Source organism: Pseudomonas urmiensis, from assembly GCF_014268815.2.
GTDB classification, from domain to species: domain Bacteria; phylum Pseudomonadota; class Gammaproteobacteria; order Pseudomonadales; family Pseudomonadaceae; genus Aquipseudomonas; species Aquipseudomonas urmiensis.
In genome coordinates this window covers 1091113-1147460 of record NZ_JABWRE020000001.1, presented here as the reverse complement: position 1 = coordinate 1147460, position 56348 = coordinate 1091113, and the positions used below count along the sequence as shown (strand labels likewise).

53 protein-coding genes (2 of these 53 only partly in view) are annotated in these 56348 nt (G+C 62.7%); 21 read left to right on the top strand and 32 right to left on the bottom strand.

From position 1 onward, the window contains the following. Together HU737_RS05090 and HU737_RS05085 are read right to left on the bottom strand one after the other, a co-directional pair. Window positions 1–930: the 5' portion of an AraC family transcriptional regulator gene (locus HU737_RS05090; protein WP_186555792.1), read on the bottom strand. The gene continues 96 nt to the left of window position 1, outside the view; 930 of the gene's 1026 nt are visible here — the first part of the coding sequence; it begins with the start codon at window positions 928–930; its stop codon lies beyond the left edge, outside the window. Window positions 931–999: 69 nt separating this feature from the next. Then, complete coding sequence (locus HU737_RS05085) at window positions 1000–1863, bottom strand: LysR substrate-binding domain-containing protein (protein WP_186555753.1); 864 nt, start codon at window positions 1861–1863, stop codon at window positions 1000–1002. 132 nt (window positions 1864–1995) lie between these two features. On the opposite strand from HU737_RS05085, the gene HU737_RS05080 reads away from it, so the two are divergent. Continuing rightward, window positions 1996–3102 carry a 2-aminoethylphosphonate--pyruvate transaminase gene (locus HU737_RS05080; RefSeq protein ID WP_186555752.1) on the top strand — a complete coding sequence of 369 codons (1107 nt, stop codon included), beginning with the start codon at window positions 1996–1998 and terminating at the stop codon, window positions 3100–3102. Window positions 3103–3133: 31 nt separating this feature from the next. Next, window positions 3134–3961, top strand: coding sequence for a phosphonoacetaldehyde hydrolase (phnX, locus tag HU737_RS05075; protein ID WP_186555751.1), 828 nt, complete (start codon window positions 3134–3136; stop codon window positions 3959–3961). 107 nt (window positions 3962–4068) lie between these two features. Here the strand turns inward: phnX and HU737_RS05070 are convergent, their stop codons facing one another. Then, complete coding sequence (locus HU737_RS05070; RefSeq protein ID WP_186555750.1) at window positions 4069–4629, bottom strand: NADPH-dependent FMN reductase; 561 nt, start codon at window positions 4627–4629, stop codon at window positions 4069–4071. A gap of 157 nt (window positions 4630–4786) precedes the next feature. Between HU737_RS05070 and HU737_RS05065 the strand changes: the two genes are divergently transcribed. Continuing rightward, the gene (locus HU737_RS05065; protein WP_186555749.1) at window positions 4787–5005 is read left to right on the top strand and encodes a hypothetical protein; all 219 of its coding nucleotides are present in this window, start codon (window positions 4787–4789) and stop codon (window positions 5003–5005) included. Here the strand turns inward: HU737_RS05065 and HU737_RS05060 are convergent. From HU737_RS05060 to HU737_RS05045, 4 genes are all read right to left on the bottom strand, one after another. Then, window positions 4989–7250 carry an Orn/Lys/Arg family decarboxylase gene (locus HU737_RS05060; protein ID WP_186555748.1) on the bottom strand — a complete coding sequence of 754 codons (2262 nt, stop codon included), beginning with the start codon at window positions 7248–7250 and terminating at the stop codon, window positions 4989–4991. The genes HU737_RS05065 and HU737_RS05060 overlap by 17 nt on opposite strands. A 311-nt stretch (window positions 7251–7561) precedes the next feature. Then, window positions 7562–8305, bottom strand: coding sequence for a DNA polymerase III subunit epsilon (gene dnaQ, locus HU737_RS05055; protein ID WP_312155127.1), 744 nt, complete (start codon window positions 8303–8305; stop codon window positions 7562–7564). 52 nt (window positions 8306–8357) lie between these two features. Further along, window positions 8358–8804 (bottom strand): ribonuclease HI, encoded by a 447-nt coding sequence (gene rnhA, locus HU737_RS05050; RefSeq protein WP_186555747.1) that lies wholly within the window; start codon window positions 8802–8804, stop codon window positions 8358–8360. A gap of 23 nt (window positions 8805–8827) precedes the next feature. Further along, a complete protein-coding gene (locus HU737_RS05045) occupies window positions 8828–9607 on the bottom strand; it encodes a class I SAM-dependent methyltransferase (RefSeq protein WP_186555746.1) in 780 nt (259 codons plus the stop codon). An 85-nt stretch (window positions 9608–9692) separates the two neighbouring features. Here HU737_RS05045 and gloB point away from each other — a divergent pair, with 85 nt between their 5' ends. From gloB to HU737_RS05010, 7 genes are all read left to right on the top strand, one after another. After that, window positions 9693–10472: a hydroxyacylglutathione hydrolase gene (gene gloB, locus HU737_RS05040; protein WP_186555745.1), complete on the top strand. Its 780-nt coding sequence runs from the start codon at window positions 9693–9695 to the stop codon at window positions 10470–10472. A gap of 100 nt (window positions 10473–10572) precedes the next feature. Further along, on the top strand, window positions 10573–12000 hold the full coding sequence (locus HU737_RS05035; RefSeq protein WP_186555744.1) for a lytic transglycosylase domain-containing protein: 1428 nt from the start codon (window positions 10573–10575) through the stop codon (window positions 11998–12000). Window positions 12001–12147: 147 nt separating this feature from the next. Continuing rightward, window positions 12148–13977, top strand: coding sequence for an extracellular solute-binding protein (locus tag HU737_RS05030; RefSeq protein WP_202885259.1), 1830 nt, complete (start codon window positions 12148–12150; stop codon window positions 13975–13977). Continuing rightward, a complete protein-coding gene (locus HU737_RS05025) occupies window positions 13974–15833 on the top strand; it encodes an extracellular solute-binding protein (protein ID WP_186555743.1) in 1860 nt (619 codons plus the stop codon). Before HU737_RS05030 ends, HU737_RS05025 begins: the two co-directional genes overlap by 4 nt. A 1-nt stretch (window position 15834) precedes the next feature. Then, window positions 15835–16908, top strand: a complete 1074-nt coding sequence (locus tag HU737_RS05020) for a microcin C ABC transporter permease YejB (RefSeq protein WP_186555742.1) — start codon at window positions 15835–15837, stop codon at window positions 16906–16908. A 1-nt stretch (window position 16909) separates the two neighbouring features. Continuing rightward, window positions 16910–17929: an ABC transporter permease gene (locus HU737_RS05015; RefSeq protein ID WP_186555741.1), complete on the top strand. Its 1020-nt coding sequence runs from the start codon at window positions 16910–16912 to the stop codon at window positions 17927–17929. 1 nt (window position 17930) lies between these two features. Next, window positions 17931–19541, top strand: coding sequence for an ABC transporter ATP-binding protein (locus HU737_RS05010; protein WP_186555740.1), 1611 nt, complete (start codon window positions 17931–17933; stop codon window positions 19539–19541). Window positions 19542–19764: 223 nt separating this feature from the next. Here HU737_RS05010 and HU737_RS05005 read toward each other — a convergent pair whose 3' ends face one another. After that, the gene (locus HU737_RS05005) at window positions 19765–20316 is read right to left on the bottom strand and encodes a hypothetical protein (RefSeq protein WP_186555739.1); all 552 of its coding nucleotides are present in this window, start codon (window positions 20314–20316) and stop codon (window positions 19765–19767) included. A gap of 355 nt (window positions 20317–20671) precedes the next feature. Here HU737_RS05005 and HU737_RS05000 point away from each other — a divergent pair, with 355 nt between their 5' ends. From HU737_RS05000 to HU737_RS04985, 4 genes are all read left to right on the top strand, one after another. After that, the gene (locus HU737_RS05000) at window positions 20672–20914 is read left to right on the top strand and encodes a hypothetical protein (RefSeq protein ID WP_186555738.1); all 243 of its coding nucleotides are present in this window, start codon (window positions 20672–20674) and stop codon (window positions 20912–20914) included. Window positions 20915–21057: 143 nt separating this feature from the next. Continuing rightward, entirely contained in the window at window positions 21058–21330 is a 273-nt protein-coding gene (locus HU737_RS04995) for a DUF3077 domain-containing protein (protein WP_186555737.1), read from the top strand. A 180-nt stretch (window positions 21331–21510) separates the two neighbouring features. Next, window positions 21511–22011 (top strand): hypothetical protein, encoded by a 501-nt coding sequence (locus HU737_RS04990; RefSeq protein ID WP_186555736.1) that lies wholly within the window; start codon window positions 21511–21513, stop codon window positions 22009–22011. Window positions 22012–22023: 12 nt separating this feature from the next. Beyond that, window positions 22024–22266: a hypothetical protein gene (locus HU737_RS04985; RefSeq protein ID WP_186555735.1), complete on the top strand. Its 243-nt coding sequence runs from the start codon at window positions 22024–22026 to the stop codon at window positions 22264–22266. A gap of 161 nt (window positions 22267–22427) precedes the next feature. Here the strand turns inward: HU737_RS04985 and HU737_RS04980 are convergent, their stop codons facing one another. The 14 genes from HU737_RS04980 to HU737_RS04915 all read right to left on the bottom strand — a co-directional run bounded on the left by HU737_RS04980 (window position 22428) and on the right by HU737_RS04915 (window position 36620). Further along, window positions 22428–23117, bottom strand: a complete 690-nt coding sequence (locus HU737_RS04980) for a response regulator (RefSeq protein WP_186555734.1) — start codon at window positions 23115–23117, stop codon at window positions 22428–22430. Next, window positions 23114–25768, bottom strand: a complete 2655-nt coding sequence (locus HU737_RS04975) for a DUF4118 domain-containing protein (RefSeq protein WP_186555733.1) — start codon at window positions 25766–25768, stop codon at window positions 23114–23116. The genes HU737_RS04980 and HU737_RS04975 overlap by 4 nt, the downstream gene beginning before the upstream one ends. Before the next feature lie 60 nt (window positions 25769–25828). After that, window positions 25829–26380, bottom strand: a complete 552-nt coding sequence (gene kdpC, locus HU737_RS04970) for a potassium-transporting ATPase subunit KdpC (RefSeq protein WP_186555732.1) — start codon at window positions 26378–26380, stop codon at window positions 25829–25831. Window positions 26381–26391: 11 nt separating this feature from the next. Then, a complete protein-coding gene (gene kdpB / locus HU737_RS04965; RefSeq protein WP_186555731.1) occupies window positions 26392–28446 on the bottom strand; it encodes a potassium-transporting ATPase subunit KdpB in 2055 nt (684 codons plus the stop codon). Between the two features lie 10 nt (window positions 28447–28456). After that, on the bottom strand, window positions 28457–30151 hold the full coding sequence (gene kdpA, locus HU737_RS04960) for a potassium-transporting ATPase subunit KdpA (RefSeq protein ID WP_186555730.1): 1695 nt from the start codon (window positions 30149–30151) through the stop codon (window positions 28457–28459). Between the two features lie 9 nt (window positions 30152–30160). Further along, a complete protein-coding gene (kdpF, locus tag HU737_RS04955; protein ID WP_186555729.1) occupies window positions 30161–30250 on the bottom strand; it encodes a K(+)-transporting ATPase subunit F in 90 nt (29 codons plus the stop codon). 367 nt (window positions 30251–30617) lie between these two features. Then, window positions 30618–31670: an AI-2E family transporter gene (locus HU737_RS04950; protein WP_186555728.1), complete on the bottom strand. Its 1053-nt coding sequence runs from the start codon at window positions 31668–31670 to the stop codon at window positions 30618–30620. A 12-nt stretch (window positions 31671–31682) separates the two neighbouring features. Continuing rightward, window positions 31683–32465 (bottom strand): DUF4892 domain-containing protein, encoded by a 783-nt coding sequence (locus HU737_RS04945; RefSeq protein WP_186555727.1) that lies wholly within the window; start codon window positions 32463–32465, stop codon window positions 31683–31685. Window positions 32466–32574: 109 nt separating this feature from the next. Next, the gene (locus tag HU737_RS04940; RefSeq protein WP_186555726.1) at window positions 32575–33429 is read right to left on the bottom strand and encodes an alpha/beta fold hydrolase; all 855 of its coding nucleotides are present in this window, start codon (window positions 33427–33429) and stop codon (window positions 32575–32577) included. Continuing rightward, complete coding sequence (locus tag HU737_RS04935; protein ID WP_186555725.1) at window positions 33426–34214, bottom strand: alpha/beta fold hydrolase; 789 nt, start codon at window positions 34212–34214, stop codon at window positions 33426–33428. Before HU737_RS04935 ends, HU737_RS04940 begins: the two co-directional genes overlap by 4 nt. 103 nt (window positions 34215–34317) lie before the next feature. Continuing rightward, complete coding sequence (locus HU737_RS04930; protein WP_186555724.1) at window positions 34318–34659, bottom strand: hypothetical protein; 342 nt, start codon at window positions 34657–34659, stop codon at window positions 34318–34320. A 96-nt stretch (window positions 34660–34755) separates the two neighbouring features. Beyond that, the gene (gene sixA / locus HU737_RS04925; RefSeq protein WP_186555723.1) at window positions 34756–35214 is read right to left on the bottom strand and encodes a phosphohistidine phosphatase SixA; all 459 of its coding nucleotides are present in this window, start codon (window positions 35212–35214) and stop codon (window positions 34756–34758) included. Beyond that, the gene (locus HU737_RS04920; RefSeq protein ID WP_186555722.1) at window positions 35211–35558 is read right to left on the bottom strand and encodes a DUF4389 domain-containing protein; all 348 of its coding nucleotides are present in this window, start codon (window positions 35556–35558) and stop codon (window positions 35211–35213) included. Before HU737_RS04920 ends, sixA begins: the two co-directional genes overlap by 4 nt. Before the next feature lie 36 nt (window positions 35559–35594). Continuing rightward, complete coding sequence (locus HU737_RS04915) at window positions 35595–36620, bottom strand: NAD(P)H-dependent glycerol-3-phosphate dehydrogenase (protein ID WP_186555721.1); 1026 nt, start codon at window positions 36618–36620, stop codon at window positions 35595–35597. 181 nt (window positions 36621–36801) lie between these two features. Between HU737_RS04915 and HU737_RS04910 the strand changes: the two genes are divergently transcribed. From HU737_RS04910 to fabB, 5 genes are all read left to right on the top strand, one after another. After that, the gene (locus HU737_RS04910) at window positions 36802–38949 is read left to right on the top strand and encodes a TonB-dependent receptor plug domain-containing protein (protein WP_186555720.1); all 2148 of its coding nucleotides are present in this window, start codon (window positions 36802–36804) and stop codon (window positions 38947–38949) included. After that, window positions 38949–39839, top strand: a complete 891-nt coding sequence (locus HU737_RS04905) for an ABC transporter substrate-binding protein (protein WP_186555719.1) — start codon at window positions 38949–38951, stop codon at window positions 39837–39839. The genes HU737_RS04910 and HU737_RS04905 overlap by 1 nt, the downstream gene beginning before the upstream one ends. Next, the gene (locus HU737_RS04900; RefSeq protein ID WP_186555718.1) at window positions 39836–41767 is read left to right on the top strand and encodes a response regulator; all 1932 of its coding nucleotides are present in this window, start codon (window positions 39836–39838) and stop codon (window positions 41765–41767) included. Before HU737_RS04905 ends, HU737_RS04900 begins: the two co-directional genes overlap by 4 nt. Before the next feature lie 206 nt (window positions 41768–41973). Continuing rightward, a complete protein-coding gene (gene fabA / locus HU737_RS04895; protein WP_101318173.1) occupies window positions 41974–42489 on the top strand; it encodes a 3-hydroxyacyl-[acyl-carrier-protein] dehydratase FabA in 516 nt (171 codons plus the stop codon). An 11-nt stretch (window positions 42490–42500) separates the two neighbouring features. Beyond that, a complete protein-coding gene (gene fabB, locus HU737_RS04890) occupies window positions 42501–43721 on the top strand; it encodes a beta-ketoacyl-ACP synthase I (RefSeq protein ID WP_186555717.1) in 1221 nt (406 codons plus the stop codon). A 185-nt stretch (window positions 43722–43906) separates the two neighbouring features. Here the strand turns inward: fabB and HU737_RS04885 are convergent, their stop codons facing one another. Beyond that, window positions 43907–44911, bottom strand: coding sequence for an amidohydrolase family protein (locus HU737_RS04885; protein WP_186555716.1), 1005 nt, complete (start codon window positions 44909–44911; stop codon window positions 43907–43909). Between the two features lie 116 nt (window positions 44912–45027). On the opposite strand from HU737_RS04885, the gene HU737_RS04880 reads away from it, so the two are divergent. Beyond that, window positions 45028–45891 carry a pirin family protein gene (locus HU737_RS04880; protein WP_186555715.1) on the top strand — a complete coding sequence of 288 codons (864 nt, stop codon included), beginning with the start codon at window positions 45028–45030 and terminating at the stop codon, window positions 45889–45891. Window positions 45892–46153: 262 nt separating this feature from the next. Here HU737_RS04880 and HU737_RS04875 read toward each other — a convergent pair whose 3' ends face one another. The 4 genes from HU737_RS04875 to HU737_RS04860 form a co-directional block, all read right to left on the bottom strand. Beyond that, window positions 46154–46879: a dienelactone hydrolase family protein gene (locus HU737_RS04875; protein WP_186555714.1), complete on the bottom strand. Its 726-nt coding sequence runs from the start codon at window positions 46877–46879 to the stop codon at window positions 46154–46156. A gap of 59 nt (window positions 46880–46938) precedes the next feature. Continuing rightward, complete coding sequence (htpG, locus tag HU737_RS04870; RefSeq protein WP_186555713.1) at window positions 46939–48846, bottom strand: molecular chaperone HtpG; 1908 nt, start codon at window positions 48844–48846, stop codon at window positions 46939–46941. A 95-nt stretch (window positions 48847–48941) separates the two neighbouring features. Continuing rightward, entirely contained in the window at window positions 48942–49400 is a 459-nt protein-coding gene (locus tag HU737_RS04865) for a PaaI family thioesterase (protein WP_186555712.1), read from the bottom strand. Continuing rightward, on the bottom strand, window positions 49397–49876 hold the full coding sequence (locus HU737_RS04860) for a PaaI family thioesterase (RefSeq protein WP_186555711.1): 480 nt from the start codon (window positions 49874–49876) through the stop codon (window positions 49397–49399). Before HU737_RS04860 ends, HU737_RS04865 begins: the two co-directional genes overlap by 4 nt. 156 nt (window positions 49877–50032) lie before the next feature. Between HU737_RS04860 and HU737_RS04855 the strand changes: the two genes are divergently transcribed. Continuing rightward, complete coding sequence (locus HU737_RS04855) at window positions 50033–50308, top strand: hypothetical protein (RefSeq protein WP_186555710.1); 276 nt, start codon at window positions 50033–50035, stop codon at window positions 50306–50308. Between the two features lie 51 nt (window positions 50309–50359). Here HU737_RS04855 and HU737_RS04850 read toward each other — a convergent pair whose 3' ends face one another. The 5 genes from HU737_RS04850 to lpdA all read right to left on the bottom strand — a co-directional run. After that, window positions 50360–51124 carry a DUF599 domain-containing protein gene (locus HU737_RS04850; protein ID WP_186555709.1) on the bottom strand — a complete coding sequence of 255 codons (765 nt, stop codon included), beginning with the start codon at window positions 51122–51124 and terminating at the stop codon, window positions 50360–50362. A 277-nt stretch (window positions 51125–51401) separates the two neighbouring features. Beyond that, window positions 51402–52715, bottom strand: coding sequence for a branched-chain amino acid transport system II carrier protein (brnQ, locus tag HU737_RS04845; RefSeq protein WP_186555708.1), 1314 nt, complete (start codon window positions 52713–52715; stop codon window positions 51402–51404). Window positions 52716–53186: 471 nt separating this feature from the next. Beyond that, a complete protein-coding gene (gene sucD / locus HU737_RS04840; RefSeq protein ID WP_016393102.1) occupies window positions 53187–54071 on the bottom strand; it encodes a succinate--CoA ligase subunit alpha in 885 nt (294 codons plus the stop codon). Further along, window positions 54071–55237 carry an ADP-forming succinate--CoA ligase subunit beta gene (gene sucC / locus HU737_RS04835; protein ID WP_186555707.1) on the bottom strand — a complete coding sequence of 389 codons (1167 nt, stop codon included), beginning with the start codon at window positions 55235–55237 and terminating at the stop codon, window positions 54071–54073. Before sucC ends, sucD begins: the two co-directional genes overlap by 1 nt. A gap of 172 nt (window positions 55238–55409) precedes the next feature. Beyond that, window positions 55410–56348, bottom strand: partial view of a dihydrolipoyl dehydrogenase gene (lpdA, locus tag HU737_RS04830; protein ID WP_186555706.1) — the 3' portion only. 498 nt of this gene lie beyond the right edge of the window; the window shows 939 of its 1437 coding nt (coding positions 499–1437); its start codon lies beyond the right edge, outside the window; its stop codon occupies window positions 55410–55412.

Genomic DNA, 56348 nt, shown 5'->3' with positions numbered 1-56348 from the left:
ATCAGCGAAGCCAAGACGCTCGGCAATGTCCCCCAGGCTCGGCTCGGCCTGTGCTAGCCAAGCTATCGCCAGCTCTCGACGCACGCTGTCTTTGAGGCCCTGATAAGTCTGCCCCTCTTCGGCCAATCGCCGGCGCAAAGTGGCGCTGGACAGACACAAGTGCCGGGCCAAGCTGCCGGCGTCTGGCCATTGCGTCGGATCCAGGCCTAGCAGGTCAGCGCGGATACGCCTGGCCAGGCTGGCCGGATCGCGATATTTGACCAGGATATTGCCCGGTGCCTCGGCCAGGAAACGCTGTAGTTCCTGCGCCGAGCGCTTGATGGGCAGGTCCAGGCAATCGCCGGTAATGATCATGCGCGTGCGCGGCCGGCCAAATTGCAGGTTTTCCGAGAACATCACCCGGTAATCGTCGCAAAACGGCGGCTCAGCGCAGCGCAGGTCGATCGCCAAAATCGCAATGCGTCGCCCGGCCAGCCAGCAGGCCACGCCGTGCACGATCATCCAGAAGGTGAAATAGGTAAATGCCCGGCGCGGCTGCTCGCACGGTTCATTAACCACGATCTCGGCCAGGCTCTGCTGACGCACCAGGCTCGGTTGCAGGTCGTCGAGCATCAACGAAAGAAAGCCCAAGGCAATCTCCAGTCCCGCCCCCAGGCTCGGCTGGGCCATCGCCGCGCGGGTCATGAAGGCCAGGCTGCCATTGGGCAAGCCGCGCCGGTCCATGGCGAAGAACTCATCGTTGCAGCGCCGCGCCAATAGACGCCAGAGCCTTGCATAAGCTTGCGCAGAAACCCGCGCCTCAGGCAGTTCCAGTTGCGCTGGGTCGATGCCGGCGCGCAGCAACACGCCGGTGTCGGGCTGGCCCGCCGGGCAGGTCTGCAACAGCGCTTCGCGCACCAGTTGCATGGAGATCGTGTCTTTCTCGCTCATCGGCCGTCCAGCGCCAGGTTGCTCGGAGACGGCCATCTTAGGCCGCTGCGCGGTATTCGTCAGCATGGCTCAAAGATCCGTGGCCAGCCCCAGAAAAGCCTGGATCAAACGCAGCTCGCGGCGTCGTTCCAGGCAACCGATCATATGCCGGTTGACCAGCCCTGCCCCGCTGATCGGCCGCGCCACTACCCGTGGGTCGTGGGCCACTTCAACCGACGAGACGATGCCAATGCCAAGCTCGGCGGCGACCGCCTCGGTGACCGCCTCGCGGCTGTCCAGTTCGAGCAGCACCCGCGGGCTGACCTTGGCCTCGCCACAGGCCTGATCGAAGGTGCGCCGAGTGATCGAGCTGGGTTCGCGCAGGACCATGATCTGCCGATCGAGATCGGCCAAGGGCAGCTCACCCTGATCGTCGGCCCACGGGTGGCCGACCGGCAACAGCGCGCACAGGCGTGAGTCGCCCAGGCTTTGCAGGTACAAGCCCTTGCGCGGCTCGACCTCGGTCAGCACCGCCACGTCGGCATGCTCCGAAAGCAGCGCCGCCAAGGTTTCCTGGGCATTGGCCAAGCGCAGGTTGACGGTGATACCAGGGTAGCGGGCACGCAGCTGGGCGAGCATCGGCATCACCCGGTGCGGACCATCGGCGGCAACCTCCAACCGTCCGGTCAGCAACTGGCGATTGGCTTCGAGCATCGCCTGCGCCTCTTCCGCCAGGCCGAACATGGCCCGCGTGATGGCAGCCAGGCGCGTGCCCTCTTCGGTCAGCTCGACCCGGCGCGCGGTCCGTCGCAGCAAGGTGATCTGGTAGTGCTCTTCCAAGGCTTTGACGTGTCCGGTCACTGCCGGCTGGCTGATGAACAAGCGGGCGGCGGCGCGGGTGAAGCTGCCTTCGCGGGCGACAGCATCGAATGCACGGAGCTGGAACAGGTTCATATTTATCGGCCTGACTTATGGCTGGCATAACGACAAACAATTTGATTGATGGCAAGGCCAATTGCAACCTAGCACCCGTAGTTTCAGCACCACTTTTCGGCTGACCACCTGCTGCTTGCGAGGAACTCCGGTATGAGCAACGCCCCCATCCTGCTGACCCCCGGCCCACTGACCACCTCCGCCCGTACCCGCCAAGCCATGCTGGTGGACTGGGGCTCGTGGGATCGCGACTTCAATCAACTGACTGCCAGTGTCTGCGAGCAGCTCCTGGCAATCCTTGACGCCAGCGCCAGCCACCACTGCGTGCCGCTGCAAGGCAGCGGCACCTTCGCCGTGGAAGCCGCCATCGGCACCCTGGTGCCGCGTGACGGCAAGGTCCTGGTGCTGATCAATGGCGCCTATGGCCAGCGCCTGGCCAAGATCTGCAAAGTGCTGGGGCGCAACTTCAGCACCTTCGAGACCGCCGAAGACCAACCGACCACCGCCGAAGACGTCGAGCGCCTGCTGGCAGCCGATACGGCCGTGACCCATGTGGCACTGATCCACTGCGAGACCAGCACCGGCATCCTCAACCCGCTGCCCGAGATCGCACAAGTCGTGAAACGCCACGGCAAGCGCTTGATCATCGACGCCATGAGTTCCTTCGGCGCGCTGCCGATCGATGCGCGTCAGGTGCCGTTCGAAGCGCTGATCGCCGCCTCCGGCAAGTGCCTGGAAGGCGTACCGGGGATGGGCTTCGTGTTCGCCGAGAAGAGTGCCCTGGCTGACGCCGAAGGCAACGCCCATTCGCTGGCCATGGACCTCTACGACCAGCACAGCTACATGGCCAAGACTGGCCAATGGCGCTTCACCCCACCGACTCACGTGGTCGCCGCCCTGCACGAAGCCTTGCAGCAATACAACGAAGAAGGTGGCCTGCCGGCGCGTCATCAGCGCTACTCGGACAACTGCCAGACCCTGCTCAAGGGCATGGCGGCGATCGGCCTGAAAAGCTTCCTGCCGGCTGAAATCCAGGCGCCGATCATCGTCACCTTCCACGCCCCCAACGACCCGCGCTACCAGTTCAAGGACTTCTATGAGCGGGTCAAGGCCAAGGGTTTCATCCTCTACCCGGGCAAGCTGACCCAGGTCGAAACCTTCCGCGTCGGTTGCATCGGCGTGGTTGGCGCAGACGGCATGCAGGCCGCCGTCGATGCCGTGGCCCAAGTGCTACGGGAAATGGAAGTGCTGGACATCTGACTTCGCCCCTACCTTTGAAGGATTACAGGACATGAACTACAGCAACCCTACCCGCCTGCAAGCCGCCATCCTTGACTGGGCTGGCACCGTGGTCGACTTCGGCTCCTTCGCGCCAACCCAGATCTTTGTCGAGGCCTTTGCCGAGTTCGATGTCGAGGTGTCCATCGATGAGGCCCGTGGCCCGATGGGCATGGGCAAGTGGGACCACATTCGCACCCTGTGCGACCAGCCGGCGATTGCCGAGCGCTATCGCAAAGTGTTTGGCCGCACCCCGACAGATGATGATGTCACAGCTATCTACAACCGCTTCATGCCGCTGCAGATCGAGAAGATCGCCGTGCACTCGGCGCTGATCCCAGGGGCGCTAGAGACCCTGACCGGGCTGCGCCAGGATGGCCTGAAGATCGGCTCGTGCTCGGGTTATCCGAAAGTGGTGATGGACAAGGTCGTGGAGCTGGCCAAGCAAAACGGCTATGTCGCCGACCACGTGGTGGCCACCGATGAGACCCCCAACGGCCGCCCCTGGCCGGCCCAGGCCCTGGCCAACGTGATCGCCCTGGGCATCGATGATGTGGCGGCGTGCGTCAAGGTCGACGACACCGTGCCGGGGATTCTCGAAGGTCGCCGCGCCGGCATGTGGACCGTGGCGCTGGTGTGCTCGGGCAATGCCCTGGGGCTGACCTGGGAAGGCTATCAGGCGCTTAGTGCCGAGAAGCTCGAAAGTGAGCGCAAGCGCATTCATGCGCTGTTCGAAAGCTCGCGCCCGCACTACCTGATCGACACGATCAATGACTTGCCAGAGGTGATTGCCGACATCAACCGGCGCTTGGCCAAGGGTGAGATGCCGCAGGCATTTTGATTATGTGCCGTCAGATCTGACGCTATCGCGGGGCAAGCCCGCTCCCACGCCAATCACCTCATGCCTGAGGCATGGCGTGGGAGCGGGCTTGCCCCGCGATCAACGACTCACACGGCCCGATTGAGCTTCACCCAGGCAGCAAACTTATCGATAAACGCCTGCAAGAATGGCCGAGTCTTGTCATTGAGCTTGCCAGACTCTTCGAACAAGCTCGCCGCCCCACCGATATACGCCTCGGGCATCTGCATGCACGGCATATCGAGAAACACCAGCGACTGGCGCACTGCATGGTTGGCGCCAAACCCGCCAATCGCTCCCGGCGAGACGCTCACCACCGCCGTTGGCTTACCCCCCCAGGCGCTCTGGCCATACGGCCGCGAGCCCACGTCAATCGCATTTTTCAGGCAACCCGGCACCGAGCGGTTGTACTCCGGGGTGACGAACAGCACCGCATCGCTACGGCGGATCTCGTCGCGAAAGCGCTTCCACGCATCCGGCGCGCCGCTGGCCTCGACATCCTCGTTGTACAGGGGCAGGTCGCCGATCTCGACGATCTTCAGGGCAAGGCTGGAGGACGCCAGCTCACTCAAGGCCCGGGCCACCTTGCGGTTGTAGGATTCCTTGCGCAAGCTGCCGACCACGACTGCTACCGAAAACACCTGGCTCATGGCGATTTACACCCTCTGCTGGCTGATGGACCTAGTAGTTATAGATGACCGTTCCTCGGCGCCGAGGTTTTTTTCCCCTTGATAGAAAACTTCCCAAGGGTTTCACTGGTCTACGTCTGCAGACATTTCCTACATTTTTCAGAGGTTTCCCCCCAAAATGGCAGCAGTACTGGTCGGCCAATTCCACGCCCGTGACGCCGAAGGCCGTATCTACCCCGTCCATGAGTTCCAGGAGTCGACCCTCCAGGCCGATGGCAGCGTGCTTGGCGCGCCGATCAGCAGCTATCGCCTGGCCATCGGTGACCGGGTCAACCATCTGGGTGAGGACCGTTTCGAACTGGCGCAAAGCGGCGTGGAAATCATCCGCATTCCTTGACGCAGTCGACCGTGTAGATGCGCCCTTGGCCACAGTCTTCGCTTTGCAGACCGTGCACATCGGCGACAAAACCGGGGAAGCCCTGGTCGAACGCGCGGGCGAAGGCCAGGTAATCGAGGATCGAGCGCGTCGCTTCGGTGAAGCGTTCGCCTGGCATGATCAACGGGATACCAGGCGGATAGGGCACCAGCATCACCGCCGAGATCCGCCCTAGCAACGCTTCGACCGGCACTGCCTCGACCGCCCCGCGCACCAGATGGTCATAGGCCAGCGCCGGGCTGATGGCCACGTCCGGCAAACGGGTAAACAGGCGCTTGAGCTGCTTGGCCGTGGCATTGCTGCGATAACACTCATGCAACTGGCCGCACAGATCACGTAGGCCCAATCCCTGATAACGTCCCGGCGCCTGGGCCACCACGCTCGGCAGGCTGACGCTCAAGGGGCTGTTCGTGTCATAGTGGCGCTTGAACTCCAGCAACTCGGTTAGCAAAGTGCTCCATTTGCCCTTGGTGATGCCCATCGAGAACAGCACCAGAAAGCTGTACAGTCCGGTCTTTTCCACCACCAGCCCACGCTCCCAGAGAAACTTGCTCACCACCGCCGCCGGAATGCCGTGCGCACCCAGCGCGCCACCAGCCGTCAGCCCAGGCATGACCAGGGTGACCTTGAGCGGATCGAGCAACACGTAGTCCTGCTCGACCTCGCCAAAGCCATGCCAGGGCGCACCGGGCTGCAACAGCCAATCCTGGGCGGTAATGTGCTGGATGCCCTCGGCACGCTCCGGCTGCCAGATGCTGAACCACCAGTCATCGGCAGCGATATGCTCGCGCAGGTTGGCCAGGGCGCGGCGAAAGCTCAGCGCCTCGTCGAACATCTCCTGCAGCAGCGAGCGTCCGGCGGGGCCTTCCATCATCGCCGAGGCGACGTCCAGCGAGGCCAGGATGCTGTACTGCGGCGAGGTAGAGATGTGCATCATGAACGCTTCATTGAAGCGGTCGCGGTCGAGCTGGCGCGTGGCGCCGTCCTGCACATGAATCATTGACGCCTGGCTGAAGGCGGCCAACAACTTGTGGGTCGAATGGGTGCTGAACAGCAGCGGGCTGTCGGCGCTGCGCGGCGTACCCATGGCATAACGGCCGGCAAAAAACTCATGAAAGGCAGCATAGGCGAACCAGGCTTCGTCAAAATGCAGCACTTCGACGCTATTACCCAAAGCCTGCTTGATCATCCCGGCGTGATAGCACAGCCCGTCGTAGGTCGAGTTGGTCACCACTGCCAGCTTGATCCGCGCCGGTCGGCCTGTGGCCAGCGGGTTGGCGGCGATCTTGGCCTGGATCGACCCAGCGCTGAACTCACTCAACGGAATCGGCCCGATGATGCCCAGTTCGTTGCGCTCGGGGCACAGGTAAATGGGAATGGCGCCGGTCATGATGATCGCGTGCACCACTGACTTGTGACAGTTGCGGTCGACCAGCACCAGGTCGTCACGGCCGACCATCGAATGCCAGACGATCTTGTTGGCCGTCGAGGTGCCGTTGATCACGAAGAAGGTGTGATCGGCGCCGAAATTGCGCGCAGCGCGTGCTTCAGCCTCGGCCAACGGGCCGGTGTGATCGAGCAAGGATCCCAACTCGGGCACCGATACCGACAGGTCGGAGCGTAGCGTGTTTTCGCCGAAGAACTGGTGGAATGCCTGCCCCACCGGGCTCTTGCGATACGCCACACCGCCGCCGTGGCCGGGGGTATGCCAGGAATAGTTCGATTGCGCAGTGTGCTGCACCAATGCCTTGAAAAACGGCGGCAACAGGCCATCGAGGTAGTTGTGGGCAGCCCGCGCGACCTGGCGGGCGAGAAACGGCACGGTGTCTTCGAACAGGTAAAGAATGCCGCGCAGCTGGTTGAGCTCGCTCATCGCCTCGGCGGGGGCGTTCTCCAGGGTGACCTGCTCGCCGAGGGCGAAGATCGGCAGGTTTGGCGCCCGCAGACGCGCCAGGCTGATCAGCTCGGCCATGTTCTGCAACAGATGAGTGTTGTCGCCGACCCCTTCAGCGGCGATCAGCATGCAGGCCAAGCCATGATGGGTAGCGGCGACCAGGCGCGCTTCGGCGTGGTCGGCGGCGGCCAGGATGGTGAAGCCGTCCTGGGCCAATTCAGCGGCGATGGCACGCACACGCTCGCCGGCGACGCTGTCGGCCTTGATCGCCCGGTGAACGATCAGGATCGGGAACTGCAGGTCCTTGTACATGGGCAACCACCACCTGGGCAGAACTGCTGGGTTCTTTCAGGGTAGAAGCTGGTTGCTCAGGCTGCGACGTTTAGTATTTGTGCTGTCAGCCCCGGCCTCTTCGCGGGCAAGCCCGCTCCAGGCAGTCGGCTTAAGAACGCTACGATCCCTGTGGGAGCGGGCTTGCCCGCGAAGAGGCCGGGGCTGACACCCACAAAGCCAGACCTGCACCTAGTATTCCCCAGACAGGCCCCACATCTACAGGACAACACAAAACCCTGTGGGAGCGGGCTTGCCCGCGAAGAGGCCAGCCCTGCCCCCGCAGGGCTCGATCAACCTTCGGTCAGGCTCTGCCACAACGCCGGCCCACCCGCCGACTTGGCCACTGCTGCCAGACGCTCGGCATGCGCTTCCAACTCTTCAGCCGAGGCCATGATGATCCGCCCAGGCTGGCGTCCGACGATACGGCGAATCTCACTGCCAGTGCTGTTGCCACCCTCTTCACCGTCAGCGCCATGCCCAGCCAGCGACAGGCTGGTCTGCCCGCCGGTCATCGCCAGGTAAACGTCCGCCAACAACTCGGAGTCGAGCAAGGCGCCGTGCAGTTCACGGCCGGAGTTGTCGATGCCGTAGCGTTTGCACAAGGCATCGAGGCTGTTGCGCTGGCCCGGATGGCGCGCACGCGCCAGCATCAGGGTGTCGAGAATGCCGCAGTGCTTGGAGATGTCTGCGCGGTCGTGCTGACCGAGCATGGCGAACTCGTTGTTGATGAAGCCAACGTCGAACGCTGCGTTATGGATGACCAGCTGGGCACCCTGGATGAACTCGAAGAACTCCTCGGCCACCTCGGCAAAACGTGGTTTGCCAACCAAGAATGCATCGGTGATGCCGTGCACGCCAATCGCGCCTTCGTCACTCTCGCGGTCGGGCTGCAGATAGACGTGGAAGTGCCGCCCGGTCAGGCGCCGGCCCATGACTTCGACACAACCGATCTCGATGATCCGATGCCCCTCACTGACCGGCATGCCGGTCGTTTCGGTATCGAGGACGACGAATCTGCTGTTCTGCTGCTCCACGCGGGTGGCTCCAACTGGTACTTCAACGGAAAGCCGGCGATTGTACCCCAGCTCAGCGCTTGGCGCGTACCTCGTCGACGCCGCGGTTGGCCAACTGGTCGGCGCGTTCGTTGCCAGGGTGGCCGATATGCCCGCGCACCCATTTCCAGGTGACCTTGTGTCGGTTGACCTGCTCGTCGAGCTCGCGCCACAAGTCAGCGTTTTTCACCGGCTCCTTGGCCGCGGTCTTCCAACCGCGCTTCTTCCAATTGGCCATCCACTCGTTGATGCCCTTCATCACGTACTGCGAGTCGGTGGTCAGCACCACCTCGCATTCACGCTTGAGCGCCCGCAGGCCTTCGATCGCCGCCATTAGTTCCATGCGATTGTTGGTGGTCTCGAGCTCACCGCCCCACAATTCCTTCTCAACGCCCTTGTAGACCATCAGCACCCCCCAGCCACCCGGGCCAGGGTTGCCCTTGCAGGCGCCATCGGTGTAGATCTCGATGCTATCGCTCATGTACTGCCTTAACTCGCTGTGGATTATCGACCGGGATGGCGCTCACGCTGGCTAGTTGCCTCGCGGTTGACCTTGGCCAGCGGTAACGGCAGCAACTTACCCATTGGCTCGCGCCGCTCCAGACGCAGCGGCCGCAGGCCGACCACCATCTTGCGCGCCACCAGCAGGTAGACCCCGCCGCCAGAGGTTTGCCAACCACCGGCCATCCGCTCCCAACCGGCCAGGCGTTGTTGCCAGGCCGGCGAGGCCAGCGGCGGACGATAGCAGCCGAAGCGGCGTTTCTCCAGCGCAAAGCCGAGCAGGTTGAGCCAGTCGCCGACCCGCGACGGCGAGATGCAGCGCGCCTTGCGCAGCGCCCCATGGCTGAAGAAATGGCGCATGCCCCAGCTGCTCCACGGGTTGATGCCCACGATCAGCAAATGGCCACCCGGGCGCACAGCGCTGGCCGCCTCACGCAGCAGGCCATGCGGCGACAGGCTGAAGTCCAGGCCATGCTGCAGCACCACCACATCGGCTGCGTGCTCGGAGAGCGGCCAGGCCTGTTCTTCGCAGACGATCTCGACCCCTGGCAGCGGCGCGCCCAGGCGCACGTTGCGATGCACCTGCGGAGCACTGGGCGGGGGTTCGGCGCAGGGGCCGTAATGCACCAGGTAGCCGCCGAAGAAGCGCGCCAGCTCGTCTTCGAGCAGCTTTTCTTCCTCGCGCAGCATCAATTGCCCCAGGGGGCCCTGGAACCAGTCGCGGGCCAGGCTGATCAGTTCGATCCAGTCAGGATCGGCCTGGGCAAAGGCTTGGTCGGTCATTGCGTTTTCCCTCCAAGGTTCTCCCGCCGCGCCATCGCGGCTAAGATGCCCTCATGTCCCACGCCAGATGATTCGGATCCGCACCATGATACAGATCGATGCCCTACCCGCTTTCTCCGACAACTACATCTGGTTGTTACAGGATACTGCCAAACGCCAGTGCGCGGTGGTCGATCCCGGTGACGCCGCGCCGGTGCTGGCCTGGCTCAAGGCCAACCCCACCTGGGCGCTGACCGACATCCTGGTCACCCATCACCATCACGATCACGTCGGCGGTGTCGAACAACTCAAGCAGATGACGGGCGCGCGCGTTTGCGGCCCGGCTGCCGAAACCATCCCCGGCCGCGACCTGGCCCTGCAGGACAATGCCCAGGTTACCGCGCTGGGCCTGAGTTTCCAGGTCATGGCGATGCCCGGCCATACCCTGGGACACATTGCCTATTTCACCACGCAGACGCCCACCCCCCTGTTGTTTAGTGGCGACACCCTGTTCGCGGCCGGTTGTGGCCGCTTGTTCGAGGGCACCCCAGAGCAAATGCACAACTCCCTTGAGCGGCTGGCCGCCTTGCCCGCCGCAACCCAAGTGTACTGCGCCCACGAATACACCTTGAGCAACCTGCGCTTTGCCAAGGCTGTAGAACCAGAAAACCCGCACGTTGTCGCACGCTTTGCCGAGGTTAGCCGCCTGCGTGAGCAAGATCGCATCACATTGCCATCAACGATCGGCTTGGAACGCTTGACCAACCCCTTCCTGCGTACCGCTGAAACATCCGTTAAACAAAAAGCAGACGAATGGAAGGGTCTTTCAAACGTAGGCCAAGCCGCTGTTTTTGCTGCCTTGAGGTCTTGGAAAGACGGCTTTTGATAACCTCAAGATATATCGCAATTGGTCCTCAAAGGTTGACCGGGCGGAAAGCGGTTCCTAGAATCGCCGAAATTTTTTGCCCGGATACCCGTCCCAGCCGATGTCTTCCCGTAGCCGCAGAACCTCGCAATCCGTCGCTTTGACGCGCCTCGCACAGATCAGTGCGCTGGCCCTGGCCGCCACTTTGGTGGGCTGCCAGAGCACCCGTCAGGTTGACGAATCCGAAAGCGTTCGCGCGCACAACTACCAGGCTCGGATCAAGCACAAACCGGCGCCGCTGATGGTCAAGCCCAGGGAGCAAGCACCCCAGGATGTCTGGGAGCGCATGCGCCAGGGCTTTGCCCTGCAAGACAGCATCGACGTCAACCCGCGCATCGAACAGCAGCGCCTGTGGTTCGCCAGCAACCCACGTTTCGTCGAAACCGCCGGCGAGCGCGGCAGCCTGTACCTGCATTACATCGTCGAGCGCCTGGAAGAACGCGACATGCCGCTTGAGCTGGCGCTGCTGCCGGCGATCGAAAGCGCCTACAACCCGATGGCCTACTCGCGGGCCCACGCCGCTGGCATGTGGCAGTTCATCCCGTCCACCGGGCGCCACTTCAACCTGCGTCAAACCAATTTCTACGATGGCCGCCGCGACATCACCGCGTCGACCAATGCTGCGCTGGAATACCTGACCCGCCTGCACGACATGTTCAACGGCGACTGGCTGTTGGCGCTGGCCGCCTACAACGCTGGCGAAGGCACTGTCAGCCGGGCGATCGAGCGTAACGAAAAGCTCGGCCTGCCGACCGATTACTGGAACCTGCCCCTGCCGCAGGAAACCCGCGACTACGTGCCCAAGCTGCTGGCGCTGTCGCAGGTGGTGTCGACGCCTGAGTCCTACGGCGTCAACCTCAACCCGATCGCCAACGAGCCCTACTTCGAGGCCGTGGCCATCAACGACCGCCTGGACCTGTCCAAGGTCGCCGCCTTCGCCAACATGGACGAAGACGAACTGATCCAGCTCAACCCCGCGTTCAAGAAGCGCATGACGGTCGATGGTCCCAAGCAGTTGCTGGTGCCTACCGCCAAGGCGCAGTTGCTATCGGCCAGCCTGTCCAACCTCAACCCTGAGCAGTTGGTCAGCCTGCAGCCGCGCAAAGCGGTGTTCGAGGCGGCGGTGGCTGAAGCCAAGGCGCCTGCAGCGCGTAGCTACCGGGTCAAGCGCGGGGACAACCTGGGCAGCATTGCCAAGGCCAATCGGGTTTCGGTCAAGGACATCCAGCGTTGGAACCGGCTCTCGGGCAACCGCCTGAAAGCTGGCCAGGTTCTGGCCCTGCGCGGCGGTAATGCACCTTCGGCTGCCGGCAACCGGGTTGCGTCGTCCAAGCAGCGCTCGACCCAGTACAAAGTACGCAAGGGCGACTCGCTGTACCTGGTGGCCAAGCGCTTCAATGTCGAGATGCAGCACCTCAAGCGCTGGAATCCGCGTAGCGGCCATGCGCTCAAACCCGGCCAGACCCTGACTGTCTACCTGGGCCATTGATGCAATTGGGGCTGCTTTGCAGCCCCACCTTAGCAACAGCACCCAATAGCGCTGCGCCCTCTCCGCTCCCAGCACTCTTTTTCCAACCCCGCCAAGCTGTTACTGTAGCCCGACCAAAGCCCAAAGCCCTCTGGATCGGATGCCGACTTGATACGTCCCCTCCTGCTGTCATTCAGCCTGGCCTTGAGCTTTCCCGCAGGCGCGATGGTGAGCGAAAGCCACGGTTACGCGCAGTTCGGTACGCTCAAATACCCGGCCACCTTCACCCACTTCGACTGGGTCAATCCGCAAGCGCCCAAGGGCGGGACCTTGCGGGCCATGGCATTCGGCACCTTCGACACGCTCAACCCTTATACCTTCAAAGGCTCAAGCCCGGTCACCACGCCAAACTTCCTGCAGTACGGCATCAACGAGCTCAACGAGACGCTGATGGTCGGCACCGGCATGTACGACCCGTCTGGCGACGAACCCACCTCCAGCTACGGCCTGATCGCCCGCTCGGTCGAGTACAGCGAGGACCGCAGCTGGGTGGTGTTCAACCTGCGCCCCGAAGCACGCTTCCACGATGGCAAACCGATCACCTCGGCGGACGTGGCGTTCTCCTACCGCACGCTGCTCAAGGACGGCCACCCGCTGTACCGCACCAACCTGCAGGAAGTGCAACGCGTCGATATCCTCGGGCCGTTGCGCATCCGCTTCGTGTTCAAGCGCGCTGGCAACCCTCTGCTGATCCTGCGCCTGGGCGAAATGCCGGTGTTGCCCAAGCACTACTGGCAAAAGCGCGACTTCAAGGCAACCACCTTCGAGCCACCGCTGGGCAGCGGGCCGTATCGCATTTCTGAAGTGCAGCCAGGCCGGCGCCTGGTATTCACGCGGGTCAAGGACTACTGGGGCAAGGATCTGCCGGTCAACCGCGGCAAGTACAACTTCAACCGCGTCGAATACGAGTTCTATCGCGACGCCACCGTTGCCTTCGAGGCGTTCAAGGCCGGTGAGTTCGACATCTACATCGAGCACCAGGCCAAGAATTGGGCCAACGGCTACAACTTCCCGGCGGTGCGCCGCGGTGAAGTGATCAAGGCGCAGATCCCGCATCGCATCCCGACCCAGACCCAAGGCCTGTTCATGAACAGCCGCCGGGCGACCTTCAGCGACCCGCTGGTGCGCCAGGCGCTGGGCCTGATGCTCGACTTCGAGTGGACCAACCGCGCCCTGTTCAGCAGCGCCTATCGCCGCTCGACCAGCTACTACCCCAACAGCGAGTTTGCCGCCACCGGCCTGCCGACCGGCAAGGAGTGGCTGCTGCTGGCGCCGTTTCGCGAGCAACTGCCGGCAAAGCTCTACACCGAGCCGTACAAGGTCAGCCACACCGACGGCAGCGGCGTCAGCCGGCAAACCCTGCGCCAGGCCCTGGCGCTGTTCGCCCAGGCGGGCTGGAAGCTCGATGGCCAGCGCCTGGTAGACGCCAAGGGCAAGCAGCTGCGCATCGAGCTGTTGCTGGTCAACCCCAACCTTGAACGGATCCTGCAACCTTATGTCGAAAATCTGGCGAGCATCGGCATCGATGCGCGCTTGCGCACCGTGGACCGCGCCCAGTACAAACAACGGCTGGACCAGTTCGACTTCGACATGATTCTGATGACCCTGAACCAGACCTTGAGCCCCGGCCTTGAGCAGTGGCTGTACTTTCATTCCAGCCAAGCCTCGACCAAGGGCAGCAAGAACTATGCTGGGGTCAAGGACCCGGTGGTCGACCACCTACTCGACACCCTGCTCGCCGCCCGTACCCGCGACGACCAGGTTGCCGCTGCGCGCGCCCTGGACCGGGTACTGTCGTGGCACTACTACATGATTCCCAACTGGTATCTCGACAATCACCGCTTGGCCTACCGCAACCGGTTCGCCTTCGTCACCACGCCGCCCTACACCCTGGGCTTGAACAGCTGGTGGCTCAAGACTTCGGAGAAAGCCAAATGATGCCGACCCACAGCCTGCGCCGCCTGGCTGGCAGCTTGCTGCTCGCCTGCCTGAGCGTGACGGCAATGGCCGCGCCGCAACACGCCCTGACCTTGTACGATGAGCCGCCCAAGTACCCGGCGAGCTTCAAGCACTTCGACTTCGTCAACCCCGACGCGCCCAAGGGCGGCACCTTCCGCCAATCCAGCTTCGGCGGTTTCGACAGTCTCAACCCGTTCATCAACAAGGGCGTGCCTGCAGAAAACATCGGCAGCATCTACGACACCCTGATGCGCCAAAGCTTGGATGAGCCTTTCACCGAGTACGGCCTGGTGGCCGGCAAGATCGAAAAGGCCCCGGACAATAGCTGGGTGCGCTTCTACCTGCGCCCCGAAGCGCGCTTTCACGACGGCCAACCGATGCGCGCCGACGACGTGGTATGGACCTTCAACACCCTGGTCAGCAAAGGCGCGCCGCTGTACCGCGTGTACTACGGCGACGTCGCCGAAGCCGTGGCAGAGAACCCGCTGACTGTACTGTTCAAGTTCAAGCACAAGAACAACCGCGAGCTGCCGCTGATTCTCGGCCAACTGCCGGTACTGCCCAAGCACTGGTACGCCGAGCGCGACTTCACCCGGGGCAACCTGGAAATCCCGCTGGGCAGCGGGCCGTACAAGATCGCCCAGGTCAAGGCCGGACGCTCGGTGCGCTACGAGCGGGTCAAGGACTATTGGGCCAAAGACCTGCCGATCAACCGCGGCTTCTACAACTTCGACGCCATGACCTTCGACTATTACCGCGACAACACCGTCGCCCTCGAAGCGCTCAAGGCAGGCCAGTTCGACTACATGCTGGAAATGACCGCGAAGAACTGGGCCACCGCCTACAACGTGCCAGCGGTGCGCGAAGGCCGGCTGATCAAGGAAGAGCTGCTCAACGGCAACCCGGTCGGCATGCAGGGCTTTGTCTTCAACCTGCGCCGCCCGGTATTCCAGGACATTCGCGTACGCCAGGCGCTGAGCCTGATGCTCGATTACGAGTGGACCAACAAGCAGCTGTTCAACGGCGCCTACACCCGCACCGGCAGCTACTTCGAAAACTCGGAAATGGCCGCCAAGGGTCTGCCCTCGCCGGCCGAGCTGAAGATCCTCGAACCACTGCGCGGCAAGATCCCCGAGCAAGCCTTTAGCGAAGCCTTCCACAACCCGGTTACCGACGGCAGCGGCATGATCCGCGAGCAACAGCGCAAGGCTTACAAGCTGCTGCAAGACGCCGGTTGGAAGATCGTCAACGACAAGATGGTCGACACCCAAGGCAAACCCGTGAGCATCGAGTTCCTGGTCGCGCAGACCGAGTTCGAGCGCGTGCTGCTGCCGTTCAAGCGCAACCTGGCCGACCTGGGCATCGAGCTGAGCATTCGCCGCGTCGAAGTCCCGCAGTACATCAACCGCCTGCGCTCGCGCGATTTCGACATGATCGTCAGCGGCTTCCCGCAGTCCAGCTCGCCAGGTAACGAACAGCGCGAGTTCTGGTCCAGCGGCGCCGCCGACAACCCCGGCAGCCGCAACTTCATCGGCCTGCGCGACCCGGCCATCGACCAACTGGTCGAAGCGTTGATCAACGCCGACTCCCGCCAGAGCCTGATCGACCACGCCCGCGCCCTCGACCGGGTGCTGTTGTGGGGCTACTACGTAATCCCCAACTGGCACATCAAGACCTGGCGCGTGGCCTATTGGAACCACATCGGCCACCCCAAGGTATCGCCCAAATATGATGTTGGCATCGACACCTGGTGGATCAAACCCGACGTCACCCCGGCAGTGACCGCGCAGCCTGCACAGCCGGCAGACGCCGAACAACCTGGCGAGGCGAACTGACATGCTCGCCTATATCCTGCGCCGTTTGCTGCTGATCATCCCAACCCTGCTGGGCATCCTGGTGATCAACTTCATCATCGTCCAGGCCGCCCCCGGTGGCCCGGTCGAGCAGATGATCGCCAAGCTCGAAGGCTTCGACGGCGCCACCAGCCGCATCGCCGGCGGCGGCGCCGAAGTCTCGGTGGCCGGCTCCAACTACCGTGGCGCACAAGGCCTGGACCCAGCGCTGATCGCCGAGATCGAGCGCATGTACGGCTTTGACAAGTCGCCGCCCGAGCGGCTGTGGATCATGATCAAGAACTACGCCCAGCTCGACTTCGGCGACAGCTTCTTCCGCGACGCCAAGGTCATCGACCTGATCGCCGAAAAGATGCCGGTGTCGATCTCGCTCGGGCTGTGGAGCACGCTGATCATGTACCTGGTGTCGATCCCCCTGGGGATCGCCAAAGCGGTGCGCCACGGCAGCCACTTCGACGTCTGGACCAGCTCGGCGATCGTCGTCGGCTACGCCATCCCGGCGTTCCTGTTCGCCATCCTGCTGATCGTGTTGTTCGCCGGCGGCAGCTACTTCGACTGGTTCCCGCTACGCGGGCTGACCTCGAACAACTTCGAGGAGCTGTCGACCACCGGCAAGGTGCTCGACTACTTCTGGCACCTGGTGCTGCCGATTACAGCGCTGGTGATCGGTAACTTCGCCACCATGACCCTGCTGACCAAGAACAGCTTCCTCGACGAGATCAACAAGCAGTACGTGGTCACCGCCAAGGCCAAGGGCCTGAGCCGGCCACGGGTGCTGTACGGGCACGTGTTCCGCAACGCCATGCTGCTGGTGATCGCCGGTTTCCCCTCGGCGTTCATTGGCATCTTCTTCACCGGCTCCTTGCTGATCGAGGTGATCTTCTCGCTCGACGGCCTGGGCCTGATGAGTTTCGAAGCGGCGATCAATCGCGACTACCCGGTGGTCTTCGGCACCCTGTTCATCTTCACCCTGCTCGGGCTGGTGGTGAAACTGATCGGCGACCTGACCTACACCCTGGTCGATCCGCGCATCGACTTCGCCAGCCGGGAGCACTGACATGGCCCTGTCCCCTCTCAATCGCCGGCGCTTCGAGCGCTTCAAGGCCAACCGCCGCGGTTGGTGGTCGTTGTGGTTGTTCATCATCCTGTTCGGCCTGAGCCTGGGCGCCGAACTGATCGCCAACGACAAACCGATTGCCGTACGCTACGACGGTGAGTGGTACTTCCCGGCATTCAAACGCTATCCAGAGACCACCTTCGGCGGCGAATTCCCACTCGAAGCCAACTACAAGAGCCCGTACATCCGCGAGCTGCTGGAGAAAAAAGACAGCTGGGTGCTGTGGGCGCCGATCCCGTTCAGCTACCAGAGCATCAACTACGACCTCAAGGTCCCGGCGCCCGCCCCGCCCTCGGCGGATAACTGGCTAGGCACCGACGACCAGGGCCGCGATGTGCTGTCGCGGGTCATCTATGGCTTTCGCGTATCGGTACTATTCGCCCTGACCCTGACCGTGCTCAGCTCGATCGTCGGCGTCATCGCTGGCGCCTTGCAGGGCTTCTACGGCGGCTGGGTCGATCTGGCTGGCCAGCGCTTTCTGGAGATCTGGTCCGGCCTGCCGGTGCTGTACCTGCTGATCATCCTCGCCAGCTTCGTGCAACCCAACTTCTGGTGGCTGCTGGGGATCATGCTGCTGTTCTCCTGGATGAGCCTGGTCGATGTGGTGCGCGCCGAGTTCCTGCGTGGGCGCAACCTCGAATACGTGCGCGCTGCCCGCGCCTTGGGCATGCGCAACGGCGCGATCATGTACCGGCACATCCTGCCCAACGCGATGATCTCGACCATGACCTTCATGCCGTTCATTCTCACCGGCGCGATCGGCACGCTGACCGCGCTGGACTTCCTCGGCTTCGGCCTGCCCGCCGGCTCGCCCTCGCTGGGCGAGCTGGTCGCCCAGGGCAAGTCCAACCTGCAAGCGCCGTGGCTGGGCATCAGCGCCTTCGCCGTACTGGCGCTGATGCTCAGCCTACTGGTATTTATCGGCGAGTCCGCCCGCGATGCCTTCGACCCGAGGAAATGACATGAGCGAACACAACCTGATCGAAGTCCGTGATCTTGCGGTCGAGTTCCTCAGTGGTGACCAGGTCAACCGCGTGGTCGACGGCATCAGCTTCGACATCCGCAAAGGCGAGACCCTGGCCCTGGTCGGCGAAAGCGGCTCGGGCAAGTCGGTGACGGCCCACTCGATCCTGCGCCTTTTGCCCTACCCGCTTGCCCGCCACCCCAGCGGCAGCATCCACTATGGCGACAAAGACCTGCTGCAGCTGGGCGAAAAGCCCATGCAGCGCATTCGCGGCAACCGCATCGCGATGATCTTCCAGGAGCCGATGACTTCGCTGAACCCGCTGCACAGCATCGAAAAGCAGATCAACGAGATCCTCCTGCTGCACAAAGGCCTGACCGGCAAGCAAGCCACCGCGCGCACCCTGGAGCTGCTTGAGCTGGTCGGCATCCCCGAACCGCGCAAGCGCCTCAAGGCCCTGCCCCACGAGCTGTCCGGCGGCCAGCGCCAGCGGGTGATGATTGCCATGGCCCTGGCCAACGAGCCGGAGCTGCTGATTGCCGACGAACCGACCACTGCGCTCGACGTCACGGTGCAGTTGAAGATCCTCGACCTGCTCAAGGAGCTGCAAGCACGCTTGGGCATGGCCCTGCTGCTGATCAGCCACGACCTCAACCTGGTGCGGCGCATCGCCCATCGGGTGTGCGTGATGCAGCGCGGCAAGATCGTCGAACAGGCCGAGTGCGCCACCCTGTTCAGCGCCCCGCAACATCCCTACACGCAGATGCTGATCAACGCCGAGCCCAGCGGCCAGCCCGCGCAAAACCCGGTGGGCGCGCCGCTGCTCGAAGTCGATGACCTGCGCGTGTGGTTCCCGATCAAGAAAGGCCTGTTGCGGCGCACCGTCGATCATGTCAAAGCGGTCGATGGCATCAACTTCAGCCTGCCCCAGGGGCAGACCCTGGGCATCGTCGGCGAGAGTGGCTCGGGCAAGTCGACCCTGGGCCTGGCGATCTTGCGCTTGATCTCAAGCCAAGGCGGCATCCGCTTCCACGGGCAGAACCTGGAAAGCCTCAATCAGCAAGAAGTGCGACCACTGCGACGGGAAATGCAGGTGGTGTTCCAAGACCCGTTCGGCAGCCTCAGCCCACGTATGTGCGTTGCGGATATCGTTGGCGAAGGCTTGCGGATTCACCGCATTGGCACGGCTGAGGAGCAAGAGGCGGCGATCATCGCGGCGTTGCAGGAAGTGGGGCTCGATCCGAGCACTCGCCACCGCTATCCGCATGAGTTTTCCGGCGGGCAGCGGCAGCGGATTGCCATTGCCCGGGCGTTGGTGCTCAAGCCGGCGTTGATTCTGCTCGATGAGCCGACCTCGGCATTGGATCGGACTGTGCAGCGGCAGGTGGTGGAGCTTTTGCGCTCGCTGCAGCTCAAGTACAACCTGACTTATCTGTTCATCAGCCATGACTTGGCGGTGGTCAAGGCGTTGAGCCACCAGTTGATGGTGATCAAGCATGGGCAGGTGGTGGAGCAAGGGGATGCGCAGGCGATATTTCATGCGCCGCAGCATGCGTATACCCGGCAGTTGTTGGAGGCGGCGTTTTTGGAGGTTGAGGCGGCTGTATAGGTTTTGTAGAAACTCTGCATCTAATTACAGCCTAACTTAAGATCTTCGGAAGCCGCTACCAGCTGCATTTATTCAAACAAACTATTAATGACTACCCTTGCCCTACCAATCGGAACAAGGCCGCTCCTTGATGCCGTATCACCACCTTCACGAGGGCAACACTGGCACAGTGGGCAGCCTTGTTCCGCAATGGGCTTCGAAAACTTTGTCCAGCAGGTCTGGCCTACGGAAGCGTAGCGTGAAGATCGAACTTCACGATATTCAGCTCCCCGTGGGTCTTGAAGTAGGCCCTATTGTGGAAGTCGTAGATAGTCTCACTGGTGCGCAGCTTCACCGTGATGCCTTCAACACCACGAACTGCACCAGTACTTTGTGTTACCAGGAAGGGCGTAGCCTTTTTTGTTTTTTTTAAGACTGCCTCCTCACTGGCCTGAAGGTCCATTACAAAGTACCGATAAACGTAGGGGACAGTCGCGCCCCCTGAGCCATAAAGGACTTCATAGATGGCACCGCCTTCACCCACCGGTGTGACAGCTACGACTCGGTCAGGGTCTGGTCGTGCCGGGCTGGATGCATAGATGTACAGCATCTGCCCGAAACAAACGACCACCAGAGCCCAGAGAGTCCATTTAATAGCCTTGAGATTTTGCATAATCGATACCTGCTTTGATCCATGCTTAGTCAACTGGTTGAGCAGCCGCGAAACACGCAGCCGTTGATTGGCAGCTTTGAGTCCAATGCTGCCATCTACAGCCTTGAGATGTTGACTAAACATTGGGCGGTCTTGTGAATTACCTTGAGCGTCCACGAGCCCTAAGATGGCGCTAGAAAATCAGATTAAACCCCTTCCTTGTAGTCCATTTCCCAAACATACTCCCGCCGCCCTTTTTCCGTTGCGGTCGCTCAGACAGCGCTCTAGTCTCGGCCGGTCGCTGAAAAGCAGCGATCGGCTTTGACAGGCCGCAACGAATTCAGGGCATTGCTGCAGCTCAATGGCAGCTGTGCTTGGGGCACGTTCGCGTGCGCCGGTTTTCCTGTATTTCACCGGTCTGTCAACCCATGCACAGCTGCCACCCACTTGTTTGACAGCAAGTCGGTGGTAGCACCTGACCGAAATACAGGAGCTGCACATGCTTAAGATCGTTCCCGATCCACCCCAAAACCTTCACTCTCTCGAAGACACCCTCCTCCAAGCCACCGAGTACGCCCTGTGCGCTCAGACTGTGGCGCATCACGCAATTACCTTACTGCCCAAGTCCCCCGTCTCGGCTTTGATGATGGCCTCGATGCATGAGCTTGAGGCGCTGCGGGTGTTGCTTGAATCGGCGCTGATTCAGGTGCAGATGCCGGCTGAGGCGCGGGCTGTGCATTGAGACTTTAGAGCGTTGCTGGCTGGTCTGGCCTATTCGCGGGCAAGCCCGCTCCCACAGGGTTTTGCAATGGCTGTGGGGTTGCGCTGTGTCAGGTTTGTCGCTGCGCAAGAGGCTGGCGCAGGTAGATAATCAGGGAGATTGAAATGAGCGTTGAACAGAACACTAGCGTTAACACTACTGTGGGCAAGACCAAGTTCTATCAGGGCGAGGGGCTGACGCAGCCGTTGTTTTGCATTGAGCCGGGGATCCCTTGCCAGCATGCGCGGGAGCAGGCTTCGGAGTTGATGGGCTGTGTGCGCGATCTGACCATTACCGGGGTGATGGAAGATAACCCGCAGTTGATTTGGGCTTCGCATTACTTGAGCGCGCTGGCCAAGGCGCTGATGGATGATGCGGAGTTGGGGATGATGAACTGAGGTTTGGTTGGGCGGGTGTGGAGCAAGGTTTGCCTGGTGGTGGAGGTTGGCAGGGCTGGCCTCTTCGCGGGCAAGCCCGCTCCTACAGGTTTTGCGTGTCGGGACAGATGTGGACATGGGTTGCATCTGCAGCGTGTCTTGTAGAGAATCGGCGCCCTTCTGCTCGAAAGGATGCGCGCAATGAAGTTCGAAAGGACTTTCCAATACATGGCCCAGCACGGGATCATCTTCACCGTCTCGCAAATCACCCTCACCGACAATGAGCGCGGCAACCTGCGCGAACTGCATTTTGGCGAGGCGAAAAGCGCCCATTACCAGGTCAACAGCAAGGTCGTGGAGATTTACGACAAGATGCAGGCCAAGAACCGGCCGTGCCTGATGATGGTCGGTATCTCCAAGCCGCTGACCCGGCAACAGGCCGATGCCCTCAACACCCGCCGCACCAGCATCGCCAATGCCGCCGGCTCGGCCGCTGGGGGCGCTGCCGGAGCCGCCGGTAGCTTGGCCGGCCCCGCTGCCGGCTTCGTCGCGGGGTTGGCGGCAAAGACGGGCGTGAGCTCGTACGTCAATGGCGCGCTAAGCACCCATCATGCTGGCGACGTTATCGTCAGCATCGAGGCGCAGGTCAATGGCGGCATTGGCCCTCAACGCACGACTGAATCCCTGCTCATCAGGGCCTGACGGGAGCTGCTCATGTCCGAAGTTATCCAGACAGTTATCGTCGTAGCGCTGGCCTTTGTATTGCATTGGTGGGTGAAGCCGTACCCGCTGCGCAAGTGGCTCGGAGTGGCGCTGGTGGTACTTGGCGCTGTCGGCTGCATTGCATTGAACCAAACCCACCTGCTGGGCTTTGACCTGGGCTTGATGGCCTCTTTTGCGGTGCCAATTGGCGTGGTGTTGTTCATGACCCGTCGGCACTATGCAACGGTCGACTGACCCCCACTGCACAGATCCAAGCTCATTGCCTTAGCAGGGACCCTGTGGGAGCGGGTTTACCCGCGAACGAGGGCGTAGCCCTCGCCATAAGGGGATGGTGGCCATGCCAACTTCTTCGCGGATAAACCGCTGCCACAGAGACTGAGGGGAGAGGTTGCAGCTTAAGGCGCGACCAATCGATACCCAACCCCAGGCTCGGTAATGATGAAGCGCGGCGCGGTCGGGTCATCGCCGAGCTTCTGCCGTACATGAGCGACGACGATGCGCAGGTAATGGCTGTCGTCGACGTGGGTCGGGCCCCAGATGTCCTTGAGCAGTTGTTGCTGGGTGATCACGCGACCGGGGTGCCCGGCCAGCTGGGCCAGCAGCGCGTACTCTTTGCGAGTCAACGCCACTTCGACGCCATCGAGGGTCACTTTGCGAAAGGCGAAGTCGACCAGCAGCGGGCCAAAGCTGGCCGTCGCCTGCCCTACTTCGGCTTGCGGGGCTTGGCGCAACAAGGCGCGGATGCGCGCGAGAAACTCCTGGATGCCAAATGGCTTGGTCACGTAGTCGTTGGCGCCGCCATCCAGCGCATCGACTTTCTGCACTTCGCTGGCGCGCACCGACAGCACCATCACCGGCACCGTGCTCCATTCGCGCAGCTCGCGCAGCACCTGCTGGCCGTCCATGTCAGGCAAGCCGAGGTCGAGCACCACTAGGTCCGGTTTGGCCAGCGCGGCTTGAGCCAGGCCTTCGGCGCCGTTGGCGGCTTCGATCACTTTGTAGCCCTGGGACACCAGGCTGATGCGCAGGAATTTGCGAATCTGTGGCTCATCGTCGATGACCAACAGGGTGGCGGCTTGGCTCATGAGTCTTGGCTTTCGGTTTCAGGTTGGGTGGGCAGCGGCAAGCATAGAGTGATGCAGGTGCCCTGGCCATCGATGCCTTCGCCGACCAGGATGCTACCGCCGTGGGCACCGATCATGCCTTGGCAGATCGCCAGGCCCAGGCCAGTGCCTTGCCCCCCCCGGTCGCCGCGGGCGGCGGTGTAGAACATGTCGAAAATCTTCTCGCGCTCGGCCACCGGGATGCCTGGGCCTTGGTCGCTGACGACAAGGCACAGTTGCTCGTCGCGCACCTGTACGCGCAGTTCGAGGCGGCCGTTGTTGGGTGAGAAGCGCGCGGCGTTTTCCAGGACATTGACCAATGCTTGCTCGATCAACGCAGCATGCACGAACAGCAGCGGCAACTCAGTGGGTACGTCGGTGCTCACCCGCAGTGGCGCCAGCACCACGCGCAGGCGGTTGAGGGCGCTGCCGACGATGTCGGCCGGGGCGACCCAGTCGCGGGCCAGCTTGAGACCACCGTGGCCGAGACGGGTCATGTCGAGCAGGTTCTGGATGTAGCGATCGAGACGCTCGGCTTCGTTGCGGGTGCCTTCGAGCAACTCGCGACGGTCCTCGGGAGGGATCGCATCGCCCAGCGCCAGCAGGCTGTCGATGCTGCCGCGCATGGCGGTCAGTGGGGTGCGCAGGTCGTGCGAGACCGAGGCGAGCAAGGCGCTGCGCAGTTGTTCGGTTTCGCCGTGCAGGCGCGCCGCTTCCAGTTGCTCGCCCAGGCGCGCGCGGGCCAGGGCCTGGGCCAGCGGTTGGGCCAGGGCCATCAGCAGCCGGCGGCGCTGGGGGCTCAGGCTGTCGTTTGTACGCGGGCGCACGCCCAGCAAGGCCAGCGGCTGGTCTTCGACCGCCAGCGGCCACCACCACCAGCGGCCATGGGGCAAGGTGTCGCTGCCGTGGCCGGCGGCCTGGCCATGTTGCCAGGCCCAGTCGGCCGCGGCGCGTTCGTTATCGGTCAGCGCCGGCGGCTGGCCACTGGCGACCTGCAGCAGGCCTTCGCTACCGCGCTCCATCAGGCACACCTGCACGTCTTGCCAGCCATCGAGGTGCTGGTTGGCGGCGTTGAGCACGGCCTGACGGTCGGTGGCCACGGTCAAGCGGCGCGACAGGTCGAGCAGTTGGTTGGTCTGCGCCTGAGTCTCGCGCAGGGCTTGCAGCTGGCGACGCTGACGCGCGGCAAGGTTGCCGGTCAGTGCCGCCATGAGCAGGAAGAACACCAGGGTCAGCACGTCTTCTTCGCGCTGGATGCTGAAGGAGAAGTTGGGCGGGATGAACAGAAAATCATAGGTCAGGAACGACAGCGCGGCGCAGGCCAGTGCCGGGCCGAGGCTGCTGCGTACTGCGACCAGCAATACAGCGGCGAGGAACACCAGCGAGATGTTCGGCAGCGCCAACACGCTGGACACCGCCCAAGCCAGACCCGCTGCCAGCGCGGTGGCGAGCAGCGCCAGCAGGTAATGGCGCCAGACCCAGACACGCTTGACCACCGCCCGCGCCGCTACCGGTTGCACATCGCGGTCGAGCACGTTGATCTCCAGGCCATGGCTTTCACGCAGCAGACGTGTAGCCACGCCCGCGCCGAACAGACGACGGCGCCAGCGGTCGCGCGATTGGCCGACCAGCACCAGGCTGGCGCGGCGCTCGCTGGCGTGCTGGATCAGCGTGCGTGCGACTTCGCCAGCGCGCAGCAAGACCACCTCGCCGCCCAGCCGTTCGGCCAATTGCTGGGCCGCTTGCAGGCGTTGCCGGGCATTCTCGTCGCGCAGCTTGCCGTTATCGACATGGACCAGGCTCCACGGCAGGTGGCGGCGCTGGGCGACGCGGCTGGCGTGGCGCACCAGGCGCTCGGCCTGCTCGTCGCCGTCGACACCGACCAATAGCCGGCCGCGCAAGGCCGGAGCTTCCTGGCCGCGTTGGCGGTAGCCGTGGGCGAGGTCGGCATCGACCTGCGCGGCGGCGGTTTGCATGGCCAGCTCGCGCAAGGCGCTGAGGTTGGTTTGCGAGAAGAACGCGTCGATGGCGGCGCGGGCCTGCTCGGGGACGTAGACCTTGCCTTCGCGCAGGCGCTCGAGCAGCTCGCGCGGCGGCAGGTCGATCAGGACCAGTTCGAAGGCTTCTTGCAGGACCCAGTCCGGCAGGGTTTCGCGCACCTGCACGCCGGTGATGTCGCGGACTTTGTCGTTGAGGCTTTCCAGGTGCTGGACGTTGACCGTGGTGTAGACGTCGATGCCGGCTGCCAGCAGTTCCTGGACGTCTTGCCAGCGTTTGGCGTGGCGGCTGTTGGGGGCGTTGGTGTGGGCCAGTTCGTCGACCAGGACCAACGGCGGTGCGGCCTTGAGCAGGCCGTCGAGGTCCATTTCTTCCAGGGTTACCCCGCGGTAGTCGCTGCGTAGCAAGGGTTGCTGGAGCAGGCCGGCGAACAGCGCTTCGGTTTCGCCGCGGCCGTGGGTTTCGACCACCCCAGCGACCACTTGCACGCCTTGGCGTTGCTGGGCGTGGGCGGCCTGGAGCATGGCGTAGGTCTTGCCTACGCCAGGGGCGGCGCCGAGAAATACCTTGAGCCTGCCGCGGCCTTCGCGGGGCAAGCCCGCCAACAGCGCGTCGGCGCGGGCGGAATCACTCATGTTGCATCCTTCACTTTTGCGGCGGTCAGTCGGACTTGGGCCGCAATGCGGCCCCCACTATCAATGTGGCCATTTTTCCAAGGCCTGATTCAAGGCCAGGACGTTGACCACTGGCGGGCCGATCAATGGGTGGAGGGTGGCCTCTTCGAGCAGGGCTTGCAAGCGCTCTACCGGTACTTGCCGCGCCGCTGCCACCCGCGGGATCTGATAGGCCACCGCCGCTGGCGGCAGGTGCGGGTCCAGACCGCTGCCGGAGGTGGTCAGCAGGGCCTGCGGCACAGGGCCAAGATCTGCGCGGTAAAGCGCACTGGCATCGGCCGTTATCCGCTGCGCCAGCGCCGGATTACTCGGGCCGAGGTTACTCGCACCACTGGCCACAGTGGCATACCCTGCCGCCGAAGGCCGTGGATGGAACCAGCCATCGCCCGTCGCCTGTTGGGCGATCAAGGCCGACCCGCGTACCTGCCCTTGGGCGTCGCGCACCAGGCTGCCATTGGCCTGTTCGGGGAAGGCGAACTGGGCAATCCCGGTCACCGCCAGGGGATACATCGCACCGGTCACCAGGGTCATCAGCAGGGCCAGGCTCAAGGCCGGGCGTACATAAGCAGTCATGTTGGTCTCCTTCACACCAGGTGCAATGCGTTGAGCAGCAGGTCGATCAGCTTGATCCCGGCAAACGGCACGATGATCCCGCCCACGCCGTAGATCAGCAGGTTGCGCCGCAGCAGGTGGGCGGCGCTGGCGGCTTGCACGCGCACGCCGCGCAGGGCCAGCGGGATCAGCACGATGATGATCAGCGCATTGAACACGATCGCCGAAAGGATCGCGCTCTGCGGGCTGGCCAGTTGCATCAGGTTGAGCACGCCCAGTTGCGGGTAGATCGCGGCGAACAGCGCCGGAAGAATGGCGAAGTACTTGGCCACGTCGTTGGCGATCGAGAAGGTGGTCAGCGCGCCACGGGTGACCAGCAGTTCTTTACCCACCTGGACCACGTCGAGCAGTTTGGTCGGGTCGCTGTCCAGGTCGACCATGTTGGCCGCCTCGCGGGCCGCCTGGGTGCCGTCGTTCATGGCCATGCCGACGTCTGCCTGGGCCAGGGCCGGGGCATCGTTGGCGCCGTCACCACACATGGCGACCAGGCGGCCGTCGTTCTGCTCCTGGCGGATGCGGGCGAGCTTCTTCTCTGGGGTGGCTTCGGCGAGCACGTCATCGACCCCGGCCTCGGCGGCAATGGCGGCGGCGGTCAGCGGGTTGTCGCCGGTGACCATCACGGTGCGGATGCCCAGCTTGCGCAATTGGGCGAAGCGTTCGCGAATGCCGGGCTTGACCACGTCCTTGAGGTGGATCACGCCGAGCAGGCGTTTGTCGACGCAAACCAGCAATGGCGTGCCGCCGCTCTGGGCGATGCGTTCGACCTCCTTGGCCAGCGGCACGGGCATCTCCAGGCGCTGCATGCCGACGAAGGCCAACACGGCATCGACGGCGCCCTTGCGGTAGCGGTGTTGTTGCAGGTCGACGCCAGAGAGACGGGTCTCGGCGCTGAAGGCGATGGGGGTCAATTGCTCAGGCGAGGGCTCGATGAAGTCGTGCAGTTGGCGCAGGTACTCGACAATCGACTTGCCTTCGGCAGTATCGTCGGCCAGCGACGCAAGCAAGGCGCCCTCCCCCAGCTCTTTGGCGCTAATGCCGGGTGCCGCGTGCAGCGCGCTGCAACGACGGTTGCCGAAGGTGATGGTGCCGGTCTTGTCGAGCATCAGCGTGTGCACATCACCCGCGGCCTCGACCGCGCGACCGGAGCGAGCGATCACATTCAACCGCACCAGGCGATCCATGCCGGCGATACCAATCGCCGACAGCAGGCCACCGATGGTGGTGGGGATCAGCGTGACCAACAGTGCGGCAAGGAAGATCAGTGGCAGGCTCCCTCCCACGAAATGGGTGAACGGCTGCAAGGTCACCACCACGATCAGGAAGATCAGGGTCAAACCAATCAGCAGGATGTCCAGGGCAATCTCGTTGGGGGTTTTCTGCCGTTTGGCGCCTTCGACCAGGGCGATCATGCGGTCTAGGGTCGACTCGCCGGGGTTGCTGCTGATGCGGATCAGCAGCCAGTCGGACACCAGCCGGGTGTTGCCGGTGACGGCCGAGCGGTCGCCGCCGGACTCGCGGATCACCGGCGCTGATTCACCGGTAATGGCCGCTTCATTGACCGCAGCGATGCCTTCGATCACCTCGCCGTCACCGGGGATCAACTCACCGGCAATCACCTTGACCACGTCGCCCTTGCGCAGCTCGCTGGCGGCAACCTGCTCGAACTGGCCAGCGGCGTTGCGGCGGGTGGCTTGCAGCCCTTGGCTGCCGGCCTTGAGGCTGTCGGCGCGGGCCTTGCCACGGCCTTCGGCGAGGGCTTCGGCGAAGTTGGCGAACAGCACGGTGAACCACAGCCACAGGGCGATCTGCACCGCCACCGTGGTACTCACGCCGCTGTCCGGCGCGAAGCACAGCAGGGTGGTGAGGATGGCGGTCAGTTCGACCACCAGCATCACCGGCGAGCGTTTGAGCTGGCGTGGGTCGAGCTTGACCAACGCCTGGATCAGGGCCGGCCGCCACAACGCGGCGAGGCGAGTCTGGTCGGCGCTGACGCGCGGCGCTTTAACTTCAGCAATGGGCATGTTCATGGTTGATTCCTCAGAAACCCAGGCTCAGGTGTTCGGCAATGGGGCCCAGGGCCAGCGTTGGCAAGAAGGTCAGGCCGCCGACCAGCAGGATGGTGACCAGCAGCAGGCTGGTGAACAGTGGGCCGTGGGTGGGGAAGCTGTTGTGCCCCAGCGGCGCGCTTTTCTTCGCCGCCAAGCTTCCCGCCAGGGCCAGCACCGGCAGGATGTAGCCGAAGCGGCCGATGAGCATGGCCAGGGCGATCATCAGGTTGTGGTAGATCGTGTTGGCGCCGAAGCCGGCGAAGGCCGAGCCGTTGTTGGCGGTGCCGGAGGTATAGGCATAGAGCAGCTGGCTAAAGCCGTGCGCGCCGGGGTTGGTTACGGCAGCGGCCGGGCCTGGCAAGCTGGCGGCGATGGCGCCGAGCACCAGCACGCCAACGGGCATCACCAACAACGTCGCCACCAGCAACTGCACTTCGCGGGCCTGGAGCTTCTTGCCCAGATATTCCGGAGTGCGGCCGATCATCAGCCCGGCCAGGAACACTGCGATCAAGACGAACAGCAGCATGCCGTAGAGCCCGGCGCCGACGCCGCCGAAGATCACCTCGCCGACCATCATGTTGACCATCGCGACCATGCCGGTCAGCGGGTTGAGGCTGTCGTGCATGGCGTTGACCGAGCCGTTGGAGGCGGCGGTGGTGGTGACCGTCCATAGCACCGAACCGGTGGTGCCGAAGCGGCTCTCCTTGCCCTCCATCGGCGCCGATTGCTGCACCTGAGCGTTCTCAATTGCGGGGTTGGGCTGATATTCGGACCACAGCGCGGTGCTGCCACCGATCAGGAACAGCGCCAACATGCAGGCAAGGATTGCCCGGCTCTGGCGTAGGTCCTTGACGTAGTGGCCGAAGGTGAACACCAGTGCGACCGGGATGAGGATGATCGAGGCCACCTCGAACAGGTTGCTCCAGGCCGTTGGGTTCTCGAACGGGTGCGCCGAGTTGACGCCGAAGAAGCCGCCGCCGTTGGTGCCCAGCTGCTTGATGGCGATCTGGCTGGCGGCAGGGCCCAGTGGGATGGTCTGCTCGCTGCCTTGCAGGGTCAGCGCGTGGGCATAGTCGGCGAACGTCTGCGGTACGCCCTGCCAGACCAGCAGCAGCGCGAGCACGATGCACAGCGGCAGCAGGCCGTAGAGGGTGGCGCGGGTCATGTCGACCCAGAAGTTACCGAGGGTGGTGGACGAGCGCCGGGCGATGCCACGGCACAGCGCGACCAGCACGGCAAGACCGGTGGCGGCACTGACGAAGTTCTGCACGGTCAGGCCCAGCATCTGGCTCAGGTAGCTGACCGAAGCTTCACCGCTATAGGCCTGCCAATTGGTGTTGGTGACGAAGCTCACCGCCGTGTTGAACGCCAGCGACCATTCCTGGCCGGGTAGCTGTTGCGGATTCAGTGGCAGGTAACCCTGCAACAGCAGCACCGTGAACAGCAGGAGGAAGCCGGCCAGGTTGAATGCCAGCAGCGCCAAGGTGTACTGCTTCCAGTTCTGCTCCTGCTCGGGGCGCACCCCCGCCAGGCGATAGCAGCCCTGCTCCACGGGCGCAAGAACGGGTGACAGCCAGGTACGCTGGCCTTCCATGACCTTGTAGTAGAACCTTCCAAGCCACGGTGCTGGCAGCAGCACAATTGCGAAGAACGCCAGCAACAACGCGAAATCATAACTGTGCATGGCCGCTCCCTAGCTGCGATCGGCGCGCAACAGCGCCACCAGCAGGTAAACCGCCAACGCCACTGCCAGCAGCAGTGACACCCCATCGAGCATATTCATGAGCGATCTCCCCGAATTGCGGCGTTGGCCGCTTTGGGGAAATTGTCCGAGGGAGGGCCGTAAAGGGGCGAGATCGCGGGGTGGCTCAAGCCATAAAGAATGCGTAAAGACCAGCAGTTTGCTGTTAGCGGCTGCTGAGGCTGCGGGCTTGTCCCGCTCCAGTAATGCTGTTCACTTAAGGCCCTTGTCGCCTGCTTTGGGGCCGCGTTGCGGCCCTTCGCGGGCAAGCCCGCTCCTACAGGTACGGCGCTGACCGTCCGAGCGGTGCTATACCTGTGGGAGCGGGCTTGCCCGCGAAGGGCTGCAACGCGGCCCCAAAATCTTAAGTTAACAGCATTACGCTCCTCCAGGCGTTGTGCGGGCCGGATCAGCGCTGTGGCGTGTGCTGCCCGGCGCTACGGCTCCAGTCCAGCAGCAGGCTGTAGGCCACTGCGAGCAAGGTCGGCCCGATGAACAGGCCAATGAAGCCAAATGCGATCAACCCGCCAAATACCCCAAGCAGCACGATCACCAACGGCAGGTTGCCGCCGCGGCTGATCAAGTAGGGCTTGAGCACGTTATCCACGCCGCTGATGACGAAGGTACCCCAGATACCGAGGAACACCGCCATCCCATACTCCCCCTGCCACACCAGCCAGGCCGTCGCGGGGATCCAGGCCAACGGTGGCCCCATGGGGATCAGGCTGAGCATGAAGGTGACCAGGCCAAGCACGATAGCGCCAGGGACCCCGGCGATCAGGAATCCGATCATCGCCAGCAGCCCTTGCGCCGCCGCGGTACCAATCACGCCGTTGACCACCCGCTGCACGGTGCCGGCCACCAGGTCGATGTAGTACTCGGCACGCTCGCCGATCAACCGCTGCAACAAGCGCAAGACGAACGCCGCCAGACGTGGCCCGTCGCGGTAGAAGAAGAACACGAACACCAGGCTCAAGGTCAGCTCGAGCACGCCGCTGCCGATCTGTGCACTGCGCGCCAGCAGCCAGTTGCCCACCTGGCCCAGGTACGGTTTGATCGATGCAATCAGCGCAGCGCCTTGCTGGTCGACGGAGTCCCACATCGCCACCAGCCGTTCACCGACAAAGGGAATACCGCCCAGCCAACTCGGTGCGTCGGGCAAGCCATCGACCTGGACATCGCGCACGAAAGCCGTGGCATCACGAATATGATCGGCCAGGTTGAACCCCAGCCACACCAGCGGCAGCGCCACCAGCAAGATCCACACCGTGGTCAGCACGCTGGCGGCGAGGGTCTCGCGCCCGCCGAGCAGGCGCGTGAGCAGGCGCATCAATGGCCAGCTGGCGAACGCCAGGATAGCGCCCCACAGCAGCGCGGAAATAAACGGCGCCATCACCCACAAGCCGGCACCGAGCAGCGCCAGCAGGAGGATCTGGACCAGCAGGCGATCATTGTTGGCCATGGTGACTCACTTTCAGCGGATCAATTCCAGGTGCAAGCCTTCTGTCGGTGCCGTGCCCACTTCCAGGCGCGCGCTACGCACACCGGCCTTGGCCAGTTGTTCGCGCCAGGCTTCGGCTTGCTCGCCGCTCAAGCTCACGCGCAGGGTGCTGTCGAGGTTGAGGCTGCGGCTCAGCAGGGTCACCCAGGCATCCTTGGGCTCAGCAAGATCAGGGTAGTCGAGCTTGCCGGTGTCGCGCAGCTCGCGCATCACCGTAGCCGAGGTGGGCAGCAGTTCGCCCAGCGGTTGCTCGGCAACGAACTCTTCCACATGCAGGTAGGCGCGCTTGTTGCCAGCGGTGACGCTGTACAACGCTACCAGGGTGTTGGCCTCTTCTGCCGAGCGCCGCAGGAGGATGAACGCCTGTTGGTCGTCGCCGCCATTGAGCCGAGCGTTCTTGAACACTTCATTGGCCCACAGGCTGGCTTCGCCGCAGTCACGTTTTTCACACCAGAACAACGGGTAGCCGCCGTCACGCTGCAGCGCTTCGCGGGCGCTGGTGAAGGCTTCGCGCGCGGTACGCTCGGTGGGCAACAGGTAAGTGACGGAATTGACCTGGCCACGGCTCTCGACCTTGCCTTCAACGCGCAGGCGGCCACTGATCTTGCGCAATGCGCCCATCGGATAGACGCGCTCCTGCTCGACCGCAGGGCGCTCATCGACAACTTTGCCGTCCAACGGGACCGGCAGCGTGCCGGCCCACACTATCGGGCTGGCCAGGCCCAGGCAGGCGGCGATGACGATTCGAATGCTCATCGGCCACCCATGCCGCACGCAGCGCCGGTGATCGATGGATGGATGTCTGGCATGTACATGGTTGTCTCCCTGTTCAACCCGCCAAGCCTCGACACTTGTCCGGTGCAAGTCAAGGAAACCCGAAAAAGCGATTGATACAGTCTGCGACAAGGGTCGCGCCGTGCTCGTCATTCAGGTGCAGGTGATGGCCGCCTGGCAGTGAAACCTGTTCAAAGGGTAGCTGCTCCAGCAACGCCGTGTGCCGGGCAAGCATGCCATCGGCGGCCACCACCAGGCAGGCATTGCACTTTACGCGTTTGACGAAGGCCATGGCCTGGGTTTCGCTCAGCCGCACGGGCGATGGCAGGGTCAGGCGGCTGTCGCTGCGCCAGCTGTAACCGCCGGGCACCGGCATCAGGCCGCGCTGGGCCAGCAGTTCGGCGGCTTCGCGACTGACGGCGACCATGCCTTTCATGCGCGCCTCGACGCCCTCCTCCAGGTTGGCGTACACCGACTTGCGCTTGCCATCCAGGCGCAACTGGGCCTGCAGCGCCATGCCTAGCCGTTCGGCAGCGTCTTGCTCGACGCCGGTTGGCGCAATGACGCCGTCGATCATCAGCAAATGGCTGACCCGATCAGGCAAGGCGCCGGCCAGTTGCACGGAAATGATCGCCCCCAATGAGTGCCCAAGCAGGCCGAAGCGCTCCCAACCGAGCTGTTGGGCAACCCGCACTACGTCGTGGGCGTAATCGGCCAGCGCATAGCTGGCGCCGGCCGGGCGATGCTCCGAGTAGCCATGCCCGGCCAAATCCAGCGCGACGATGCGCAGCCCTTTGAGGCGGGGCGCCAGGCGGGCGAAGCTGTTGGCGTTGTCCAGCCAGCCATGCAGGGCGATCACCGGGATGCCGTCGGCGGGGCCGAACAGGTGCGCGGCCAGTTCGATATGGCCCAGGTTCAGGCGGATTTCCTCGACCTGCGCGCTCATGCCTGGCTCCAGCGATCGAACAGGCCCTTGATCAGGCTGGCGGTATCGTCGGGGCGCTCCAGCGGGAACATGTGCCCGCCCGGCACGCTGTGGTATTCCCCCTGGGGCATGCCGCGCACGGCCAGGGCATGGTGGCGGCGGATCACCCGGCTGCGCTCGCCGCGGACCATCGCCAGCGGCACCTGCAGCTGGCGCGCCGGAGCTGGGCTGAGGTGGGGAATGCTGCGGTAGATGCTGATCTCGGTGGCCGGATCGAAGCGCAGGCGCAGGCCGTCTTGCGCTGCTTGCAGGCCGTGTTCCAGATAAGCTTCCAGGCAATCCGGGTCGAAGTGGCGGAACAGGGTCTTGCCGGCAAAGTAGCCACGGGCGCTGTCGCGATCACTGAATGACTCGCGCCGGCCCAAGGTGCGCCCTGCCGGGGTGATGCGGTCGATGAAGCCAAAGCGCTTGGCCGCGCGGATTACCCATTGATCGGCGCGGGTCAGCACGGGCGAGTCGAGCATTACCACGCCGCGGTAGTACTGCGGGCAACGCAGCGCCGCATGCAAGTGCAGCACGCCGCCCAGCGAGTGGCCGACGCCCCAGACCGGCGCGTCCTGTTGGGCCAGGTGATGGAGCAGCTCATTGACCAGGTTCAGCCAGTTGTCATCGACCGGAAAGCGCGGATCGTGCGCATGCTGCTCCAGGTGCTGGACTTGGTAGTCCGGCGCCAGTGCGGCAAACAGCTTGCCGTAGGTGGCCGAGGGAAAGCCATTGGCATGGGCGAAGAAGATCTGCTGCGACATGGCCGGCTGCTCTGCTGGGGGAATGATGGCCCATTGTCGGCAAGCGCGGCGATGGCGGCAACGTTTGGATAGGTCATCGCCAAGGGCGATCAGGTCATCGAAGTCAATCGAAACTGGCCATCGAGCGGCGCAGACAGGCGTGCATATACGCCAGCTGATACTCCAGCGCCTCACGCGCCAGGCCTTTATCGCGCTCACTGAGCTGGAGCCTGCGCAAGGCCAGGCAGCTGGTTTGCAGCAGGTGCGCCATGCGCATACTGGCCTGGCGCAGTTGTTCGAGTTCGTATTGGCCCTCGAACTTGCGCAGCAACAGGTTGAAGCTGGCATCTGCGCAGTCTTGCAACAAACGGTGCTCGGCAAAATCCGGGACGCCCCGCTCATTGAGTTTGTCCAGTGCCGCCTGCGGCTTTACCGACTGCACCAACTCCAGACGCCGACTGCTCATTCAATGCTCCCTGGCCCACTGCCCGCTTGATCTGCCGGCAACGCTAGCAATGCGCCCAACGCCAAAGCAACTGACAAAACTACCAGTTGCCAGGGATCAGCCTGGGTGGCTAAGGGCGCGCAGGGTCATCAAGCCTGCCAGCGGCCAATCGCCTTCCAGCTCGGCGAGGCTGGCGGTACTCATTGGCGCGGCTTGTTGCCCATGGCCATGCTCGAGCATGCCGACCAGCGCCCCAACCAACGGCTGATGGCTGACCAACAAGACATGCTCCAGGCCCAACCGCTCGATCTCACCGATAACCTTTTGCACATCGCTTTCCGGAGTCAACCAGGGCACGGTGCGCACCGGCTCGGCGAAGCCCAGGGTGTCATGCACCAGTGCGGCGGTCTGCTGGGCGCGCACATAGGGGCTGGCGATGATCGCCTGCAGCGGCTGGCCGAGCAGCCGCGCAGCGCTGTGCAACACTTGCTCGCGGCCATGGGCGGTGAGGCGTCGCTCGGCATCGGTATTGGCGCGCGGCTCGGCCTCGCCGTGGCGTAGCACCCACAGCTTCACAGCTTGGGCTCCTCGTCACGCACCGGATGGGGCGCTGGGGCGACGGCATGCGGCGCCTCGCCTTCCGGGGTGCGCGGGGTTGGCCAGTCGGCGAACGGCCATGGCTTGTTATCGGTATGGAAGGTGCCGAAGCGACCGATCTGCGCCAGGTACTGGCTGAGGCTGTCGCCAAAGTTCATCAGGCTGGCGCTGGGCGCGCCATAGATCAGCCGGTAGATCAGCTGGACCAGGACCAGGCCGCCGAGCAGCAGCTCGGCCAGCTGCCAGACCACCAGGAACACCAGCATCCACAGCACCCGCAGGATGATCGACTCGCGCTGAGCGCGCTCGGGGGTATCGTTCATGTATTGCTCCTTGCTCTGGTCAGAGCCGCTGACGGCTCAGTTGAAACCGCTGGTGGAAATGAAGTCGACGTCGGTTTTCGGTTCGGCGCGCATCAGGTGCTCGATGACCTGGTTGAGCGTGCGACCCTCGAACAGGATCGCGTGCAAACCGGCCACCAGCGGCATGTACACCTGCGCCTCGTGGGCCTTGGCCTTGAGTACCTTGAGGGTGTTGACCCCTTCGGCCACTTCGCCTAAGCGGCTGACGGCCTGTTCCAGCGACAATCCCTGGCCCAAGGCATGGCCGACCTGGTAGTTGCGGCTCTTGGGCGAAGAGCAGGTGACGATCAGGTCACCGACCCCGGCCAGGCCAAGGAAGGTCATCGGGTTGGCGCCCAGGCTCACGGCAAAGCGGGTCATCTCGGCCAGGGCACGGGTAATCAGCATGCTCTTGGTGTTCTCGCCCATGCCCAGCGCCACAGCCATGCCGGCGATGATCGCGTAGACGTTCTTCAGCGCACCGCCCAGCTCGACGCCGAAGCGGTCGGCGCTGGCGTAGACACGGAAAGTGCGGCCATGCAGCACCTCCTGTACGCGCTGGCACAGCGCTTCATCTTCACTGGCGACCACGGTGGCGGTCAGCGCGTGCTCGGCGATCTCGCGGGCCAGGTTCGGCCCGGACAGCACGCCAATGCGCGCCTGCGGGGCGATCTCTTCGAGGATCTGGCTCATCAGCTTGAAGCTCTGCGCCTCGATGCCTTTGGTCAGGCTGACCAGGCATTTGCCCCGCAGCAGCTCGGCATGCGGCGCCAGCACGCTGCGCAGCGCGCTGGATGGCAGGGCGACGAAGATCAGCTCGGCGGCTTGCAGGGTAGCCAGCAGGTCGTTGACTGGCTCGACGCCGTCCTGCAGGCGAATGCCTTTGAGGTAGCGCGGGTTCTCGCGATTGACGCGCATGGCCTGGGCCTGGTCCGGATCGCGCATCCATTGGCGTACCGGGTTGCCGTTTTCCGCCAGCAGGTTCGCCACGGCGGTGCCAAAGCTGCCGCCTCCCAGCACCGCAACAGGTTGCTGTTCAGTCATATCCAATCCGTTAAAGCCATAAGTTAAGTGGCAACCGCTGCATTATACGGCCCGTGTGCGTCAGAACCAGTGGCAGACGCGTGCAAGCTGCGAAGTTGCAGGCAGCCTGCATGCGTGAACAAGCCAACACAGTACTCAGCCTTGACCTGAGCCGCTGGAAAAACCCGCAAGGTCAGTTAACATGCCTGTTTCAACACTGATACAAGGCCGTACCGTGTTTCCTGGCCCGCCACCGGTTCCTCGCCTGCTATTGCTGACTGCCCTGCTCGGCGGCCCTGCTGTGGCCGACGATCTGTTCATCGACAACCAGGACCTGCCGCAAGTTCTGACCGCCACCCGCCTGAAACAATCCCCAGCCGCGGTGCCGGGCAGCATGACCGTGCTCGACAGCGACCTGATCCGCGCCAGCGGCGCCCGGGATATTCCCGAGCTCCTGCGCCTGGTGCCAGGGATGATGATCGGCTATGGCGCCGGCAACCAGCCGACGGTCAACTACCACGGCAGTAACGTCAGCGAAGCCCGGCGCATGCAGGTGTTGATCGATGGCCGCTCGGTGTACCGCGCAGGCCTGGCCACGGTAGACTGGAGCGATATCCCGGTAGCCCTTGAGGATATCGAGCGGATCGAGGTGTTTCGCGGCCCCAACACCGTCAGCTACGGCGCCAACGCGCTGATGGCGGTGGTCAACATCCTCACCCGCAACCCCGCCGACAGCCACGGCACGCGCCTGAAAATGACCCGCGGTGAAGATGGCATCAATGACTTCTATGCCAGCCAAGGGCTTGGCTGGGACGGTGGCGACCTGCGCCTGTCGCTGTCTGGCCAGCAAGATGACGGTTTCGATCAAGACCAGTACGGCCGTGACTACCGCGACAGCCGCCGGCTGAATCGGATCAACCTCAATGTCAGCCATATGCTCGCGCCCAACCAGACCTTGGAGTGGCAGTTGGCGGCCAAGGAAGGCAGCAACCAGCGGCCTTACACCTACAAACCGGTGTTTCCCTTCGTCACCCGCGCCGGCGACAGCGCTGATGTCAACGCCAAGGACTACGCGGGCTCGCTGCGCTGGAGCATCGATATCAACCCCGAACACAGCCTGTACGTACAGGGTTCGGCGCAGCACTTCGACCGCCAGCAGGTGTGGCGGGCCTGTGATGCGGCACTCTCGTTCAGCCAGGAACTGACTCGTCTGTGGCAGATGGACTCGAACTACGCCGAGCAGGTGGCACGCAACATCACCAATCCCCCGGGCAACAGCAACCCCGCCTTACAGGCGTTGCGGGACCAGGTGAAACAGCAATGGGACAGCCAGGGTGGCAGCCAGGTGGTGTGTGGCGATGTCGACCAGAGCACCCGGGAAACCCGCTATGACCTGGAGATCCAGGACACCCTGAGCCTGACCGACAACCTGCGCCTGCTCAGTGGTGCCAATTTCCGCTATGACAAAGCCGACTCGCAGACCTACTTCAATGGCACGCTGGACGATCAGACCTGGCGCCTGTTCGGCCAACTGGAGTGGCGCGCGGACGAACACTGGATCCTGCAAGGCGGGGCGATGTTCGAAGACAGTCGCCTGTCCGGCAGCTCGCTGACGCCACGGGTCGCGGTCAATTACCTGATCACCCCGCGGCATGGCTTGCGGGCCGTCTACTCTGAGGCGGTGCGCTCGCCAGACATGTTCGAGAACAACGTCAACTGGAGCTACACGGTCAACAACCTGACGCCCTATCAACCCTGGATGGGCAATGGTGAGTACTTCGTCAAGACCCGCGGCCCGGGCGATCTGGACCAGGAGCGGATGCGCTCGCGCGAGCTGGGTTACAACGGTAACTTCAGCGATATCGACCTGAGCATGGATGTGAAGCTGTTCTACGACGAGATCACCGGAATGATCAGTGAACCGCTGCGCAACAACCAGTACATTGCCAGCAACGCCAACAAGGCCAGTTTTCGTGGCACCGAGGCGCAGGTCGACTGGCGCCCGAGCCTGCGCGATCGCCTACGGCTGAGCTACGCCTACGTCGACGCCTGGGCCAGCAACCGCAATGACAGCCAGAACAGCGCACGCAACAGCGGCTCGGCTGGCTGGATGCGTGACTGGGGCGCGGGTTGGTCCAGCGCGCTGTTCTACTATGGCGATGCCAACCTCAACGACTATCGCTTCGAGCGCATCGACCTGCGCGTGGCCAAGCGCCTGCGCATTCAGGGCACCACCCTGGAGCTTGCCGCACTCTGGCAGCAGCGTCTGGACGACGAGCCGATCACCCTGCCCCAGAACCGTTACGACAGCCGTCACCGCCTGAGCGTCAGCGCGGAGCTGGAGTTCTGATGCTGCGTCTGCTGCGCCTGCTGCTGCTCTGCCTATGGCCACTGGGGACGCTGTCAGCCAGCGAGATCCTGTTGGTCGGGGGTGACGATCAGCCCGGCATCCGCAATTTCGTCGAGGCCATGCAAAGCCGTCGCAGCCATGACCAGGTGCGCTTTCAAAGCGTGGCCGAGCTGCCCCGCCCCAGCCAGCTGAAAAGCGATATTCGCCTGATCCTGCTCGACAACGCCGCGCTGGAATGGCGCCTGGGCGAAACCGCCGGGCCGCCGGCTTTGGCCATGCGGGTCAGCCGGGTGCAAGTTGAACAGCGCCTGGGAAAGTCGCGTCCGGCCTATTTGTGCCTGCTCTGGAGTGACCCGCCGCTGGCCCGGCAACTGCGCCTGACACGCTTGCTGCTGCCCCAGGCCCGCCGAATTGGCGTGCTGTACGGGGAGCAAAGCCGCTTTCTGCTCGACGAACTGCGCCAGGCCGCCCAGCCCCTGGGCCTGGAGATAGTCGCCCAGGACTGGCCCGACCTGCGTGACAGCCGCCCGCTGCAGCACCTGTTGGGCAACAGCGACGTGCTGCTGGGGATCGATGACCCCGACCTGTACAACTCCAAGACCGCCAAGAACGTCCTGCTCAGCAGCTATGGCCGGCAGCTGGCACTGATCGGCCCCAACGTCGGCTTCGTTCGCGCTGGCGCCCTGGCCAGCACCTACAGCGACCAGGACGACTGGCTGGCGGTGCTCGACCGGCTGCTCGACCAGCCCCCGGCGCGCTGGCCGCGTAGCCTGTATCCCTCGCACTTTGGCGTCAGTGGCAACCAACAGGTCGCCCGCGCCCTGGGCCTGGAGCCGATTGATCCGAAGGCCGCCGCCCTGGCCCTGGCCGAAGGAGAACCCACCCCATGAGAAAGCGCCTGAGCTGGGACATCCATACCCGCACGCAAATCATCAGCCTCGGCCCGGCCTTGTTGCTGACGCTGTTGCTGATCAGCTTCTTTACCTTCGTGCGTATCCAGGACTTGCGCCAGGAGCTCAACCACACCGGCCAGCTGATCGCCAACCAGCTGGCGCCGGCCTCGGAGTACGGGGTGATCTCCGGCAACAACGAGGTGCTGGAAAGCCTGATGCGCGCGACCTTGAGCATTCCGCACGTGCGTTTTCTGGAAGTGCAGGACAGCCGCAACCATATCCTGGTGTATGTCGAGCAAGCCGATGAAAGCGCCAACCGCGCGCAGCGCGTGGAAGTGTTCCAGGCGCCGATCCGCCTCCAGCAGATCCGCCTGGACAACGACTTCCTGCAGCAAGGCAAGACGCCGATGCCGCGCATTGGCGATGACTACCTGGGCCGGGTAATCGTCGGCATGTCGGACGACGCCTTCAGCCAGCGCCAGCAAGAAATCGTCATCAAGGCCGGGATCCTGGCCCTGTTCGCCCTGTTGTTCACCTTCCTCCTCGCGCGCCGCTTGGCCATGAGCCTGGCCAAGCCCATCAGCGACATGGGCCACGCGGTCAAGGCGATCCAGCAGGGCGAGTTCAATGCCCCGGTGCCGGTGGTAGATGATAGCGAGCTGGGCCATCTGGCGCGTCACATCAACAACCTGGCCAGTGCCCTGGAGCAGGCCAGCCAAGAACAGAAGCAGGCAATCGCGCAGTTGATCCAGGCCCGCGAAGAGGCCGAACAGGCCAACCGCGCCAAGTCGGACTTCCTGGCCATGATGAGCCATGAACTGCGCACGCCGATGAATGGTGTGTTGGGCATGCTGCAATTGCTCGAAACCACCCAGCTGACCCACGAGCAGGCTGACTACACGGCAGTGGCCAGCGAATCGACCGGGCACCTGCTCAAGGTGATCAATGACATCCTCGACTTCTCGCGGATCGAGCGCACCAGCCTTGAGCTGGAGCATATCGATTTCAACCTGGGCGAGCTGATCAGCAGCAGCGTGCAGTCGTTCCAGCACAGCGCCCAGCAGCGCGGCCTGGACCTGCAGTTGAAACTGCCGACAGGCCTGGACCGGCTGGAAGTTGTCGGCGATCCGACACGCATCCGCCAGATCCTCCTGAACCTGATCGGCAACGCCTTGAAGTTCACCGAGCGCGGCCAGGTCGAAGTCGAGCCGCGCTGGCAGGTGCTCGACCGCCAGTTGATCTGGTTCAGCTGCGCGGTACGCGACACCGGCATCGGTATCGACAGCGACCGCCTGGAAATGATGTTCGTCGCCTTCCAGCAGGCCGACAGTTCGATCTCCCGACGCTACGGCGGTACTGGCCTGGGCCTGGCAATTGCGCGCACCCTGGCCGAACGCATGGGCGGCCAGTTGCGCGCCGAGAGTCGCGAGGGCCTGGGCTCGACCTTTACCCTGGAAATGCCCCTGGCCCTGGCCAGCAAGCCCGCCGCCCTGCTCCCAGGCAGCGCGGCGCAGGGCCAGCCAGGCGAGGCTGGCGGGCGGATCCTGCTGGTCGAGGACAACCCGGTAAACCAAAGCGTGATCGAGGCGATGCTGCGCAGCCTCGGCTTTGAGGTCAGCGTGGCCATGGACGGCGCGCAGGCGGTAGAGCAGGTCGACCAGCAGCGCTTCGCTGCGGTACTGATGGATTGCCGCCTGCCGCTGATGGACGGCTATGAAGCGACCCGGCGCATTCGTCAGCTACGCCAAGGCGCCGGGCTACCGATCATCGCCTTGACCGCCAGTGCCTTGCAGGGCGATCGCGAGCGTTGCCTGGCGGCTGGCATGGACGATTACCTGAGCAAACCCTTCAAACGCACGGAACTGCAGCGGATCCTGCAGCGTTGGTTACCCGGACAGACAGCCGCGACTGGCGATAAATGCTAAAGTGCGGCAGTCTTAGACTAGACAGGACCGCCGCTGGGCCTGAAAATACTGGTTTCAGTGAACACCTGTACTTCATTTGCCAGGTGCGCTGTGACTTTCACCACAACGCAATAGTCTACCTGTAGGCTGCCGCCTTGAGCTCATAGTGCTCTGGGATGGCCGGGAAGATTCATCCCCTGCCGCATGGGGATTATTGAGGAGCTCGCATGACCAAACAAAACGCCTTTACTCGGGAAGACCTGCTGCGCTGCAGTCGCGGTGAGCTGTTCGGCCCAGGTAACGCGCAACTGCCCGCCCCGAACATGTTGATGGTCGATCGCATCACGCATATCAGCGAGGAAGGCGGAAAGTTCGGCAAAGGTGAATTGGTCGCCGAGCTGGATATCACTCCGGACCTGTGGTTCTTCGCCTGCCACTTCGAAGGTGATCCGGTGATGCCGGGCTGCCTGGGCCTCGATGCCATGTGGCAGTTGGTCGGTTTCTTCCTCGGCTGGCAGGGTCTGCCGGGCCGCGGTCGCGCCCTGGGTTCGGGCGAAGTGAAATTCTTCGGTCAGGTGCTGCCTACCGCCAAGAAAGTCACCTACAACATTCATATCAAGCGCGTCCTGAAGGGCAAGCTGAACATGGCCATCGCCGATGGCTCGGTCAGCGTCGACGGCCGCGAGATCTACACCGCCGAAGCCCTGCGGGTCGGCGTGTTCACCTCCACTGACAATTTCTAAGGGTTATTCGCATGCGCCGCGTCGTTATCACTGGTCTGGGCATCGTATCGTGCCTGGGCAATGACAAAGAGACCGTCACCGAAAACCTGCGCAAGAGCCGTCCGGGCATTCGCTACAACCCGGAATATAAGGAAATGGGGCTGCGTAGCCAGGTTTCCGGTTCCATCGACCTCAACCTCGAAGAACTGATCGACCGCAAGGTGTTCCGCTTTGTCGGCCACGCGGCTGCCTACGCCTACCTGGCGATGCAGGACGCGATCAAGGACTCGGGCCTGACCGAAGAGCAGGTTTCCAACCCACGCACCGGCCTGGTAGCAGGCTCCGGCGGCGCATCGACCCTGAACCAGATGGAAGCGCTGGATACCCTGCGCGAGAAGGGCGTCAAGCGCGTCGGTCCATACCGTGTCACCCGGACCATGGGCAGCACTGTATCGGCGTGCCTGGCAACGCCGTTCAAGATCAAGGGCATCAACTACTCGATCTCCTCGGCTTGCGCCACCAGCGCCCACTGCATCGGTACCGCGCTGGAGCAGATCCAGTGGGGCAAGCAGGACATCGTCTTCGCCGGCGGCGGTGAAGAAGAGCACTGGAGCCAGTCGTTCCTGTTCGACGCCATGGGCGCGCTGTCCACCAAGCGCAACGACACCCCTGAGCTGGCCTCGCGCGCCTACGACGCTGACCGTGACGGTTTCGTCATCGCCGGCGGCGGCGGCATGGTGGTGGTCGAAGAGCTGGAACATGCCCTGGCCCGTGGCGCCAAGATCTACGCCGAAATCGTCGGCTACGGCGCGACCTCCGATGGCTACGACATGGTCGCACCGAGCGGTGAAGGCGCCATCCGCTGCATGCAGCAGGCACTGTCCACCGTCGACACACCGATCGACTACCTGAACACCCACGGCACCTCGACTCCGGTCGGTGACGTCGCGGAAATGAAAGGTGTGCGTGAAGTGTTCGGCGACAAAGCGCCGAAGATCAGCTCGACCAAGAGCCTGTCCGGTCACTCGCTGGGCGCCGCTGGCGTGCACGAGGCGATCTACTGCCTGCTGATGATGGAAAACAACTTCATCGCCGGCTCCGCCAACATCGATGAGCTGGACCCAGAGGTCGCTGACCTGCCGATCCAGCGCGAAACCATCGAGAACGCCAAGATCGATACGGTCATGAGCAACAGCTTCGGCTTCGGTGGCACCAATGCCACCCTGGTACTGAAGCGTTGGGAAGGCAAGTAAGACCTTAGCGCTCTAGCGAAAACGCCCCGACTGGTTCGGGGCGTTTTTTGTTTGTGGCGTTGCTGGGGCTGTGCCGACGCTATCGCGGGGCAAGCCCGCTCCCACGTGGAAGTACGCGCATTAAGTGGCTGTACGCGCATTACGTGGGAGCGGGCTTGCCCCGCGATAGGGCCGGTACAGCCAGCTCAATGCCCCTTGGGCAACACCGCCAGAAAATTCTCCCGCGCCACCTTCTGCGCGACCTGCTCGGGCAATGCATCCAGGAACGGATCAAAGCCATGCAGCTGCTCGCCCAAGGTGCCAAACCGGCCCACCACATCCGAGCCAAGCATGAACCGATCAGGATAGCGCTCGACCAACGCCAACCACGCCTGGCGCGGCTTGCCCTGCTCATCCAGCAAGTACGGCTCTAGTACGCTCCACGACAGATCAATGTACAAGTTGGGGTAATCCTTGAGCATTCGGGTCAGCACTGGCAAGAGAAAGTCCATCTGCGTCTGGTGCCGATGAATCTCCATGCTGGTACCCGCATGCGCCCAGATGAAGCGGGTGTGCGGATGATTGCGCAGCGGCTCCTCGATCTCGGCCAAGTACAGCGGGTTGCGCTCGCGCTTGGAGGTGATGTTGGAGTGAATCAGTACGGGTAGATCGCGCTCAGCCGCCAGGTGATAGATGCGCGTCATCGCCTCGTTGTTGGCCCTGGGCGTGTCGCCGCTGGTCAGGGCAGTAAGGTCATCGTGGCGGGTGAACACCTCGCCAATGCCTTGCCACAGCCCCGGATACAGCTCAAGCATGCGCTCAATATGGCTGACAGCATTCTTGTCCACCGGATTGAAGCCGGTCAGAAACGGATGGAAGCGCTTGCGCTGCTGCGGCGTTAACTTTTCAAGAGCAGCCGCCACATAGATATCAGTGGCGCTGTACCAATACGCATCGGCGTCGTCACCCGCGTAATAGCGTGGGCGCTTGGGTTCGTCTTCATGCCATTTCTTGGCCACCGAAACGCCAGAAATCATCGACTGGTCGATCCCTGCCTGGTCCATCGCCTCGAGCAAGGCCGGCATGCCTTCGGTTTCCTGGAAGAAGTCGACGTAGTGCAGGTGGGCATCGCTGTAGCGGTAGTCGCGGGCCTGGGCCACCTGGCAGAGCAGGCCCGAAACCAGCACGGCAGCCAGTGTTCTGGCGATCATGGCAGCATCCTTATCCTGATTCGAACAGAGTAGACCCGCGCGCGCTCGCCGCGGTTCAGCAATCGACCACAACCCGTTATGCTGGTGGGCACTTACCGCGCCGCCTGGAGCCGAACATGAGCAGCCCGTTGATCATCCGTCCGCGCGCCGAATCGGTCGAGGGCCAGCCGATCCTGCGCCCACTGCCTTCGGCGCAGTGCCGCAGCGTCGGCCCGTTCGTCTTCTTCGACCATATGCTGGAGACCGACTATGCGCCTGGCAGCGGCATGGATATCCGCCAGCATCTGCATATTGGCCTGTCGACCCTGACCTACTTGTTCGAGGGCGAAATCCTGCACAAGGACAGCCTGGGCTCGGATCAGCGGGTTTTGCCTGGCGATGTCAGCTGGATGACGGCCGGGCGCGGCGTCGCCCATGTCGAGCGCACGCCCGCGGAGGGTTTTGCCAACGGCTCGCGCCTGCATGGGCTGCAGGTATGGCTGGCCTCGCCACGTGAGCATGAGCAGGGCCTGGCAAGCTACAGTCATCACCCCGCGGCGAGCCTGCCGGTCAGTGAAGCGCTGGGCGTGCGCATCTGCTTGATTGCCGGCAACGGCTTTTGCCTGGAGTCGCCGGTGCCCGTGCTCTCCCCTACCCTGTACGCCCATGTGCGCATGCAACCGGCGACAACCCTGCTGGTGCCGAGCGAGCATGCCCAGCGGGCGCTGTACCTGCTCGATGGCGAGTTGCAGCTCAATGGGCAGGAGGTCGAGCCGTGCAGCCTGCTGGTGTTGCCGGAGGGTGAAGAGGTGACGCTGTATGCCGAGGGCGAATGCCAGTTGGTGCTGATCGGTGGCGCGCCGCTGGATGGGCCACGGCGGATGAACTGGAATTTTGTCGCAAGTGATCCAGCGCTGATCGAACAGGCCCGGGTGCGCTGGGCTGCTGGGGATTGGCCGGTGGTGCCTGGGGAAATCGAACGGATCGAGTTACCGCGCTAGTTGGGGCCGCTGCGCGCCCCTTCGCGGGCAAGCCCGCTCCCACAGGGATAGCGGCGCTGCGCAGATCAGTGGTGAGCTAAGTTAGACCCGCAAAGAGCTTTATTAAAAGCGTTGGGGCTATTTTTCACTCCTTCGCGGCGGTTCGGCGGCCTGGCCCGCCCCCAACAGGGCGTTTGATCTAGCTCACCGCTGACCCCACAGCGCGGCCCTCCCTGTGGGAACGGGCTTGCCCGCGAAGGGCCGCTGCGCGGCCCCGGCACACTCAACCTTTGAACACTTCCGCCAGCAGGTTGTGCATCGCCTTGAACGCCCGCTCCGAGGTCTTGCGGTCATACTGCATCTTGCCCGGCACATTGGCACTCGGATCAGTGAACGAATGCACCGCACCGCCATAGCTGAGCAACTGCCAATCGACCATGGCGGCATTCATTTCTTCCTCGAACGCCGGCAACTGCTCACGCGGCACCAAGGGGTCCGAGGCACCATGCAGCACCAGCACCGAGCCCTTGATGCGCTTGGCGTCTTCTGGGTTCGGCGTATCCAGGGTGCCATGGAACGACACGGCAGCCTTAAGATCAGCCCCGGTACGCGCCAACTCCAGCGCACAGCAACCGCCAAAGCAGAAACCGAAGGTCGCCACCTTACCCGGCTCCAGCAGCGCCTTGGACTGCCCCAGCAGTTGATCCAACGCCTCTTTCATGCGCTTGCGCAACTCACCGCGATCATTCTTCAGCGGCATCATCGCGTTGCCTGCCTCATCGGCATTGGCCGGGCGCACCGACTGGCCATACAGGTCAGCGATCAATACCACATAACCCTTTTCGGCAACTTCCTTGGCAATGCGCTCGGCACCTTCACCGATACCCATCCAGTTCGGCGCCATCACCAGGCCTGGTCGCCCCAGCGCACCGGGCTCATACACCAAGCGGCTTTCATAGGTCTTGCCGGACAGGTGATAGACCAGCGATTCGACGATTACCTTGCTCATCAAACTCCTCCTTGCACCATGAAAAAAGCCCGCCGAAGCGGGCTTTCCTAGCAACTAACTCAAGCAGACAGCTCGACCAGCAGCTTGTTCAAGCGACGAACGTAGGCCGCTGGGTCCTTCAGGCTGTCGCCAGCCGCCAGCGCGGCTTGATCGAACAGGATGTGCGAAAGCTCCGCGAAGCGGTCTTCGCTCTGCTCGTTGTCGAGCTTGTCGATCAGCGGGTGAGCCGGGTTGAATTCGAAGATCGGCTTGGAATCCGGCACCTTCTGCCCGCTGGCTTCGAGGATCTGGCGCATCTGCAGACCCAGGTCCTGCTCGCCAATGGCGAGGATCGCCGGCGAATCGGTCAGACGATGCGAAACACGCACTTCGGCGACGCTGTCACCCAGGGCAGTCTTCAGACGCTCGACCAAGCCTTCCTTGTTTTTGGCGACTTCTTCCTGGGCCTTCTTGTCTTCTTCCGAATCCAGCTGGCCCAGGTCCAGGTCACCGCGAGCGACGTCGACAAAGTTCTTGCCGTCGAAGTCGCTCAGGTAGCTCATCAGCCACTCATCGATACGATCGGTCAGCAGCAGCACTTCGATGCCTTTCTTGCGGAAGACTTCCAGGTGCGGGCTGTTCTTGACCTGCGCGTAGGTTTCGCCGGTGAGGTAGTAGATCTTGTCCTGACCTTCCTTGGCGCGCGCCAGGTAATCGGCCAGCGACACGCTTTGCTCGCCGCTGTCGTCATGGGTCGAAGCGAAACGCAGCAGGCCGGCGATCTTCTCTTTGTTGGCGAAGTCTTCAGCGGGGCCTTCTTTGAGCACCTGGCCGAAGTTCTTCCAGAAGCCCTTGTACTGCTCAGGCTCGTTCTTGGCCAGTTTCTCCAGCATGTCCAGCACGCGCTTGGTCAGGGCCGTTTTCATCGAGTCGATGATCGGGTCCTTCTGCAGGATTTCACGCGAGACGTTCAGCGACAGGTCGTTGGAGTCGACCACACCCTTGATGAAACGCAGGTACAGCGGCAGGAACGACTCGGCCTGGTCCATGATGAACACGCGCTGCACGTACAGCTTCAGGCCGCGTGGCGCTTCGCGCTGGTACAGGTCGAACGGCGCGCGGGCCGGGACGTACAGCAGCGAGTTGTATTCGAGCTTGCCTTCGACCTTGTTGTGGCTCCAGGCCAGCGGGTTCTCGAAGTCATGGCCGATGTGCTTGTAGAACTCCTGGTACTCCTCGTCCTTGACCTCGGTGCGCGGACGGGTCCACAGGGCGCTGGCGCGGTTGACGGTTTCCCACTCTTGCGCAGGTTGCTCTTCGCCTTCAGCGGCTGCGGCTTGCTCTTTGGGCAGTTCGATCGGCAGGGCAATGTGGTCGGAGTACTTCTTGACCACGTTGCGCAGACGCCAGCCATCGGCGAACTCTTCTTCACCCTTTTTCAGGTGCAGGACGATACGGGTGCCACGCTGTGGCTTGTCGATGGTGGCGACTTCGAACTCACCCTCGCCCTTGGACGACCAGTGCACGCCCTCGGCAGCTGGCAGGCCGGCGCGGCGGCTGTAGACGTCGACTTTGTCGGCGACGATGAACGCCGAATAGAAGCCCACGCCGAATTGGCCAATCAGGTGCGAATCCTTTTTCTGATCGCCACTGAGGTTCTTCATGAAGTCGGCAGTGCCGGACTTGGCGATGGTACCCAGGTGGGCGATGACGTCTTCACGGCTCATGCCGATACCGTTGTCCTCAAGGGTCACGGTGTTGGCGTCTTTATCGAAGCTGACGCGGATCTTCAGGTCGGCGTCGCCTTCGAGCAGCTCAGGCTTGGCCAAGGCCTCGAAACGCAGCTTGTCAGCGGCGTCGGAGGCGTTGGAAATCAGCTCGCGCAGGAAGATTTCCTTGTTCGAGTACAGCGAGTGGATCATGAGGTGCAGCAGTTGCTTTACCTCGGTCTGGAAGCCCAGGGTTTCTTTTTGTGTCTCCACACTCATGGTCTTCAAAACTCCGATCTGATGGCAGTTGTCGCCCAGCGGCCCGATTGGCCTGCTTTTACGGCGGGATGACAAGCAGATGGGGGCTGACCTGACTATTTCAAGGGCTTTTCTGGTTCGATCTTGAAATGCGCACGGGCGGTGGCGATCGGCGTGTCCCGATCAGCCTGCCAGGCGGTGATGGCGACGTTGGTCACCCGCCTGCCCTGGCGCCACAGCTGGCAGTGGGCAAAGGTGTCGCGCAGGTGGCCGGCGCGCAGGTAATCGATGGAAAAATCGATGATCTTGGGAATGCTCACGCTTTCGCTGTAGATCAGCAGGTACAGCGCGGCGCTGAGCTCCATGAAGCCTGCGATCACCCCGCCATGAATCGCCGGCAACAGCGGATTGCCAACGTTGTCCGGGTTGGCCGGCAGGCGGAACAGCAGCTCGTCGCCGCGACGTTCGCACTCGATGCCAATCAGGCCTGCATAAGGGATCAATGCCAGCAGGGGCCGGTAGTCGCCCGCCGCGTGCGCTTCGTTAAGGCGCTGGCGAACATCGCGGGGGATCATACGCCCTGCTCCTTCTTCAAGCTGTTTCCAAAGCGGATGCCCCCTTTGACCTCCTGGCCCAGGCGCATGAAGGTGCCGACCACCTGGCAGATGGGTTGCTCGGGGTCATCCTGATAGGCCGTGCCGCGGGTGAAGATCACATCACGGGTCACCCGATAGCAGTATGCGTGACCGTGGATAGCCTTGCCGGGGTCGGCCGGGTGCATGTAATCGATGCGCAAATCCAGGGTCGGGCACACCTCGAACTGCTCCAGCGCGCAGAGCGTGGCCATGCCGCAGGTGGTGTCCATCAGCGTGGTCAGCGCACCGCCATGCACGGCGCCGGTCTGGGGGTTGCCGACAATCATTGGCGACCAGGGCATTACCAGGGTCATGCCACTGGCGTCAGCGTGATGCACGCGCATCTGCAAAACCTGACAATGTTTCAATGCTGAGAGAAAGCGCTCAGCCATGGCTATCAAGGGCGTGTCGCTCATCGGGCGATTTCCTTGTACTGATTCGTCAGCGGCACAAAATCAGTGAAAAGTCTATGTAGAACGGGGCGTTATATATCTGTAATCTTCGCGGAACTTATTCCACTTACTTGAGCTCGAAGGAACAAGTAAGTTATTCCACCAAGGAGAGACACCCCCATGCGTAAACCTTTTGCTTTTGCTCTGATGCTGGCCGCTGCCATGGGTCTGGCCGCTTGCGACAAGGCAAGTGAAGACAAAGCCCAGGACGCACAGCAACACGCTGAGCAAGCCCAGGAAAAAGCGGGCGAAGCTCAGGATAAAATGAACGAGGCTGCCAAGGAAAACGCCGAAGCCGCCAAAGATCAGGCCGAAGCGCAGCAAAAAGCTGCTGAAGAAGCCGCTGAAGAAACCGCACCTGCTACCCCGGCTCCAACCGAGCCAGCTAAGCAGTAATCGGTATAAACAAAAAAACCCGACACTGTCGGGTTTTTTTGTGCCTGAAGTTTAAGGATTAATCGTTTCAGTCGATGCAATGGAACTTTCTTTAGCCGCATCGATCGGTGCACTTTCGGTCGGTGTGAACACCATCACGTCCAACACATCCGAATGGAACTCGCGGCGATAAAGAATCAGCACTACGCCAATCGTAGTGCCCATGAATATCCAGGGGCTAATGAACCAGGTCAACATGGCCATGCCGAAGTAATAAGAGCGCAAGCCCAAGTTGAACTGGTTGGCCGCCAGCGACAACACCCGCGCCGCGCGCGAGGCAAACGCCTTGCGCTCCAGTTCATTGACCAGGCGTTCGCCGATCATCGGCGCCGAACCGACCAGCACTGCAGCAAAGTTGTATTGGCGCATGCACCAGCTGAAGGTGAAGAAGGCATAAACGAACACCGCCGCCAGGCTCAGCAGCTTGATCTCCGAGACGCCCTGCGACGCCTCCTGCACCAAGGGCAGGTCGGCCAGCAGCGACAATGCCCGATCCGAGGCGCCAAGCACGGTGAGGATACCGGCCAGGATAATCAGGGTACTGGAGGCGAAGAACGAGGCGTTGCGCTCCAGGTTACCGATTACGCTGGCGTCGGCGATGCGGTTGTCGCGCAGGAGCATGCGGCGCATCCAATCCTCGCGGTACAGGTGCAGGACACTGGCCAGGCAAGCGGTGTCGCGGCCCTTCCAGATGGCGTAGCGGGTGTAGCCACCCCAGCACAGGGCGAACCAGCAGACCGCCAACAGATTGCTCAAATTGCTTTGGATGAAGCTCATGCAGGGTTCTCGACCGTTCAGGTGCAAAGAAAGATATTGACCGGTTTTCGACGTTTGGATTCGGTAAAAGGCACGTGCTTGAGAGAATAATCTGCTTTGCTCGTGCGGGCCTTATCGCGGGGCGAGCCCGCTCCCACGCACGACATCTGCGCAGATGCCTGAGTGGGGACCGACCAGAAAAAAACCCCGCATCCTGACGGATACGGGGTTTTTGGTCTCAACCATTTGCTGGCGCCCTTCGGCTTGTGGCCGGCGCCTGCCTCCTGGTCTCAATCCATCAGGCCATGGCCTCGCGCGGCTTGCCAAGCATGCGGTCGCAGACCACGGCCCCGGCCAGGGTGATGACCGAAGGCACCAGCCAGGCCATGCCTTCATTGCTGAACGGCAGGTGAGCCATGAAGTCTGGCAGCACGTGAGCCAGGCTGCTGCCCTTGATCGCATCGACCACGCCGAATACCAGCGAGACCAACATCACCGGCGCCAGAATGCGCGTCGGCGAGTTCCACAGGTCTTTGACGAAGCTCAAGCCCACTACCACGATGCACGGCGGGTAGATGGCCGTCAGCACCGGAATCGAGAACATGATCAGCTTGGTCAGGCCCAGGTTGGAGATCAGCAGCGAGAAGCCTGCCAGGATCACCACCAAGGCGCGATACGACAGCGGCAGGATCTGGCTGAAGTACTCGGCGCAGGCGCAGGTCAGGCCTACCGCAGTTACCAGACAGGCCAGCGCGATCAACACGGCCAGGAAGCCACTGCCCAGCGATCCGAAGGTGTGCTGCACATAGGCATGCAATACCGCTGCGCCGTTAGTGGCATCCGCCGCGATATCGTGGCTGCCAGCACCCAGGCGGAACAGACTGATGTACACCAGGGCCAGGCCGACACCGGCAATCAGACCGGCAATGATGGCATAGCGGGTAATCAGCTGCGGCGACTCGACACCGCGCGAGCGGATGGCATTGACGATGACGATACCGAACACCAGGGCGCCCAGGGTATCCATGGTCAGGTAGCCATCGGAGAAGCCCTTGGAGAAGGCTGCGGCAGCATAGGCCGGTTGCGCTTCGCCAATGGTCCCCGCTGGCAGCGCGAAAGCAGCGATGCCCAGCACAGCCAGGGCAATGATCTTCAGCGGCGCCAGGAAGCGGCCAACGGTATCGAGCAGCTTGCCCGGATACATCGACACTGCCAGCACCACCAGGAAGTACACCAGGCTGTAGATGAACAAGGCCAACGGGCTTTCACCGGTCAGCGGCGCCACGCCTACCTCGAACGACACCGTAGCGGTACGCGGGGTGGCGAACAGAGGACCTACCGACAGGTAGCAGACAGCTGCCAGCAGGCCGCCGAAGAACTTGCCGATCGGGCTGCTCAACGCGTCCATGCCGCCGCCGACCTTGGCCAGGGCGACCACGGTGATGACCGGCAGGCCGACCGCGGTGACCAAAAAGCCCAGGGCTGCCATCCACACGTGCGGACCGGACTGCAGGCCGACGATAGGCGGGAAGATGATATTGCCGGCGCCTACGAAAAGCGCAAACGTCATAAAGCCAAGTGCCAGGATATCCTGGCCTTTTAACACTTTCATTTAGGGTCGTACCACACTGCTGAAATCGGGATTCGAGAAGGGATTTCCCCATGGGTGAGGGAAATGCTGCCCGGCTTGATAGGCCAGACCCGTTTAGCGTGTCGTTCCCTTTTGGGGCACGGGCACAGAGTGAGCGCGTAGGTTAAACGTTTTGCCTGGAAAACGCACTGTAACAGTGCTGCTTGTCCGATGTGCGTATGTGTTTGTCGTCTGCGCGACCGAGGACGCGGGCAATTATCGCAGGACTGGGAAAGGGGTAAGGCTTAAAAATTCTATTGAACCGATCGATTTTCTGTTGGCTGATCCGGCCTCTTCGCGGGCAAGCCCGCCCCTACAGGGACTTCATGTGCACTGTGGGAGCGGGCTAGCCCGCGAAGAGGCCAGATCAACCAACAGCAATCTTGCCCCCCCAGAAACGACAAAGGCCACCCGAAGGTGGCCTCTGTGCGCGTGGGGGGTACTACGTGTTACTTACTTCTTGGCTTCCCAGCCAGTCAGCTCGGCCAGGGCCTTGCCGATGTCTGCCAGGGAACGCACGGTTTTCACACCAGCGTCTTGCAGGGCAGCGAACTTCTCGTCTGCAGTACCCTTGCCGCCGGAGATGATGGCGCCAGCGTGGCCCATGCGCTTACCAGCAGGTGCGGTAACACCAGCGATGTAAGACACGACAGGCTTGGTGACATTGGCCTTGATGTAGGCAGCCGCTTCTTCTTCAGCCGAACCGCCGATCTCACCGATCATGACGATCGCTTCGGTCTTCGGGTCTTCCTGGAACAGCTTCAGGATGTCGATGAAGTTGGAGCCTGGGATCGGGTCACCGCCGATGCCGACGCAGGTCGACTGGCCGAAGCCGGCGTCGGTGGTCTGCTTGACGGCTTCATAGGTCAGGGTGCCGGAACGCGAAACGATACCGACCTTGCCTGGCAAGTGAATGTGACCTGGCATGATGCCGATCTTGCACTCGCCCGGAGTGATAACGCCTGGGCAGTTAGGGCCGATCAGGGTAACACCCAGCTCGTCGCACTTGACCTTGGCATCGAGCATGTCCAGGGTAGGAATGCCTTCGGTGATGCAGACGATCAGCTTGATGCCGCCGAAGGCCGCTTCCAGGATCGAGTCTTTGCAGAAAGGAGCCGGAACGTAGATCACCGACGCATCAGCGCCGGTAGCTTCTACAGCTTCTTTCACAGTGTTGAACACTGGCAGGCCCAGGTGAGTGGTGCCGCCTTTGCCTGGGGTCACGCCGCCAACCATCTTGGTGCCGTAGGCGATGGCTTGTTCGGAGTGGAAAGTACCCTGCGAGCCGGTGAAGCCCTGGCAGATGACTTTGGTGTCTTTATTGATCAGGACGCTCATTACTTGCCCTCCGCAGCTTTGACAACTTGTTGAGCAGCGTCGGTCAGGCTGGTTGCAGCAATGATGTTCAAACCGCTTTCTGCCAGTACTTTAGCGCCGAGTTCGGCATTGTTGCCTTCCAGACGGACGACAACCGGTACTTTGACGCCGACTTCTTTCACAGCGCCGATGATGCCTTCGGCAATCATGTCGCAGCGAACGATGCCGCCGAAGATGTTGACCAGTACGGCCGCGACATTGCTGTCGGACAGGATGATCTTGAAGGCTTCGGTCACGCGCTCTTTGGTAGCACCACCACCTACGTCGAGGAAGTTGGCTGGCTTGCCGCCGTGCAGGTTGACGATGTCCATGGTACCCATGGCCAGGCCGGCACCGTTGACCATGCAGCCAATGTTGCCTTCCAGGGCTACGTAGTTCAGTTCGAACTTGGCAGCGTGGGCTTCACGGGCGTCGTCTTGCGACGGGTCGTGGAAGGTTTTCAGCTTAGGCTGACGGTACATGGCGTTGGCGTCGATGTTGATCTTGGCATCGAGGCAGTGCAGATCGCCATCGGCCTTGATCACCAGCGGGTTCACTTCCAGCAGGGCCAGATCGTGATCCTTGAACAGCTTGGCCAGACCTACGAAGATCTTGGCGAACTGAGTGACTTGCTTGCCTTCCAGGCCCAGCTGGAAAGCCAGCTCGCGACCTTGGAACGGCTGAGCGCCGACCAGCGGATCGATGGTGGCCTTGAGGATCTTCTCAGGAGTGTCGTGAGCGACTTTCTCGATGTCCACGCCACCTTCGGTGGAAGCCATGAACACGATACGACGGCTCGAACGGTCGACTACAGCGCCCAGGTACAGCTCTTTGGCGATGTCAGTGCAGGATTCGACCAGGATCTTGGAGACTGGTTGACCGTTGGCATCGGTCTGGTAAGTGACCAGATTCTTGCCCAACCATTGCGCAGCGAACGCCTTGGCGTCTTCTTTGCTGCGAACCAGCTTGACGCCGCCCGCTTTACCGCGACCGCCAGCGTGAACCTGAGCTTTTACAACCCACTCGGAACCGCCGATCTTTTCGCAGGCTTCTGCTGCAGCTTCAGGGGTGTCGACTGCGAAACCCTTGGAAACTGGCAGGCCGTATTCAGCGAACAGCTGCTTACCCTGATACTCGTGAAGATTCATGCTTTTTACCGTCTTCGTTAGGTACTGCGCTTCGGCGCTGCGCCAGTTACGGCGCCGCACCACCTGTGACCTTTAACCGTTGGGTGGTCCCAAAGGCCCGGTCCGGCGGACGTTCCGCGGTGAGTCATGCACGCAAGACTCACGACGGGCAGCCCGCCGTGGTTTCTTATAATTAACGCTTCTTACGGTTGGCTACGTGAATGGCACCGCCATTCACTGCTAGCGCGGCTTCATGCAGCGCTTCGGACAGGGTCGGATGGCTGAACACCATCATGCCGATGTCTTCGGCGCTGGTGCCGAATTCCATCGCGATTGCGCCCTGCTGCACCAGTTCGGCAGCCGATGGGCCAATCACATGCACACCCAGAACGCGGTCGGTCTTGGCATCGGCGATGACCTTGACGAAACCACCGGTGTCGTTGGCCGCCATCGCACGGCCGCTGGCCGCGAACGGGAAGGTGCCCACGTTAACCTCAACGCCTTCAGCCTTCAAGGCCTGTTCGGTCTTGCCGACCCACGCGATTTCCGGGTGGGTGTAGATAACCGATGGGATCAGGTCGTAGTTCATCTGGGCTTTGTGGCCCTTGATGCGCTCGACGACCATGATGCCCTCTTCCGAGGCCTTGTGCGCCAGCATCATGCCACGCACCACGTCACCGATGGCGTAGACGCCCGGAACGCTGGTAGCGCAGTAGTCATCGACGAAGATGTAGCCACGTTCGTCGATGTTGACGCCGCTGTCAGCCGCCAGCAGCTCGGTGGTCACAGGGCGACGGCCGACCGCAACGATCAGCTTGTCGAAGGTGATCTTCTGCTCGCCGTTGGCATCGGTGTAGGTCACTTCGACTTCGTTGCCGTTGACCTGCGAGCCGGTCACGCGAGCGCCCAGCTTGATGTCCAGACCTTGCTTGGTCAGGGTTTTCTGGGCTTCCTTGGCAACCGCGGTGTCTGCGGCCATCAGGAAGGTGTCCAGTGCTTCGAGAACGGTGACCTGGGCACCCAGGCGCGACCATACCGAACCCAGTTCCAGACCGATCACGCCAGCGCCGATGACGCCCAGACGCTTAGGCACTTCCTGGAATTCCAGGGCGCCGGTGGAGTCGACGATGAC

Excerpts from the sequence above, each read along its gene's own strand:
- HU737_RS04915 (WP_186555721.1), bottom strand. The coding sequence starts at position 36,620 with ATGACTGAACAGCAACCTGTTGCGGTGCTGGGAGGCGGCAGCTTTGGC.
- fabB (WP_186555717.1), top strand. The coding sequence starts at position 42,501 with ATGCGCCGCGTCGTTATCACTGGTCTGGGCATCGTATCGTGCCTGGGC.
- HU737_RS04865 (WP_186555712.1), bottom strand. The coding sequence starts at position 49,400 with ATGATCCCCCGCGATGTTCGCCAGCGCCTTAACGAAGCGCACGCGGCG.
- kdpC (WP_186555732.1), bottom strand. The coding sequence starts at position 26,380 with ATGACTGCTTATGTACGCCCGGCCTTGAGCCTGGCCCTGCTGATGACC.
- HU737_RS04855 (WP_186555710.1), top strand. The coding sequence starts at position 50,033 with ATGCGTAAACCTTTTGCTTTTGCTCTGATGCTGGCCGCTGCCATGGGT.
- HU737_RS04920 (WP_186555722.1), bottom strand. The coding sequence starts at position 35,558 with ATGAACGATACCCCCGAGCGCGCTCAGCGCGAGTCGATCATCCTGCGG.
- HU737_RS04860 (WP_186555711.1), bottom strand. The coding sequence starts at position 49,876 with ATGAGCGACACGCCCTTGATAGCCATGGCTGAGCGCTTTCTCTCAGCA.
- sucC (WP_186555707.1), bottom strand. The coding sequence starts at position 55,237 with ATGAATCTTCACGAGTATCAGGGTAAGCAGCTGTTCGCTGAATACGGC.
- HU737_RS04875 (WP_186555714.1), bottom strand. The coding sequence starts at position 46,879 with ATGAGCAAGGTAATCGTCGAATCGCTGGTCTATCACCTGTCCGGCAAG.
- HU737_RS04850 (WP_186555709.1), bottom strand. The coding sequence starts at position 51,124 with ATGAGCTTCATCCAAAGCAATTTGAGCAATCTGTTGGCGGTCTGCTGG.
- brnQ (WP_186555708.1), bottom strand. The coding sequence starts at position 52,715 with ATGAAAGTGTTAAAAGGCCAGGATATCCTGGCACTTGGCTTTATGACG.
- HU737_RS04980 (WP_186555734.1), bottom strand. The coding sequence starts at position 23,117 with ATGAGCCAAGCCGCCACCCTGTTGGTCATCGACGATGAGCCACAGATT.
- HU737_RS04910 (WP_186555720.1), top strand. The coding sequence starts at position 36,802 with ATGCCTGTTTCAACACTGATACAAGGCCGTACCGTGTTTCCTGGCCCG.
- HU737_RS04935 (WP_186555725.1), bottom strand. The coding sequence starts at position 34,214 with ATGTCGCAGCAGATCTTCTTCGCCCATGCCAATGGCTTTCCCTCGGCC.
- fabA (WP_101318173.1), top strand. The coding sequence starts at position 41,974 with ATGACCAAACAAAACGCCTTTACTCGGGAAGACCTGCTGCGCTGCAGT.
- HU737_RS05010 (WP_186555740.1), top strand. The coding sequence starts at position 17,931 with ATGAGCGAACACAACCTGATCGAAGTCCGTGATCTTGCGGTCGAGTTC.
- HU737_RS04880 (WP_186555715.1), top strand. The coding sequence starts at position 45,028 with ATGAGCAGCCCGTTGATCATCCGTCCGCGCGCCGAATCGGTCGAGGGC.
- kdpA (WP_186555730.1), bottom strand. The coding sequence starts at position 30,151 with ATGCACAGTTATGATTTCGCGTTGTTGCTGGCGTTCTTCGCAATTGTG.
- HU737_RS05000 (WP_186555738.1), top strand. The coding sequence starts at position 20,672 with ATGCTTAAGATCGTTCCCGATCCACCCCAAAACCTTCACTCTCTCGAA.
- HU737_RS04990 (WP_186555736.1), top strand. The coding sequence starts at position 21,511 with ATGAAGTTCGAAAGGACTTTCCAATACATGGCCCAGCACGGGATCATC.
- HU737_RS05045 (WP_186555746.1), bottom strand. The coding sequence starts at position 9,607 with ATGACCGACCAAGCCTTTGCCCAGGCCGATCCTGACTGGATCGAACTG.
- HU737_RS05015 (WP_186555741.1), top strand. The coding sequence starts at position 16,910 with ATGGCCCTGTCCCCTCTCAATCGCCGGCGCTTCGAGCGCTTCAAGGCC.
- gloB (WP_186555745.1), top strand. The coding sequence starts at position 9,693 with ATGATACAGATCGATGCCCTACCCGCTTTCTCCGACAACTACATCTGG.
- kdpF (WP_186555729.1), bottom strand. The coding sequence starts at position 30,250 with ATGAATATGCTCGATGGGGTGTCACTGCTGCTGGCAGTGGCGTTGGCG.
- HU737_RS04950 (WP_186555728.1), bottom strand. The coding sequence starts at position 31,670 with ATGGCCAACAATGATCGCCTGCTGGTCCAGATCCTCCTGCTGGCGCTG.
- HU737_RS05070 (WP_186555750.1), bottom strand. The coding sequence starts at position 4,629 with ATGAGCCAGGTGTTTTCGGTAGCAGTCGTGGTCGGCAGCTTGCGCAAG.
- htpG (WP_186555713.1), bottom strand. The coding sequence starts at position 48,846 with ATGAGTGTGGAGACACAAAAAGAAACCCTGGGCTTCCAGACCGAGGTA.
- HU737_RS04940 (WP_186555726.1), bottom strand. The coding sequence starts at position 33,429 with ATGAGCGCGCAGGTCGAGGAAATCCGCCTGAACCTGGGCCATATCGAA.
- HU737_RS04945 (WP_186555727.1), bottom strand. The coding sequence starts at position 32,465 with ATGAGCATTCGAATCGTCATCGCCGCCTGCCTGGGCCTGGCCAGCCCG.
- HU737_RS05080 (WP_186555752.1), top strand. The coding sequence starts at position 1,996 with ATGAGCAACGCCCCCATCCTGCTGACCCCCGGCCCACTGACCACCTCC.
- HU737_RS05025 (WP_186555743.1), top strand. The coding sequence starts at position 13,974 with ATGATGCCGACCCACAGCCTGCGCCGCCTGGCTGGCAGCTTGCTGCTC.
- HU737_RS04885 (WP_186555716.1), bottom strand. The coding sequence starts at position 44,911 with ATGATCGCCAGAACACTGGCTGCCGTGCTGGTTTCGGGCCTGCTCTGC.
- HU737_RS04995 (WP_186555737.1), top strand. The coding sequence starts at position 21,058 with ATGAGCGTTGAACAGAACACTAGCGTTAACACTACTGTGGGCAAGACC.
- phnX (WP_186555751.1), top strand. The coding sequence starts at position 3,134 with ATGAACTACAGCAACCCTACCCGCCTGCAAGCCGCCATCCTTGACTGG.
- kdpB (WP_186555731.1), bottom strand. The coding sequence starts at position 28,446 with ATGAACATGCCCATTGCTGAAGTTAAAGCGCCGCGCGTCAGCGCCGAC.
- HU737_RS05085 (WP_186555753.1), bottom strand. The coding sequence starts at position 1,863 with ATGAACCTGTTCCAGCTCCGTGCATTCGATGCTGTCGCCCGCGAAGGC.
- HU737_RS04900 (WP_186555718.1), top strand. The coding sequence starts at position 39,836 with ATGAGAAAGCGCCTGAGCTGGGACATCCATACCCGCACGCAAATCATC.
- HU737_RS05060 (WP_186555748.1), bottom strand. The coding sequence starts at position 7,250 with ATGTACAAGGACCTGCAGTTCCCGATCCTGATCGTTCACCGGGCGATC.
- HU737_RS05065 (WP_186555749.1), top strand. The coding sequence starts at position 4,787 with ATGGCAGCAGTACTGGTCGGCCAATTCCACGCCCGTGACGCCGAAGGC.
- rnhA (WP_186555747.1), bottom strand. The coding sequence starts at position 8,804 with ATGAGCGATAGCATCGAGATCTACACCGATGGCGCCTGCAAGGGCAAC.
- HU737_RS05035 (WP_186555744.1), top strand. The coding sequence starts at position 10,573 with ATGTCTTCCCGTAGCCGCAGAACCTCGCAATCCGTCGCTTTGACGCGC.
- HU737_RS05005 (WP_186555739.1), bottom strand. The coding sequence starts at position 20,316 with ATGTTTAGTCAACATCTCAAGGCTGTAGATGGCAGCATTGGACTCAAA.
- sucD (WP_016393102.1), bottom strand. The coding sequence starts at position 54,071 with ATGAGCGTCCTGATCAATAAAGACACCAAAGTCATCTGCCAGGGCTTC.
- HU737_RS04985 (WP_186555735.1), top strand. The coding sequence starts at position 22,024 with ATGTCCGAAGTTATCCAGACAGTTATCGTCGTAGCGCTGGCCTTTGTA.
- HU737_RS04930 (WP_186555724.1), bottom strand. The coding sequence starts at position 34,659 with ATGAGCAGTCGGCGTCTGGAGTTGGTGCAGTCGGTAAAGCCGCAGGCG.
- HU737_RS05020 (WP_186555742.1), top strand. The coding sequence starts at position 15,835 with ATGCTCGCCTATATCCTGCGCCGTTTGCTGCTGATCATCCCAACCCTG.
- HU737_RS04975 (WP_186555733.1), bottom strand. The coding sequence starts at position 25,768 with ATGAGTGATTCCGCCCGCGCCGACGCGCTGTTGGCGGGCTTGCCCCGC.
- HU737_RS04905 (WP_186555719.1), top strand. The coding sequence starts at position 38,949 with ATGCTGCGTCTGCTGCGCCTGCTGCTGCTCTGCCTATGGCCACTGGGG.